The 54,607-nt window shown below is 61.3% G+C and carries 58 protein-coding genes (2 of these 58 only partly in view); 24 read left to right on the top strand and 34 right to left on the bottom strand.

Annotated elements, in window-relative coordinates; genetic code table 11:
* Window positions 1–1,399, top strand: the 3' portion of a protein-coding gene (gene mqo, locus CAF74_RS26240; protein WP_064595368.1) for a malate dehydrogenase (quinone). The gene continues 251 nt to the left of window position 1, outside the view; the window shows 1,399 of its 1,650 coding nt (coding positions 252–1,650); its start codon lies beyond the left edge, outside the window; its stop codon occupies window positions 1,397–1,399.
* Between the two features lie 67 nt (window positions 1,400–1,466).
* On the opposite strand, the gene CAF74_RS26245 is transcribed toward mqo, so the two are convergent.
* From CAF74_RS26245 to CAF74_RS26260, 3 genes are all read right to left on the bottom strand, one after another.
* Window positions 1,467–1,895, bottom strand: coding sequence for a nuclear transport factor 2 family protein (locus CAF74_RS26245; RefSeq protein WP_085748266.1), 429 nt, complete (start codon window positions 1,893–1,895; stop codon window positions 1,467–1,469).
* Window positions 1,896–2,298: 403 nt separating this feature from the next.
* Window positions 2,299–3,165: a CAP domain-containing protein gene (locus tag CAF74_RS26255; protein WP_085748267.1), complete on the bottom strand. Its 867-nt coding sequence runs from the start codon at window positions 3,163–3,165 to the stop codon at window positions 2,299–2,301.
* 130 nt (window positions 3,166–3,295) lie between these two features.
* Window positions 3,296–4,066, bottom strand: coding sequence for an alpha/beta hydrolase (locus tag CAF74_RS26260; RefSeq protein ID WP_085748268.1), 771 nt, complete (start codon window positions 4,064–4,066; stop codon window positions 3,296–3,298).
* Between the two features lie 111 nt (window positions 4,067–4,177).
* Here CAF74_RS26260 and CAF74_RS26265 point away from each other — a divergent pair, with 111 nt between their 5' ends.
* The gene (locus tag CAF74_RS26265; protein WP_176240514.1) at window positions 4,178–5,122 is read left to right on the top strand and encodes an aldo/keto reductase; all 945 of its coding nucleotides are present in this window, start codon (window positions 4,178–4,180) and stop codon (window positions 5,120–5,122) included.
* 6 nt (window positions 5,123–5,128) lie between these two features.
* Here CAF74_RS26265 and CAF74_RS26270 read toward each other — a convergent pair whose 3' ends face one another.
* A complete protein-coding gene (locus CAF74_RS26270; RefSeq protein ID WP_085748270.1) occupies window positions 5,129–6,022 on the bottom strand; it encodes a LysR family transcriptional regulator in 894 nt (297 codons plus the stop codon).
* A gap of 99 nt (window positions 6,023–6,121) precedes the next feature.
* On the opposite strand from CAF74_RS26270, the gene CAF74_RS26275 reads away from it, so the two are divergent.
* Window positions 6,122–6,598: a cupin domain-containing protein gene (locus CAF74_RS26275; RefSeq protein WP_085748271.1), complete on the top strand. Its 477-nt coding sequence runs from the start codon at window positions 6,122–6,124 to the stop codon at window positions 6,596–6,598.
* 56 nt (window positions 6,599–6,654) lie between these two features.
* Here the strand turns inward: CAF74_RS26275 and paoC are convergent, their stop codons facing one another.
* The 4 genes from paoC to CAF74_RS26295 form a co-directional block, all read right to left on the bottom strand.
* Complete coding sequence (paoC, locus tag CAF74_RS26280; RefSeq protein WP_085748272.1) at window positions 6,655–8,853, bottom strand: aldehyde oxidoreductase molybdenum-binding subunit PaoC; 2,199 nt, start codon at window positions 8,851–8,853, stop codon at window positions 6,655–6,657.
* Window positions 8,850–9,806, bottom strand: coding sequence for a xanthine dehydrogenase family protein subunit M (locus tag CAF74_RS26285; RefSeq protein ID WP_085748273.1), 957 nt, complete (start codon window positions 9,804–9,806; stop codon window positions 8,850–8,852). Before CAF74_RS26285 ends, paoC begins: the two co-directional genes overlap by 4 nt.
* The gene (gene paoA, locus CAF74_RS26290; RefSeq protein ID WP_371857363.1) at window positions 9,803–10,426 is read right to left on the bottom strand and encodes an aldehyde dehydrogenase iron-sulfur subunit PaoA; all 624 of its coding nucleotides are present in this window, start codon (window positions 10,424–10,426) and stop codon (window positions 9,803–9,805) included. Before paoA ends, CAF74_RS26285 begins: the two co-directional genes overlap by 4 nt.
* A 242-nt stretch (window positions 10,427–10,668) precedes the next feature.
* Window positions 10,669–12,423, bottom strand: coding sequence for an L-lactate permease (locus CAF74_RS26295; protein ID WP_085748275.1), 1,755 nt, complete (start codon window positions 12,421–12,423; stop codon window positions 10,669–10,671).
* Window positions 12,424–12,657: 234 nt separating this feature from the next.
* Between CAF74_RS26295 and CAF74_RS26300 the strand changes: the two genes are divergently transcribed.
* Window positions 12,658–12,864: a hypothetical protein gene (locus tag CAF74_RS26300; protein WP_064382340.1), complete on the top strand. Its 207-nt coding sequence runs from the start codon at window positions 12,658–12,660 to the stop codon at window positions 12,862–12,864.
* A gap of 43 nt (window positions 12,865–12,907) precedes the next feature.
* Here CAF74_RS26300 and CAF74_RS26305 read toward each other — a convergent pair whose 3' ends face one another.
* Window positions 12,908–13,180: a hypothetical protein gene (locus tag CAF74_RS26305; protein ID WP_085748276.1), complete on the bottom strand. Its 273-nt coding sequence runs from the start codon at window positions 13,178–13,180 to the stop codon at window positions 12,908–12,910.
* Window positions 13,181–13,403: 223 nt separating this feature from the next.
* On the opposite strand from CAF74_RS26305, the gene CAF74_RS26310 reads away from it, so the two are divergent.
* Complete coding sequence (locus CAF74_RS26310) at window positions 13,404–14,483, top strand: hypothetical protein (RefSeq protein WP_085748277.1); 1,080 nt, start codon at window positions 13,404–13,406, stop codon at window positions 14,481–14,483.
* Between the two features lie 2 nt (window positions 14,484–14,485).
* Window positions 14,486–14,839, top strand: coding sequence for a DUF1428 domain-containing protein (locus CAF74_RS26315; protein WP_085748278.1), 354 nt, complete (start codon window positions 14,486–14,488; stop codon window positions 14,837–14,839).
* Between the two features lie 15 nt (window positions 14,840–14,854).
* Here the strand turns inward: CAF74_RS26315 and CAF74_RS26320 are convergent, their stop codons facing one another.
* Window positions 14,855–15,049, bottom strand: a complete 195-nt coding sequence (locus CAF74_RS26320) for a hypothetical protein (RefSeq protein ID WP_007957125.1) — start codon at window positions 15,047–15,049, stop codon at window positions 14,855–14,857.
* 107 nt (window positions 15,050–15,156) lie between these two features.
* Here CAF74_RS26320 and thpR point away from each other — a divergent pair, with 107 nt between their 5' ends.
* Window positions 15,157–15,696 carry an RNA 2',3'-cyclic phosphodiesterase gene (thpR, locus tag CAF74_RS26325; RefSeq protein WP_085748279.1) on the top strand — a complete coding sequence of 180 codons (540 nt, stop codon included), beginning with the start codon at window positions 15,157–15,159 and terminating at the stop codon, window positions 15,694–15,696.
* Window positions 15,697–15,886: 190 nt separating this feature from the next.
* Here the strand turns inward: thpR and CAF74_RS26330 are convergent, their stop codons facing one another.
* The 5 genes from CAF74_RS26330 to CAF74_RS26350 form a co-directional block, all read right to left on the bottom strand.
* Window positions 15,887–16,984, bottom strand: coding sequence for a polyamine ABC transporter substrate-binding protein (locus tag CAF74_RS26330; protein WP_085748280.1), 1,098 nt, complete (start codon window positions 16,982–16,984; stop codon window positions 15,887–15,889).
* Window positions 16,985–17,053: 69 nt separating this feature from the next.
* Complete coding sequence (locus tag CAF74_RS26335) at window positions 17,054–17,938, bottom strand: ABC transporter permease subunit (protein ID WP_007957119.1); 885 nt, start codon at window positions 17,936–17,938, stop codon at window positions 17,054–17,056.
* On the bottom strand, window positions 17,935–18,849 hold the full coding sequence (locus CAF74_RS26340) for an ABC transporter permease subunit (RefSeq protein ID WP_064595393.1): 915 nt from the start codon (window positions 18,847–18,849) through the stop codon (window positions 17,935–17,937). The genes CAF74_RS26335 and CAF74_RS26340 overlap by 4 nt, the downstream gene beginning before the upstream one ends.
* A complete protein-coding gene (potA, locus tag CAF74_RS26345; protein ID WP_007957110.1) occupies window positions 18,846–19,988 on the bottom strand; it encodes a polyamine ABC transporter ATP-binding protein in 1,143 nt (380 codons plus the stop codon). The genes CAF74_RS26340 and potA overlap by 4 nt, the downstream gene beginning before the upstream one ends.
* 219 nt (window positions 19,989–20,207) lie before the next feature.
* On the bottom strand, window positions 20,208–20,969 hold the full coding sequence (locus tag CAF74_RS26350) for a gamma-glutamyl-gamma-aminobutyrate hydrolase family protein (RefSeq protein WP_007957108.1): 762 nt from the start codon (window positions 20,967–20,969) through the stop codon (window positions 20,208–20,210).
* A 282-nt stretch (window positions 20,970–21,251) separates the two neighbouring features.
* Here CAF74_RS26350 and CAF74_RS26355 point away from each other — a divergent pair, with 282 nt between their 5' ends.
* The 4 genes from CAF74_RS26355 (at window position 21,252) to CAF74_RS26370 (ending at window position 26,459) form a co-directional block, all read left to right on the top strand.
* Window positions 21,252–22,628: a glutamine synthetase family protein gene (locus tag CAF74_RS26355; protein ID WP_011333558.1), complete on the top strand. Its 1,377-nt coding sequence runs from the start codon at window positions 21,252–21,254 to the stop codon at window positions 22,626–22,628.
* Between the two features lie 250 nt (window positions 22,629–22,878).
* Window positions 22,879–24,369 (top strand): aldehyde dehydrogenase, encoded by a 1,491-nt coding sequence (locus CAF74_RS26360; RefSeq protein WP_085748281.1) that lies wholly within the window; start codon window positions 22,879–22,881, stop codon window positions 24,367–24,369.
* Window positions 24,370–24,421: 52 nt separating this feature from the next.
* Window positions 24,422–25,705: an FAD-binding oxidoreductase gene (locus CAF74_RS26365; RefSeq protein ID WP_085748282.1), complete on the top strand. Its 1,284-nt coding sequence runs from the start codon at window positions 24,422–24,424 to the stop codon at window positions 25,703–25,705.
* Window positions 25,706–25,910: 205 nt separating this feature from the next.
* Complete coding sequence (locus CAF74_RS26370; RefSeq protein WP_011333561.1) at window positions 25,911–26,459, top strand: cupin domain-containing protein; 549 nt, start codon at window positions 25,911–25,913, stop codon at window positions 26,457–26,459.
* Window positions 26,460–26,675: 216 nt separating this feature from the next.
* Here CAF74_RS26370 and CAF74_RS29130 read toward each other — a convergent pair whose 3' ends face one another.
* From CAF74_RS29130 to CAF74_RS26380, 3 genes are all read right to left on the bottom strand, one after another.
* A complete protein-coding gene (locus CAF74_RS29130) occupies window positions 26,676–27,398 on the bottom strand; it encodes a hypothetical protein (protein ID WP_139832935.1) in 723 nt (240 codons plus the stop codon).
* A gap of 220 nt (window positions 27,399–27,618) precedes the next feature.
* Window positions 27,619–27,981 carry a hypothetical protein gene (locus CAF74_RS26375; protein WP_085748283.1) on the bottom strand — a complete coding sequence of 121 codons (363 nt, stop codon included), beginning with the start codon at window positions 27,979–27,981 and terminating at the stop codon, window positions 27,619–27,621.
* A gap of 258 nt (window positions 27,982–28,239) precedes the next feature.
* Entirely contained in the window at window positions 28,240–28,521 is a 282-nt protein-coding gene (locus CAF74_RS26380; protein ID WP_085748284.1) for a fructose-bisphosphate aldolase, read from the bottom strand.
* A 587-nt stretch (window positions 28,522–29,108) separates the two neighbouring features.
* On the opposite strand from CAF74_RS26380, the gene CAF74_RS29470 reads away from it, so the two are divergent.
* Both CAF74_RS29470 and CAF74_RS26390 read left to right on the top strand, forming a co-directional pair.
* On the top strand, window positions 29,109–29,534 hold the full coding sequence (locus CAF74_RS29470; protein WP_085613026.1) for a hypothetical protein: 426 nt from the start codon (window positions 29,109–29,111) through the stop codon (window positions 29,532–29,534).
* Window positions 29,535–29,595: 61 nt separating this feature from the next.
* Window positions 29,596–30,009, top strand: a complete 414-nt coding sequence (locus tag CAF74_RS26390) for a hypothetical protein (protein WP_085748285.1) — start codon at window positions 29,596–29,598, stop codon at window positions 30,007–30,009.
* A gap of 65 nt (window positions 30,010–30,074) precedes the next feature.
* Here the strand turns inward: CAF74_RS26390 and CAF74_RS26395 are convergent, their stop codons facing one another.
* Entirely contained in the window at window positions 30,075–30,506 is a 432-nt protein-coding gene (locus CAF74_RS26395) for a hypothetical protein (RefSeq protein ID WP_085748286.1), read from the bottom strand.
* A 162-nt stretch (window positions 30,507–30,668) separates the two neighbouring features.
* On the opposite strand from CAF74_RS26395, the gene CAF74_RS26400 reads away from it, so the two are divergent.
* The 3 genes from CAF74_RS26400 to CAF74_RS26410 are packed head-to-tail and all read left to right on the top strand — an operon-like array spanning window position 30,669 to window position 32,555.
* Window positions 30,669–31,058: a hypothetical protein gene (locus CAF74_RS26400; protein ID WP_085748287.1), complete on the top strand. Its 390-nt coding sequence runs from the start codon at window positions 30,669–30,671 to the stop codon at window positions 31,056–31,058.
* A gap of 15 nt (window positions 31,059–31,073) precedes the next feature.
* On the top strand, window positions 31,074–31,496 hold the full coding sequence (locus tag CAF74_RS26405; protein WP_085748288.1) for an HD domain-containing protein: 423 nt from the start codon (window positions 31,074–31,076) through the stop codon (window positions 31,494–31,496).
* Between the two features lie 39 nt (window positions 31,497–31,535).
* Window positions 31,536–32,555 (top strand): AbrB family transcriptional regulator, encoded by a 1,020-nt coding sequence (locus CAF74_RS26410; RefSeq protein ID WP_085748289.1) that lies wholly within the window; start codon window positions 31,536–31,538, stop codon window positions 32,553–32,555.
* 28 nt (window positions 32,556–32,583) lie between these two features.
* Here CAF74_RS26410 and CAF74_RS26415 read toward each other — a convergent pair whose 3' ends face one another.
* Window positions 32,584–33,183 (bottom strand): hypothetical protein, encoded by a 600-nt coding sequence (locus CAF74_RS26415; protein WP_240866223.1) that lies wholly within the window; start codon window positions 33,181–33,183, stop codon window positions 32,584–32,586.
* Window positions 33,184–33,360: 177 nt separating this feature from the next.
* Between CAF74_RS26415 and CAF74_RS26420 the strand changes: the two genes are divergently transcribed.
* A complete protein-coding gene (locus CAF74_RS26420; RefSeq protein WP_085748290.1) occupies window positions 33,361–33,801 on the top strand; it encodes a YMGG-like glycine zipper-containing protein in 441 nt (146 codons plus the stop codon).
* Here CAF74_RS26420 and CAF74_RS26425 read toward each other — a convergent pair.
* The 3 genes from CAF74_RS26425 to CAF74_RS26435 are packed head-to-tail and all read right to left on the bottom strand — an operon-like array spanning window position 33,786 to window position 37,456.
* Window positions 33,786–34,823: a DUF2955 domain-containing protein gene (locus tag CAF74_RS26425; RefSeq protein WP_085748291.1), complete on the bottom strand. Its 1,038-nt coding sequence runs from the start codon at window positions 34,821–34,823 to the stop codon at window positions 33,786–33,788. The two genes, CAF74_RS26420 and CAF74_RS26425, sit on opposite strands and share 16 nt — an antisense overlap.
* Window positions 34,813–35,910, bottom strand: coding sequence for an HlyD family secretion protein (locus CAF74_RS26430; RefSeq protein ID WP_085748292.1), 1,098 nt, complete (start codon window positions 35,908–35,910; stop codon window positions 34,813–34,815). Before CAF74_RS26430 ends, CAF74_RS26425 begins: the two co-directional genes overlap by 11 nt.
* Window positions 35,903–37,456, bottom strand: coding sequence for an efflux transporter outer membrane subunit (locus CAF74_RS26435; protein WP_085748293.1), 1,554 nt, complete (start codon window positions 37,454–37,456; stop codon window positions 35,903–35,905). Before CAF74_RS26435 ends, CAF74_RS26430 begins: the two co-directional genes overlap by 8 nt.
* A 131-nt stretch (window positions 37,457–37,587) precedes the next feature.
* Here CAF74_RS26435 and CAF74_RS26440 point away from each other — a divergent pair, with 131 nt between their 5' ends.
* Together CAF74_RS26440 and CAF74_RS26445 are read left to right on the top strand one after the other, a co-directional pair.
* The gene (locus CAF74_RS26440) at window positions 37,588–38,103 is read left to right on the top strand and encodes a transporter suffix domain-containing protein (RefSeq protein WP_085748294.1); all 516 of its coding nucleotides are present in this window, start codon (window positions 37,588–37,590) and stop codon (window positions 38,101–38,103) included.
* A 268-nt stretch (window positions 38,104–38,371) separates the two neighbouring features.
* Window positions 38,372–39,157, top strand: coding sequence for a DeoR/GlpR family DNA-binding transcription regulator (locus tag CAF74_RS26445; protein WP_085748295.1), 786 nt, complete (start codon window positions 38,372–38,374; stop codon window positions 39,155–39,157).
* Window positions 39,158–39,206: 49 nt separating this feature from the next.
* On the opposite strand, the gene CAF74_RS26450 is transcribed toward CAF74_RS26445, so the two are convergent.
* The 8 genes from CAF74_RS26450 to CAF74_RS26485 form a co-directional block, all read right to left on the bottom strand.
* A complete protein-coding gene (locus CAF74_RS26450; protein ID WP_085748296.1) occupies window positions 39,207–40,490 on the bottom strand; it encodes an FAD-binding oxidoreductase in 1,284 nt (427 codons plus the stop codon).
* 33 nt (window positions 40,491–40,523) lie between these two features.
* On the bottom strand, window positions 40,524–41,888 hold the full coding sequence (locus CAF74_RS26455; RefSeq protein WP_064595435.1) for a glutamine synthetase family protein: 1,365 nt from the start codon (window positions 41,886–41,888) through the stop codon (window positions 40,524–40,526).
* Between the two features lie 424 nt (window positions 41,889–42,312).
* Window positions 42,313–43,656, bottom strand: coding sequence for a chromate efflux transporter (gene chrA, locus CAF74_RS26460; protein WP_085748297.1), 1,344 nt, complete (start codon window positions 43,654–43,656; stop codon window positions 42,313–42,315).
* Between the two features lie 70 nt (window positions 43,657–43,726).
* Window positions 43,727–44,188 carry a molybdopterin synthase catalytic subunit MoaE gene (moaE, locus tag CAF74_RS26465; protein WP_085748298.1) on the bottom strand — a complete coding sequence of 154 codons (462 nt, stop codon included), beginning with the start codon at window positions 44,186–44,188 and terminating at the stop codon, window positions 43,727–43,729.
* Between the two features lie 3 nt (window positions 44,189–44,191).
* A complete protein-coding gene (locus tag CAF74_RS26470) occupies window positions 44,192–44,443 on the bottom strand; it encodes a MoaD/ThiS family protein (protein WP_007957033.1) in 252 nt (83 codons plus the stop codon).
* Window positions 44,440–44,925, bottom strand: a complete 486-nt coding sequence (gene moaC / locus CAF74_RS26475) for a cyclic pyranopterin monophosphate synthase MoaC (RefSeq protein ID WP_085748299.1) — start codon at window positions 44,923–44,925, stop codon at window positions 44,440–44,442. Before moaC ends, CAF74_RS26470 begins: the two co-directional genes overlap by 4 nt.
* Window positions 44,922–45,764 (bottom strand): formate dehydrogenase accessory sulfurtransferase FdhD, encoded by an 843-nt coding sequence (gene fdhD / locus CAF74_RS26480; protein ID WP_085748300.1) that lies wholly within the window; start codon window positions 45,762–45,764, stop codon window positions 44,922–44,924. Before fdhD ends, moaC begins: the two co-directional genes overlap by 4 nt.
* A gap of 252 nt (window positions 45,765–46,016) precedes the next feature.
* A complete protein-coding gene (locus CAF74_RS26485) occupies window positions 46,017–46,916 on the bottom strand; it encodes a LysR family transcriptional regulator (RefSeq protein ID WP_085748301.1) in 900 nt (299 codons plus the stop codon).
* A gap of 298 nt (window positions 46,917–47,214) precedes the next feature.
* Between CAF74_RS26485 and moaB the strand changes: the two genes are divergently transcribed.
* Both moaB and glp read left to right on the top strand, forming a co-directional pair.
* A complete protein-coding gene (moaB, locus tag CAF74_RS26490) occupies window positions 47,215–47,754 on the top strand; it encodes a molybdenum cofactor biosynthesis protein B (protein ID WP_039770868.1) in 540 nt (179 codons plus the stop codon).
* Window positions 47,751–48,956, top strand: coding sequence for a gephyrin-like molybdotransferase Glp (gene glp / locus CAF74_RS26495; protein ID WP_085748302.1), 1,206 nt, complete (start codon window positions 47,751–47,753; stop codon window positions 48,954–48,956). Before moaB ends, glp begins: the two co-directional genes overlap by 4 nt.
* Before the next feature lie 57 nt (window positions 48,957–49,013).
* On the opposite strand, the gene CAF74_RS26500 is transcribed toward glp, so the two are convergent.
* Window positions 49,014–49,502, bottom strand: a complete 489-nt coding sequence (locus CAF74_RS26500; protein ID WP_085748303.1) for a GFA family protein — start codon at window positions 49,500–49,502, stop codon at window positions 49,014–49,016.
* Window positions 49,503–49,624: 122 nt separating this feature from the next.
* Here CAF74_RS26500 and CAF74_RS26505 point away from each other — a divergent pair, with 122 nt between their 5' ends.
* The 3 genes from CAF74_RS26505 (at window position 49,625) to CAF74_RS26515 (ending at window position 52,824) form a co-directional block, all read left to right on the top strand.
* Window positions 49,625–50,509 carry a LysR substrate-binding domain-containing protein gene (locus CAF74_RS26505; RefSeq protein ID WP_085748304.1) on the top strand — a complete coding sequence of 295 codons (885 nt, stop codon included), beginning with the start codon at window positions 49,625–49,627 and terminating at the stop codon, window positions 50,507–50,509.
* A gap of 99 nt (window positions 50,510–50,608) precedes the next feature.
* Window positions 50,609–51,724, top strand: coding sequence for an agmatine deiminase (gene aguA / locus CAF74_RS26510; RefSeq protein ID WP_085748305.1), 1,116 nt, complete (start codon window positions 50,609–50,611; stop codon window positions 51,722–51,724).
* Between the two features lie 2 nt (window positions 51,725–51,726).
* Window positions 51,727–52,824 (top strand): extracellular solute-binding protein, encoded by a 1,098-nt coding sequence (locus CAF74_RS26515; protein WP_085748306.1) that lies wholly within the window; start codon window positions 51,727–51,729, stop codon window positions 52,822–52,824.
* A 223-nt stretch (window positions 52,825–53,047) separates the two neighbouring features.
* Here the strand turns inward: CAF74_RS26515 and CAF74_RS26520 are convergent, their stop codons facing one another.
* Together CAF74_RS26520 and CAF74_RS26525 are read right to left on the bottom strand one after the other, a co-directional pair.
* A complete protein-coding gene (locus tag CAF74_RS26520) occupies window positions 53,048–53,674 on the bottom strand; it encodes a DNA-3-methyladenine glycosylase (protein ID WP_085748316.1) in 627 nt (208 codons plus the stop codon).
* A gap of 57 nt (window positions 53,675–53,731) precedes the next feature.
* On the bottom strand, window positions 53,732–54,607 hold the 3' portion of the coding sequence (locus CAF74_RS26525; RefSeq protein WP_085748307.1) for a bifunctional transcriptional activator/DNA repair enzyme AdaA. The gene runs 207 nt beyond the window's last position; 876 of the gene's 1,083 nt are visible here — the last part of the coding sequence; the start codon falls outside the window, past its right edge — the gene reads right to left on this strand; the stop codon is at window positions 53,732–53,734.

Raw genomic sequence — 54,607 nt, forward strand, 5'->3', positions numbered from 1 at the left:
CGAGCTGAATTACACCCCGGAAGACGACAAGGGCAATGTCACCATCCCGAAAGCCGTCGAGATCAACGAAGCGTTCCAGGTCTCCCGTCAGTTCTGGGCCTGGCAGGTTCGTCAAGGCGTCCTGAAGGACCCTCGTTCGTTCATCAACACCACTCCGCACATGAGCTTCGTGTGGGGCGATGACAACATCAAGTTCCTGAAAAAGCGCTACGAAGCCCTGCAAGCGAGCCCGCTGTTCGCCGGCATGCAGTACTCCGAAGACCCGGCTGTGATCAAGAAGTGGGTTCCGCTGATGATGGAAGGGCGTGACCCGAACCAGAAAATCGCGGCCACCTGGAGCCCGCTGGGTACCGACATGAACTTCGGCGAAATCACCCGCCAGTTCGCCGGTTACCTGCAGACCAAGCCTAACTTCAACTTGAAGCTGTCCAGCGAAGTACAGGACATCACCAAGAATGCCGATGGCACCTGGCGCGTCAGCTACAAGAACCTGAAAGACGGCACCAAGACTGAAACCGACGCCAAGTTCGTGTTCATCGGCGCCGGCGGCGGTGCACTGCACCTGCTGCAGAAATCCGGTATCGAAGAAGCCAAGGAATACGCTGGCTTCCCGGTAGGCGGCTCGTTCCTGGTGACTGATAACCCGGCCATCGCCGAACAGCACCTGGCCAAGGCCTACGGTAAAGCTTCGGTTGGCGCGCCTCCGATGTCCGTTCCGCACCTGGACACCCGTGTCCTGGACGGCAAGCGCGTCATCTTGTTTGGCCCGTTCGCGACTTTCAGCACCAAGTTCCTGAAAGAAGGTTCGTACCTGGACCTGCTGACCAGCACCACCACCCACAACATCTGGCCTATGACCCGGGTCGGCATCAAGGAATACCCGCTGGTCGAGTACCTGGCCGGTCAACTGATGCTGTCGGATGAAGACCGTCTGAACGCGCTGAAGGAATACTTCCCGAACGCCAAAGCCGAAGACTGGCGCCTGTGGCAAGCCGGCCAGCGCGTGCAAATCATCAAGCGTGATGAAGCCGCTGGCGGCGTGCTGAAACTGGGCACCGAAATCGTTGCTTCCAAGGACGGCTCCATCGCCGGTCTGCTGGGCGCATCCCCAGGCGCATCGACCGCTGCACCGATCATGCTGAGCGTGCTGCAGAAAGTCTTCAAAGACAAAGTCGCCAGCCCAGAGTGGCAAGCCAAGCTGCACCAGATCGTTCCAAGCTACGGCACCCAGCTGAACAACGATCCAGCCAAAGTGGCTGAAGAGTGGGCTTACACCGCCAAGATCCTGCAACTGCCAACCCCTCCGGTGATTGGTCAGGTTGCAGCTCCAGCGGCGGACGCCTCGGCTGAAAAAGCTCCGGCTCCGAAAGAAAGCGCTGCACGTGACATGGCTCTGTAATCCAGACGCCTGACACACGAAGCCCACTGAACCGGCGACGGTCAGTGGGCTTTTTTGTGTGCGGATTTCAGGCCTTGGCGGCCGCCAGATAGGCGCCAAGCCGCCGTCCCATCTCTTCACCCAGCGCCTGCAACCCGCTGAGCGGCCGCACCATCACCTCGAACTCGACGATCTTGCCTTGTTCATCGAAACGGATCATGTCGATGCCTTTGAGCTCTTTTGCGGCGACTTTGGCGCTGAACTCCAGCACCACATTCAAGCCATCGGCTGTCGCCAGTTCACGGTGGTATTTGAAGTCTTCGAACACCTCGAACACGGTGTTGAGGATCATCGACACCACCGGGGCACCGGGGTAGGGGGTATGCGCCATCGGCGAGCGGAAAACCGCTTTGGAATCGAGCAGTTCGGGCAGGGCCTTGAGATTGCCGGTGCGGATCATTTCGTGCCAGCGGTTCAGGGATTCGGCGGCGTTGGGGTGCAGGTTCAGGTCGGACATGGTTTCACTCCTGTATTTTTTGTTGTTCTTGGCGCGGCGCCCATGACTCTAGATCAAAGCGGCGCAATGGAAACCATTTGTACCGATCTGAATGTCGACCCATGCGCCACCCCGATCCATCTGATCCGCTTTTTCCTGTCGAATCTGCATCTGTAACCATCTCAGCCACGGGCCCAAAATGGCCCTGCCGTTCGGTCATACGCGACGCGCTTCATTCCGGAGCGCCCGGTGCGCCGGACATTGAGTACTCAGGAGGCCTTCATGGCTAAGATGGCGATTTTCCTCGGCGGCTTTCTTGTGTTGACCATCATGATTGGCGTGCTTGCCACGATTTCTCCGGTCTGACGATCAGCCGTCGAGTTGCGACTTGCAGCGCTCTTCGACGGTTTCGGATGGAACCGGATCAAGGCGCCCCGAACAGCATCGTCCAGTAAACCCCTTCATCACTGCGCGCCTCACTGGCAAATCCGGCGCCGACCTGGGTGAACATTGGGTTCATCAGGTTGGCGCAGTGTCCGGGGCTGGCCAGCCAGCCGGCCATGGCCTTGCCCGGTGAGCTTTGTCCGGCGGCGATGTTTTCGCCGATCTGTCGGCCACGGTAGCCGGCCGCCCGGGCGCGATCTGCCGGGCCGTCGCCGTCCGGGTCGCGGTGGGCGAAATAATTGCCGTAGGCCATGGCCTTGCTGTGGCCCTGAGCGGCGGCGCCGAGTGCCGGGTTCCAGCTCAAGGGGCGGGCGGCGGCGAAGCGCTGGCGACCGCACATACGGGGTCGGGCGCGGGCGGCGTTGACTTCGGCCAGCAAGGCCTTGCCGACGCTGCGGTTGTCGCCGACGCGACTGTCGAGCACCGGCCGGGCCAGCACCACTTGCCATTCGCTGCGGGCGCGGCTGATGCCGATGTCGGCGTATTGACCGTCGAGCAACGCGCCGCAGTAATCGTCTTGCAGCATTTCGAACGCCTCTTCGGCGTCCTGTGCGCCGACGATCCGGATGCTGCGCACCGCCACGGCGGCATAGCCGGAGTCTTTCAATCGTTCGCGCAATCCACCGCCGTAGCCATAGCCGACCGGCAACGCCAGATTCGACTTCAACGTCAGCGGCGCCAGCCGTTGGGCCGGGCGACGGTCACAACGTTGCGGATGGGCGCGGTAGTCGTTGATGGCGGCCACCAGTTGCCGCTCGGCGCCGGCGTGGGCAGAGGGAGAAAGCAGGGTAGAAAGGATCAACAGGCACAGCGAAACGAAGCGAGACGAACGAACGGCGTGGCGCATGGGACGCAAAGCTCTGAACAAAGACAAGGCTGAAGGAAAGTGAACCGCAGAACGCGGCGCGGGTAGGACTGGCCTTTTTGCACTTGGTTCACGAAGCAGCGCCGGGTTTCATCGGCTGCCGACGAAGTGCTCAGCGATTCAACACATCCTGCATCCATTGCAGATATTGCGGCCGTTCGGAAATCGAATTGTGTGCCGAGTCGTTCACCACTTTGAGCGTGGCCACACCGTCGGGAAAACTGTGCAGCAAGCGTTCGGTGCTGGCCTGTGGAATCACCTCGTCATCACTCGCCGCCAGCAGCAGCGTCGGCACGCGGATATGTGCCGCGTACTGGCCGGACCGGAAACGATCCTTGAGCAACCACTGCACCGGCACCCACGGATATTGGCGGGCGGCGATTTCTTCGAGGCTGTTGTAGGGCGTGACCAGAATCAGCCGCGCCACCGGCCGTTGGCTGGCCAGACGCACCGCGACCCCGGAACCGAGGCTGCGTCCCAGCAGCGCGACCTGCGGATGACTGGCATAGACCTGATCGAACAGCGCCAGCGCATCCTCGGCGATCGCTTCTTCGGAGGGCGAACCGCCGCTGCCACCAAAACCCCGGTAATGCAGCAAATACAACGAATAGTCAGGAAACGCCTCGGAAAACTCCGGCAGATTGTGCGAAACGTCCTCGGCATTGCCGCCGAAATAGATCAGCGCTCTGGGCCCGGCGCGCTCGCGCACCGTCACGCGGATCTCGGCGTCGGGCATGGCCAGCGTCAACCGTGACTCCGGCGAATCGAGGGTGGCGGGCTGCGGAAAATAAATCAGCGCCCGCTGAAAAACGAACAGCGCCGCGCACAGGATCAGGTACACGGCGACGATCAATGCGACGAGTGACAACAGGGTTCTGGACATTCGACTAACGTTAACCGGGCGCGCAGGTTGGCTGTCGCAGTGTAGTCCAACGGTTTTGCGGGCTGCATCAAAACACAAGGTGCAACAGATCCACAGGGCAAGGGCGCCAGCATGAACCACACTGAGGGATATTCCCGCCGCCGGTTGCTGACACTGGCAGCCGGCGTGTCAGCGGTTTTCACCTTTGACCGGGCGCTGGCCACCATTACGTCGCCGAACGCCACAGGAGCCCAGACCATGCAGACCCGCGCCATCCCTTCGAGCTCCGAGCCACTGCCGCTGGTGGGGTTGGGCACTTATCGCGGTTTCGACGTCGCTCCCGGCGATCCGGTCTACAAACAATTGCCGGCGGTGCTCGGCGAGCTGTTCAAAAAGGGCGGGACGCTGATCGACAGCTCCCCCATGTACGGCCGCGCCGAGGAAACCACCGGTGAATTGCTGTCGATCCACGAACCGCGCTCTCCGGCGTTTCTGGCGACCAAGGTCTGGACCCGTGGTCGCGAGGAGGGCATTGCGCAGATGGAGCAGTCGTTCAGCCTGCTGCGCGCCGAGCGCATCGACCTGATGCAGATCCACAACCTTCTCGACTGGCAAACCCACCTGCCGACCCTGCGCGACTGGAAAGAGCAGGGCCGCATCCGCTACATCGGCATCACTCACTACACGCCGTCGGCCTATGAGGAGGTCGAAGCGGTGCTCAAGGCCGAGCCGCTGGATTTCCTGCAAATCAACTACGCCCTGGATGATCGCGGGGTCGAGAAACGCATCCTGCCGCTGTGCCGCGAACGCGGGGTGGCGGTGATCTGCAACCGGCCGTTCGGCGGCGGCGACCTGCTCGCGCGGCTCAAGGGCAAACCGCTGCCGGGCTGGGCGGCTCAGGTGGGGGCGAAGAGCTGGCCGCAACTGGCGCTGAAATTCCTGCTGGCGCATCCGGCGGTGACCTGCGTGATTCCCGGCACCAGCAATCCGTTGTACATGGCCGACAATGCCGGCGCCGGGTTCGGGTTGATGCTGACCGATGCGCAGCGTCAGCAGTTGATTGCGTTGGTGGACTAGACGGTTTCAGCCTTGATAGCGCAGCGCCGCCAGCAACAATGCAAAGGCCGGCGCTGTCTGGCGCCGGCTCGGGTAGTAGAGGTGATATCCGGAAAACACCGGGCACCAATCCTCCAGTACTTGTATCAGGCGACCTTCAGCCAGATAGGGGGCGACGATGTTCTCCGGGATGTAGCTCAGGCCGAAACCGTCGAGTGCGGCGTCCAGTAATGGATAGACGCCGTTGAGGGTTACCTGTCCGCAGACTCGCACCTTCAGGCGTTCGCCATCCTTCTCGAACTCCCAGGCGTATAGACCGCCGTTGGTAGGCAGGCGCAAGTTATTGCAAGCGTGGTCGGTCAGATCACGCGGGGTCTTCGGTACGATACGTCTGGCGAAATAGGCGGGCGAGCCGACCACCGCCATACGCATGTCCGGGCCGATACGAGTGGCGATCATGCCTTGTGCGACATCCTCGCCCAGCCGCACGCCGGCATCGAAACCCTGACCTGCGATGTCGACGAAACTGTAGTCGCAGCTGACTTCGACGGAGATGTCCGGGTATTGCAGAAGAAATTCTTTGAGGACCGGTCGCAACAGCCAGTTCAGCGAGTGATCGGTGGCGCTGAGACGGATCTTGCCGGCGGGAGTTTCCCGCAGGTTGCTGAGGGCGGCCAGTTCCGATTCGATCTCTTCGAAGCGCGGGCCGATGGTTTGCAGCAAGTGATCACCAGCCTCGGTGGGAGAGACACTGCGGGTGGTGCGGATCAGCAGGCGCAGGCCCAGCCGGGCTTCAAGGCTGCGGATCGTATGACTGAGCGCCGACTGCGAAACGCCAAGTTTGGCAGCTGCTTTGGTGAAACTGCGCTCACGCGCCACGGCGAGGAAAGCGAGCAGATCACTGGCATTTTCCCGAAGCATTAATGAGTGCCCTGCATAAGTTTTTTTGAATTCTAGTCGATTATCTGAAGAGTCGGGCTGGTTAAAGTGGAGGCTGTCCCTTTTCTGGAGAGCCTCAACATGAATCCGATCGCCGCTTCGGCGCTGACCCTTTCCCTGCTGGCGGGCGAAGTCCAGGCCAGCGAGACATCTCGCGTGACCGTTACTCCCAACGGCTCACAACCGTCGGCCAAAGGCTCGAGCGACTGGTTTACCGGGACGGTACGGGTCGATGCGCCGTTCAAGGGCAGCGATGCGGCGCGGATCAGCGGCGCCACCGTGACCTTTGAGCCGGGAGCGCGTACGGCGTGGCACACCCATCCGTTGGGGCAAACGCTGATCGTTACCGCTGGGTCAGGCTTCGTGCAGGAGTGGGGGCAGCCAGTGCGGGTGATTCGGCCAGGCGACACCGTGTGGATCGCGCCCAACGTGAAGCATTGGCACGGTGCGGCGCCGACCACGGCCATGACGCATATCGCCATTGCTGAAATGCTGGATGGCAAAGTGGTGGACTGGATGGAGCAGGTGGGAGAGGCGGAGTATCCCGACGTCCGCTAATCAACAAGTCGCCCACGGTGAGACCGAACGTCCTCACCGTGGGGCCATTCCACAAATCAAATCATCTCTGGCAGTGACGCGAGAATCTTGTCCAAGGTAATCGGATACTCCCGCACCCGCGCGCCCGTGGCGTTGTAGATCGCATTCGCCACCGCCGCACTCACGCCGCAGATCCCCAGTTCCCCGACCCCCTTGGCTTTCATCGGCGAGGAAATCGGGTCGGTTTCATCGAGGAAGATCACCTCCTGATGCGGGATGTCGGCATGCACCGGCACCTCGTAGCCTGCCAGGTCATGGTTGACGAAAAAGCCCTGGCGCTTGTCCACCGCGAGTTCTTCCATTAATGCTGCGCCGACGCCCATGGTCATGGCGCCGATCACCTGGCTGCGGGCTGATTTCGGATTGAGAATCCGCCCGGCGGAGCAGACTGCGAGCATGCGCCGCACGCGGACTTCGCCGGTGGCGGCATCGACGGCGACTTCGACGAAGTGCGCGCCGAAGGTCGATTGCTGATATTGCTTGGCGAGGTCGGCGAATTCGATGCTGTCCTCGACTTCGATCACGGCGTGTTGCGCGGCGTCACGCAACGGCACGTTCTGGTTGCCCAGCCGCACGTGGCCGTCGACAAACTGCGCTTCACCCGCGTTCATGCCCAGTTTGGTCGCGACCGCTTCGCGCAGCTTCATGCACGCTGCGTAGACCCCGGCGGTCGAGCAGTTGGCGCCGAACTGTCCGCCGGAGCCTGCCGACACCGGGAAATTCGAATCGCCGAGTCGCACCACCACATCGTCCAGGCTGACCCCCATCATTTCCGCTGCAGTCTGACCAATGATCGTATAGCTGCCAGTGCCGATGTCCGTCATGTCGGTTTCAACCGTGATCTTGCCGTCGCGCTCCAGCCGTACTCGCGCGCCGGACTTCACCAGCAGGTTGTTGCGAATCGCCGCCGCAACGCCCATGCCGATCAGCCAGCGACCTTCACGACGGCTGCCGGGCGTTGCATTGCGCTTATCCCAGCCAAAACGTTCGGCGCCGGTTTGCAGGCATTCGATCAGACGTCGCTGGGAGAACGGCCGCTCGGTTTTCACCGGATCGACCTGCGTGTCGTTGAGGATGCGGAACTGGATCGGATCGAGTTTGAGCTGTTCGGCCATCTCGTCCATGGCGATCTCCAGTGCCATCAGCCCCGGCGTTTCACCCGGCGCGCGCATGGCGTTGCCTTCCGGCAGATCCAGCGGCGCCAGGCGCATGGTCACCAAGCGATTTTCAGCGGCATAAAGCAATTGACTCGGTTGCGCCGCGACTTCGACCTTGCCGTCGGCGAGATTGCCCGACCAGCCTTCATGGGCGATGGCGGTGAGTTTACCGTCCGCCGTGGCGCCCATGCGAATGCGTTGAATGGTGGCGGGACGGTGGGTAGTGTTGTTGGCTATCTGCGGACGGGCGAGGGCGACCTTCACGGGTCGGTTCGCCAGGCGTGCGCCGAGGGCGGCGAGGATCGCGTCGGCGCGAATGAACAGCTTGCCGCCGAAACCGCCACCAATGTACGGCGAGATCAACCGCACGTTTTCCTTGGGCAGGCCGAGGGTAGTGGCGATGTCGCCGACGCTCCAGGCGATCATCTGGTTGGAGGTCCAGAGCGTCACGTGATCGCCTTTCCAGGCGGCGAGGGTCGCGTGAGGCTCCATCATCGCGTGGGATTGATCCGGCGTGGTGTAGGTCTGGTCGAACTGCACGGGCGCAGCGGCGAAGGCGCTGGCGAAATCGCCGTGCTTGACGTCCGGCAGATCGTCTTTCGGCTCCACGCCCTGGTCGCGCACGCTGGCCAGATCAAATTGACCTTTGTCGGCCGCGTATTCGACGTTGACCAACTGCGCGGCGGCCCGCGCCTGTTCGAAGGTTTCGGCGACCACCAGCGCCACGGCCTGGTGATAGTGCTGCACTTGCGGCCCGGCCAGCAGGTGCGCGGCGTTGTATTGGCCTTTGCCGAGCTTGCCGGCGTTGGCGGCGGTGACGATGGTCAGCACCCCCGGCGCAGCGCGGGCGGCCTCCAGATCGATGCGGGTGATGCGACCTTTGGCAATGGCCGAACCGACCACTACGCCGTAGGCCTGATTCTTCACGGCTTCATGTTGCTCGTAGGCGTAAGGCGCCTGGCCGCTGGTCTTCAGCGGGCCTTCGATGCGGTCGGTGGGTTTACCGATGACGTTCAACTGATCAATCGGGTTGGTCGTGGCGGGCGTGTCGAATTTCATGCTTCGTCCCTCGCTTGGGCCAGCACCGAGGCAATCGTGCGCTCGACCAATGTCACTTTGAACTGGTTGTCAGAAGTAGGCGTGGCGCCGTCGAGCAGGCGCGCGCTGACGGCTTTCGCGCCTTGCGGCAGCAGCGCTTCCGCCGCTTCGACTCGCCAGGGTTTCGGCGCGATGCCGCCGACGGCGATGCGGCCGCTGCCATCCTTCTGCAGGATCAGGCCGACGGACACCAGCGCGAAGGCGTACGACGAGCGGTCGCGCACCTTGTGATAGACATGCGTGCCGCCCACTGGCGCGGGCAGGGTGACGGCGGTAATCAGTTCGCCGGGTGTCAGACTGGTTTCGACATTCGGCGTGGTGCCGGGCAATTGATGGAAGTCCGCGATGGCGATGCGCCGCGTGCTGCCGTCGGCTTTGAGCGTTTCGACCTGGGCATCCAGCGCCCGCATCGCAATCGCCATGTCACTCGGATGGGTCGCGATGCAGGCGTCGCTGACGCCGATGATGCCGAGTTGTCGACTGACCCCGCCAATCGCCGCGCAACCGCTGCCGGGATTGCGTTTATTGCAGGCCTGATTGGTGTCATAGAAATACGGGCAGCGCGTGCGCTGGAGCAGATTGCCGGCGGTGGTCGCCATATTGCGCAACTGGCCCGATGCGCCGGCAAGCAGGGCGCGAGCGAGCAGCGCGTAGTCTTTCCGGACCCGACTGTCGGCGGCCAGATCGGTGTTGCGCACCAGTGCGCCGATGCGCAAGCCGCCGTCGTCGGTGGCTTCGATCCGGTCGAGGCCCAGGTGATTGACGTCAATCAGCTGCTGCGGTGTTTCGATGTCGAGTTTCATCAAGTCCAGCAGATTGGTGCCGCCGGCGATAAAGCGGGCGCCCTCGATTTGCGCAGCTTGGGCAGCGGCTGCGGCAGGAGAGTCGGCGCGGCTGTAGTTGAACGCTCTCATGCTGGCACCTCCGCGACTTCGCTGATGGCTTCGATGATGTTCGAATAGGCGCCGCATCGGCAGATGTTGCCGCTCATGCGTTCCTGCAATTCGCTGGCGATCAGTTGCGGCGGTTCGGTGAGGCTGGCGCTGGCGTGGCTGGGGATGCCGTCACGGATTTCCTGGAGCACGGCGACCGCCGAGCAGATCTGCCCCGGCGTGCAGTAGCCGCATTGATAGCCGTCATGCTTGATGAACGCGGCCTGCATCGGGTGCAGGTGGTCCGGCATGCCGAGGCCTTCGATGGTGGTGACTTTGGCGCCGTCCTGCATTACCGCCAGGGTCAGGCAGGAATTGATTCGCCGGCCATCGACGATCACCGTGCAGGCGCCGCACTGGCCGTGGTCGCAGCCCTTTTTGCTGCCAGTCAGCTGCAGGTGTTCGCGCAGGGCGTCGAGCAGGGTGGTGCGAGTATCAACCTCCAGCGCCTGTGGCTTGCCGTTGACTTCGATGGTTACTTTGGCCATGGCCGGTTGCTCCAGGCTGGCCGCGTAGGCCTTGAGGCTGATGAAAGGGGGCATCGCGAACGCGGTTGCGGTCACGGCACCGAGAATCAGGAAACGGCGTCGGGAGATCGCCATTGGCGGATGGTCGTTCATTGGCTTGGCTTCCTCTATCAGGTCGGCAGGGTGTGAAAGACCCGCACGGGTACGCTGGCGTGGTTGCCAGTCTCGCTCTGTTCTAGGAGTGACCACGCTGGAGAGGAAAAGGTTTTCTTTGATTTGCGCATGGCCTCATGCGCACGCTTCATGAATCGACGGAATGAAGGTGGGTGCCTTGGCTGTGAGTCAGATCGCTCTCACAACCGAGGCACCCGCGATTCTCAATGTGCGCCGACCACCATGGACGTAAACGGCGCCACATACGCCTGCAACGTCACCAGGCCGCCGACCAGGATTGCCAGCACGATGGAATGGAAGAACACGTAACGCAGGATTTCCCCTTCATGCCCGTACCAGCGTGTCGCGGTCGAGGCGACCACGATCGACTGCGCGTCGACCATTTTGCCCATCACTCCGCCGGAGCTGTTGGCCGCCGCCATCAGGACCGGGCTGATGCCCAGCTGTTCCGACGTCACCCGTTGCAGGCCGCCAAACAGCACGTTGGACGCGGTATCCGACCCGGTAAGCGCTACGCCAAGCCAGCCGAGCAAGGTGCCGAACATCGGGTAGAAAATCCCCGTGGCAGCGAATGCCAGCCCCATGGTCGCGTCCAGCCCCGAGTAGCGGGTCAGGATTCCCAGCGCCAGCATCGCGGCAATCGTAATCAGCGAGAAGCGCACCACCCACAGTGTGCGAAGGTACTGTTTGATCAGTTGCGGGATCGAGTAGCCCATCAGCAACCCTCCGACAATCGCCGCGAGCAGGATGCCGCTGCCGGTGGCAGTGAACCAGGTGAACTTGTACACCGCCTCTTCAGCTTTCGGCGCGGCGACCACCGGAGGGACTTTTTCGATCTGCAGATGCAGGGAGCTGAAAGTCACGGCCGGGGCGAACACCGGATTGGCCTCGCGCAGCGGTTTGCCCTGCGGATCGAGCCTGGCCGATTGGCTGACGGGATCAATCGCCGGACGGGTGTCGAACATGTTCTTGAAACCCTGGGTGCCCCAGGCAAACACGAACACCGTGAGGATGATCCACGGCATCCACGCGCGCATCACTGCCGGGCGCGCCTGATCGCTGAATGCGGCGCTGGCCGTGACCTTTTCTTCGTCGACCTTCGAGTCGTCATGCCGCCCCGACAGCGCGGCCGAGGTGTGGACGGTTGCCGGTTTCCAGACCTTGAGGAACAACGTCAGGCAGGCCATGGAAATCAGCGCGGCGATCACGTCCACCAGCATCGGCCCGTGGTAGTTCGAAACCAGAAACTGCGGTATGGCGAAACTGACGCCAGCCACCAGAATCGCCGGCCATACCTCCAGCATCTTGCGCCACCCGGCGAAGGCCCAGATCAGCCAGAACGGCACCAGCACGGAGAAGAACGGCAACTGCCGTCCCACCATCATCGAGAGCTCCATTTCATCCAGCCCGGTGACCTTGGCCAGCGTAATGATCGGCGTGCCCAGGGCGCCGAAAGCCACGGGCGCGGTGTTGGCGATCAGCGCCAGACCGGACGCTGCCAGTGGCGAAAAACCAAGACCGATCAGAATGGCCCCGGTCACCGCCACCGGGGTACCGAACCCGGCGGCCCCTTCGAAGAAAGCACCGAAACAAAAGGCGATCAGCAGCAATTGCAGGCGCCGGTCGTCGGTGATGCGGGCGAGTGAATCCTGCAACACCTTGAACGAGCCGTTCTCGGTGGTCAGACGATGCAGAAAAATGATGTTGAGCACGATCCAGCCAATCGGCAGCAGCCCGTTGGCCGCCCCGAACAGCGCCGCAGAACCGGCCATGTTGGCGGGCATGCCGAAGGCGAAGATCGAGATCAGCAGCGCCGAGGCCAGCGCCAGCAGTGCGGCCAGATGCGCCTTCACATGAAAGAAGGCCAGCGCCGCCAGCATCACCACCACTGGAACGGCGGCCATGATCGTGGAGATCACCGGATTGCCGAACGGGTCATAGACTTGTTGCCAGACCATGTCGCACCTCTGCTTGTTGTTCTTGAGGGGCAGATCCTTTGCGCGTTGCAAGCAGTATAGGTGGCATTTGGCCGCCGCTCGGGCGAGGCGGGCGAGGCGATCAACGGTCATCGGCGGTCTGTGAATCATCGTCGTTTTCCCCGGTCGTATCTGCGGCAGCGCACACGGCGCCTCTTCGGTGCGGGCAGCGCTGCCGTTTCCGTCGTCAAGACCTTGGTTTTAGGGAAATTCTGAATGATGCGTGCAACAAGCCTGCTGCTGACCGTTTCTGCCGCCGTACTGCTGGGCGGCTGTGTGGCGGATTTCGATGATGACCATCGCCATGGTCGGCATTACGACCGCGATCATGGTCGTTACTACGATCATGACCGGCGCTGGGACGACCGCGATGACGACCGCCGCGACGGGCGTCGTTATCACCGCGACCGGGATGATGACTGACTGAAACGAAGAGGGCGTTCCCCTGTGGGAGCGCCCTCTGGCATTAAAAATGAGCGCTCGCCCGGACGCTGGATCGCGCAGGCACGGAGGCCTCGATGTCCAGCAAATGGGTGGCGAGAATGTCGCTCAGAAAACGGAACTGATCGTTGAGGCCGACCACTTCATTGCTGAAATGATTGCTGGCGGCGGGCATCAACAGATCTTCGAAGGCTTCGTCGAACACCAGCGCCTGTGTCTTGCGCGACACGACGTGCTGATCGTAGTAGTTGCTGCCGAAGTCCGGGAAACTCACGGCGAGGGTGACGGTACTGATCATGATGTGAACTCCTCGTGCTGTGTGTTTCGGATGGGCTAATCGTGCCTTTGGCGAGCGGTCGGCGGAAGGCAATCGTCGCAATGGTGAATATCGACGCCATTGATGGTTGGACTGATGCAGCCCTGACCAGCGGATAAACGGCGCACCGCACGCACCTATACTCATTTCATCTCCTCCGGATTCTTCAAGTCTCCCGCCCGAAGAACAGATAAGGACCGCCACCGTGAACCTGCGTGCACTGCTCGTCGCCGCACTGGTGTTGCTGGCCGGCTGCGCCACCACGGCGCGGGCCCCGGTGAGCGCGCCGGCGGTGGTGGTCTCGCCGGCCACCTGGCAGCAGATCGACCGGGAAATCGTCAGTGCCTCGAAGCAGGCCACCGAGCAGGTCAAGCTGTTCGCCCGTGGCTCGATGGAACATTGGCGCATTCGGGTCTATGAGCAAACTGAAGAAAATTTCATCCCGTGGTTCAGCAGCTACTGGACCCAGGAATGGCTGTCGATGAAGGTCAGCTGGTACACCATCAGTGCCAGCGGCGAGCAGGATGCTTCGGCCAAACGTCTGGCGGCCTATCTGCTGGAGCAATATCAGGAACGCGTACTGGCGCCGGTGGCGGTGGAGATCGACCCGGACGCGATCCTCGGCCAGTCCACCGCGTTCTATGCGCAGCTGATGGCGCAGCAGATGCCGGTCATCGCCCAGCGCCACGGCGTGCCCATCGCCCAGCTCAACGGGCGGTTGCAGAAAATCCCCGCCATCGCCCTTGGCCCGCCGTCGGCGAGGGATGCTTCGCTGTATCAGGTTGTCAGCACTGAACCGTTGAACACGCTGCCGGCCTACGCGGCGCTGATCGACAAGATTCACACCGACGGCGGCTCCAAAGGCGTGACCTCGACGGAGTCGGCCATGGCCCCGGTGGCCAAGCGTGCCAGCCAGCGCATGGAGGCGGAAATGGCCCCGCGCGGCGCCGCGAGCGCGGTGGCGGCAGCGGCAGGCAAACTGGCCGGGGCGCTGATTTCGGTCGGCGTGGCGGGCGTGCGCGCAATCATTCAGGCCAACGACCGCCCGGACAGCGAAGCGCTGATTCGCAGCAGCCTGGGCAACACCTTCGACAAGGCCTGGCTGAAACTGCTGCAAAACCCGACCACCGGCGTGATGGCCGGCACGCTGCACATGGCGGCGCAGGTCGAGGGCAATCTGGGCGGGCGGGATGAGCCGTCGGTCGGGTTGGGCGTCAACCGTGTCGAATGGCGGCCGCCCGAGTCGACTACTCAGCAGATCGAACCCACCCTGCAAGGAGAATGATCATGGCTTACATCGATGTGTTCGTGGCGCCCGTGCCGAATGCCAATCGCGAACAGTACAAGAAGCACTGCGAAATCGCCGCCAAGCTGTTCAAGGAATACGGCGCGCTGGAGGTGATTCAGGGCTGGGGCGATGACGTGCCGGACGGCAAGGTCACCTCATTCCCGATGGCGGTAAAACTCAAGGAAGGCGAAACCGTATCGGCGGGCTGGCTGGTCTGGCCGGACAAAGCCACCCGCGACGCCGGCATGGCGAAAATGATGGAAGACCCGCGCATGCAGCCGGACGTCAATCCGATGCCGTTCGATGGGCAGCGGATGATCTTCGGTGGCTTCAAGGACATTCTCGAGCCTTGATGCCGCGTTGCCGGGTCACTCCGCCGACGGGGTGATCCGGCAGCCTTTGCGGTTGCGAATCTGCTCGTCCGTCGGCCGCTCGCGCACAAATTCGAAACGCGGCTCACCTTCGCTGTAATGCACCAGCCAGCCCCATTCCAGTTCGCTCTCATCCTGCCCGGGATTCGGCGGTCGGGCCCACCAGGGTTCTTTGCTGAGGATCTCGCGCATGACGTCCTCCGGTTGATGGCAATCGTTGAACTATAAACCCCACGCCGAGAGTCGCCAGAAACGGGCGTGTAGAATCCAGGGATCTCGACGAACGAAGGAGCGTGGCCATGACGGACGAAACGCGCGGGGATCAACCGTTCAAGCGGCTGTTCTTCGCCCTGGACTGCCCGCCGGCGCAGCGCAAGGCGATTGCCCAGTGGCGCGGCGAACTGGGTTTGCGTACCGGCAAACCGGTGCCGGCGGACAACTTTCATCTGACGCTGCTGTTTCTCGGTGCGGTGCCGTTGGCGCAGATTGGCGAAGTCTGCGAGGCGGCGGCAAAAGTGCGCACGCCGGGCGAGGCGCTGAGGATTTCACTGGATCGGTTGCAGGTCTGGCGCCGTGCCGGGGTATTGTCGCTGGCGCCCGAGCAGGCGCCGCAGGGATTGTTGCGGCTGGTGTATGCGCTGGAGCAGGCGATGTTGCCGTTCGGATTTGAAGAGGCAACGCGCGAGTATCGTCCGCACCTGACACTGGCCCGGGACTATCGGGCGCCGGAACCGGAATCTGCCACGCCGCCGGAGTTCTTCCTGCGGGCTGAACGCTTTGCGCTGTTCGAATCCCACAAGGGCCGCTATCGCTCGCTGGCCGACTGGCCACTGATCTGAGCCCACAAAAAAAGGCGCCCGAGGGCGCCTGAATTCACCTGAACCGAGGAAGCCAGGTGAGGCCGTTCAGAGCAGGGGGCAGCGGTGGTAAGGCGCTGCATGAACGGAAATCGATACTGACTGATCGTTCCCACGTCGAGGCGTCCCTTGAGGCATTCCCACGCGGAGCGTGGGAACGATCGTGGTGCCATTACTTGCCGAGTTTCACGCGTGTCCAGCCCCGGGTCATGATCCGTTGCGTGGCAATCGGCTGATCCGGCACCGCATACAGCGTGGCCATCACCGCTTGCGGCGGGTATGAGCCCGGGTCGTTGCGGATCGCTTCGTCCACCAGCGGCGTCGCGGCTTCGTTGGCGTTGCTGTAGCCGATGCTGTTGGTGACTTCGGCGATGATGTCCGGGCGCATCAGGAAGTTCATGAACAGGTAGGCGTTCTCGACGTTGGCGGCATCGCGCGGGATGGCGACCATGTCATAGAAACTGCCGGCGCCTTCCTTGGGAATGCTGTAGTCGATCTCGACCTTGTTGCCCGATTCGACCGCGCGAGCCTTGGCCTGCAACACGTCACCCGAATAGCCGACCGCTACGCAGATGTTGCCGTTGGCCAGATCGGAGATGTACTTGGACGAATGGAAGTACGCCACCGACGGCCGGATCTTCATGAACAGCGCTTCGGCTTCGGCGATGTGCTTCACGTCCTTGTCGTTCACCGGATAGCCCAGGTAGTGCAGGGCGGCCGGGAGCATTTCGGTCGGCGAATCGAGGAAGCTGATGCCACAGGCCTTCAGCTTCTCGGCGTTTTCCGGTTTGAACAGCAGGTCCCAGGAGTTGGTCGGCGCATTCTTGCCGAGCACTTCCTTGACCTTGTCCGGGTTGAAGCCGATGCCGATCGAGCCCCACATGTACGGGAACGCGTGGGCGTTTTCCGGATCACTGGCGGAGGCGTTTTTCAGCAGCACCGGGTTGAGGTTTTTCCAGTTTGGCAGCTTCGATTTGTCCAGAGTCTGATAGACCCCGGCCTTGATCTGCTTGGCCAGGAAACTGTTGGACGGCACCACGATGTCGTAGCCGGATTTACCCGCGAGCAGACGTGCCTCGAGGGTTTCATTGCTGTCGAACACATCGTAGGTCACGCGGATGCCGGTCTCGTCCTCGAACTTCTTGACGGTGTCCGGAGCGATGTAATCCGACCAGTTGTAAACGCGCAGCACCTTGTCGTTGGCCTGGGCGCCCGTGGCGATTGCGCCCAATAAGGACAGTGTCAGCAGAGTCCTGCCAAACATTTTCATCGGTGAAACTCCATTCTTTTTATTCAAAAGCTTTTAAGCCAAAGCGCAAAGCCGTAAAACGCGACGGCCCTAGGCCGTCGCTGCCACTCGTTGAGGTTGCGGTTGCTGCCACGATTCGTTGGCGGTCTGATCCATCGCTTCCTGAATCGCACGCTTGCGGTTGGCTTCTGCCTTGCGGCCGAAGTACCAGACCAGGAAGGTCACCAGCGACACCGCCAGCAGAATCAGGCTGGCCACGGCGTTGATCTCGGGCTTCACGCCCAGACGCACGGCCGAGAACACTTCCATCGGCAGGGTCGTCGAACCCGGGCCCGACACGAAGCTCGCCAGCACCAGATCGTCCAGCGACAGGGCGAACGACATCATGCCGCCCGCCGCCAGCGACGGCGCGATCATCGGGATGGTGATCAGGAAAAACACCTTGAACGGTTTCGCGCCCAGATCCATCGCCGCTTCTTCGATCGACAGGTCCAGCTCGCGCAAGCGGGCGGAGACTACCACTGCCACATAAGCGGCACAAAACGTGGTGTGGGCGATCCAGATCGTGACAATGCCACGCTCCTGCGGCCAGCCGATCAGTTGCGCCATCGCCACGAACAGCAGCAACAGCGACAGACCGGTAATCACCTCAGGCATCACCAGCGGCGCGGTGACCAGACCACCGAACAGCGTGCGACCCTTGAAGCGTGTCACGCGGGTCAGCACGAAGGCGGCGAGGGTGCCCAGCGCCACGGCGGCGATCGCGGTGTAGCAGGCGATTTCCAGCGAGCGCACCACCGAGCCCATCAGTTGGGTGTTGTCGAGCAGGCCGACGTACCACTTCACCGACCAGCCGCCCCAGACCGTCACCAGTTTCGAGGCGTTGAACGAGTAGATCACCAGAATCAGCATCGGCAGATAAATGAACGTCAGGCCGAAGATCAACATGAACTTTGCAAAACCGAAGCGTTTCATCCCCGTGCCTCCATCTCTTTGGCCTGGCTGCGGTTGAACAGCAGAATCGGCACAATCAGGATCAACAGCATCACCACCGCCAGCGCGGACGCCACCGGCCAGTCGCGGTTATTGAAGAACTCTTGCCATAGCACGCGACCGATCATCAGGGTCTCCGGGCCGCCCAGCAGTTCCGGAATCACGAACTCGCCCACCACCGGAATGAACACCAGCATGCAACCGGCGATGATGCCGTTCTTGGCCAGCGGCACAGTGATTTTCCAGAAGTTGTTGAAGTTGCTCGAACCCAGGTCCTGCGCGGCTTCCAGCAGGCTGCCGTCGTGCTTCACCAGGTTGGCGTAGAGCGGCAGCACCATGAAAGGCAGGTAGGCGTAAACCACGCCGATATACACGGCCGTGTTGGTGTTGAGGATCTCGATCGGGTGATCGGTGAGCCCGGTCCACATCAAAAATGCGTTGAGCAAACCGTTGTTGCTGAGGATGCCCATCCACGCGTAAACGCGGATCAGGATCGCGGTCCAGGTCGGCATCATGATCAACAGCAGCAGGACGTTTTGCGTTTCCTTGCCGGTCTTGGTGATCGCGTAGGCCATCGGGAAACCGATCACCAGACACATCAGCGTACTGAGCAGCGCCACCTTCAGCGAACCGAGGTAGGCCGACAGGTACAGCTCGTCTTCGCCGAGCAGGGTGTAGTTGCCGATGTTCAGCAGCAGCTGGAATTTCTGTTCGGCGTAGGTGTAGATCTCCGAGTACGGCGGGATCGACAGCGCGGCTTCCGAGAAGCTGATCTTCATCACCAGAAAGAACGGCAGCATGAAGAACAGGAACAGCCAGATGAACGGGATGCCGATGACGAACTTTCGCCCGCTGGGCACCAGGCGCAGGAATTGCTGATTGAAGGTTCTCATGAGCGCAGTACCACGCCGCTGTCGTCTTCCCACCAGACGTAGACCTTGTCGTCCCAGGTCGGACGCGCGCCACGGCGTTCGGCGTTGGCCATGAACGACTGGACGATCTTGCCGCTCGGCAACTCGACGTAGAACACCGAGTGGCCGCCGAGGTAGGCGATGTCATGCACCTTGCCTTCGGACCAGTTGTAGCGGGTCTCTGGCTTGATCGTGCTGACGAGCATTTTTTCCGGGCGGATCGCGTAGGTGATCGACTTGTCCTGCACCGAAGTGCTGACGCCATGACCGACGTAGATCTTTTGCTGCAAGTCCGGGCTGTGAATGATCGCGTGACCTTCGAGGTCCTCGACCACGGTGCCGTCGAAGGCGTTCACGTTGCCGATGAATTCGCAGACCATGCGGCTGACCGGCGCTTCATAGATGTCGACCGGGCTGCCGATCTGGGCGATCCAGCCCAGGTGCATGATCGCGATGCGCTCGGCCATGGTCATGGCCTCTTCCTGGTCGTGGGTCACCATCACGCAGGTCACGCCGACGCGCTCGATGATTTCCACCAGTTCCAGCTGCATCTGCGAACGCAGCTTTTTATCCAGCGCGCCCATCGGTTCGTCGAGCAGCAACAGCTTCGGACGCTTGGCCAGGGAGCGGGCGAGGGCCACGCGCTGACGCTGACCGCCGGACAGCTGATGCGGGCGGCGCTTGGCGTATTGGGTCATGTGGACGAGGCGCAGCATTTCTTCGACGCGGGCGTCGATTTCGCTGGCCGGCAAACGGTCCTGCTTGAGGCCGAAGGCGATGTTCTGCGCCACGGTCATGTGCGGGAACAGGGCGTAGGACTGGAACATCATGTTGATCGGCCGCTCGTACGGCGGCATGTCGGTGATGTCGACACCGTCGAGCAGAATGCGTCCTTCAGTCGGCCGTTCGAAACCGGCGAGCATGCGCAGCAAGGTCGATTTGCCCGAGCCGGAGCCGCCGAGCAGGGCGAAGATTTCGCCCTGATGGATCTCCAGGGACACATCGTCCACCGCAGTGGTTTCGTCGAACTTCTTGGTGACTCGATCGACCTTCACCAGAACCTTTTTCGGTTGCTGATGACCTTCAAGAGCCTTCCTGTAAGTGCTGGAGGCGTTTGCCATGTGAAACTCCCAACAGGTTTCAGTCGCCGGGCCAACGCGGCCTGGCTTAAGAGTGGATTGCAGACCCGCACCGTGCGGGTTGTTCGGCGCCGCCGTCCTGGCTGCCGGGTGGTGCTTTTTGTTTTCGCGGTGTGTTGCTGATCGCGGATGACGGATGCGCAAGCGCGCAGCCGCCGACCCCGCGGGGGCAGTAAATGGTTTTGCAATCGTTGGGTGGCGTCAGCGCTGGTTGCGTCGCGCCGCACGCTGGCGGCAAGCCTCGCCGAACGCCTGGAAAATCCGCAGGTAGTTCGGGTTGTCCAGCACTTGCCATTCCGGGTGCCATTGCACGCCGAGGGCGAAGGTCGGGCTGTGCTCCACCGAGACCGCCTCGATCAGGCCATCCGGCGCCACGGCTTCGGCGCGCAGGCCGGGAGCGAGGCGGTCGATGCCCTGACTGTGAATCGAGTTGACCTGGAATTCACCCGGCAGCTCCAGCGCTTCGAACACGCCACCGGCCAGCACCGTTACGGCATGGGCCGGGGCGTACTGCACGGCGACGTCCGGGCTGTCGGCTTCGCGGTGATCGAGCATGCCCGGCAGCTCATGCACTTTCTGGTGCAGGCTGCCGCCGAACGCCACGTTCATTTCCTGGAAACCCCGGCAGATGCCGAGTACCGGAACGCCCGCCGCGATGGCTGCACGCAATAGAGGAAGGGTAGTGGCATCCCGCGCCGGATCGTGATCCGTGCCGGGAGCGCTGTCCGGGCCCTGATAGTGGAAGGGTTCCACGTTGGACGGCGAGCCGGTCAGCAACAGACCGTCGAGCTGACCCAACAGGTCTTCGATTTCAGTCAGTTTGCCAAGGGAAGGAATGACGACGGGCAACCCCAGCGCCGCAACGCTGACAGCGCGAACGTACTTGTCGCCGCTGATGTGATAGGGGTGCAGGCCAATCTGTTTGACGCACGCTGTAACGCCGATCAATGGCTTGAATGCCATTTTTATTCACCTCGAAGTTTGACACTTGAACGAGCTTTTCCGGAGCTTAGCCTCGTTGATTTTAATTAACAACTCCCATGTAAAAAATTCTAAACGCCGTTCATCAAATCTTCATCAAGACCGGGGCTCTGGCGCCTGCTTTGGCACGAGAGTGTTAAAAAAAGCCCGAAAAATAAACGCTGAGCGGCCCTGTGTTCGCTATTGACTTCACTTTGCCATTCGGGTTGACTGGCTCCGCGAAACAGCAGTGAACATAATAATTAACAGCTAAATAGGTGCATCATGTCGGTCCCTCTGCGTGCCGTTCAACTCAACGAAGCAAACGCATTCCTTAAGAAACATCCTGAGGTTTTGTACGTCGACCTTCTGATTGCAGACATGAACGGTGTGGTGCGCGGCAAGCGCATCGAGCGCACCAGTCTTCACAAGGTTTACGAGAAAGGCATCAACCTGCCGGCCTCGCTTTTCGCCCTCGACATCAACGGCTCCACGGTGGAAAGCACCGGCCTGGGCCTGGACATCGGCGACGCCGACCGTATCTGCTACCCGATCCCCGGCACCCTGAGCATCGAGCCTTGGCAGAAGCGTCCGACCGCACAACTGCTGATGACCATGCACGAACTGGAAGGTGAGCCATTCTTCGCCGACCCGCGTGAAGTGTTGGCCAACGTGGTGCGCAAGTTCGACGCATTGGGCCTGACCATCTGCGCCGCGTTCGAACTCGAGTTCTACCTGATCGACCAGGACAACGTGAACGGCCGTCCGCAATCGCCGCGTTCGCCAGTGTCGGGCAAGCGTCCGGTGTCGACCCAGGTTTATCTGATCGACGACCTCGACGAATACGTCGACTGCCTGCAAGACATCCTCGAAGGCGCGAAAGAGCAGGGCATTCCTGCCGACGCCATCGTCAAGGAAAGCGCCCCTGCGCAGTTCGAAGTCAACCTGCACCACGTCTCCGACCCGATCAAGGCGTGCGACTACGCCGTCCTGCTCAAGCGTCTGGTGAAGAACATCGCCTACGACCACGAGATGGACACCACCTTCATGGCCAAGCCGTATCCGGGCCAGGCGGGCAACGGTCTGCACGTGCACATTTCGATCCTGGACAAAGAAGGCAACAACATCTTCGCCAGCGAGGATCCCGAGCAGAACGCCGCGCTACGCCACGCGATCGGCGGTGTGCTGGAGACCCTGCCTGCGCAAATGGCTTTCCTGTGCCCGAACGTCAACTCCTACCGCCGCTTCGGCGCGCAGTTCTACGTGCCGAATTCGCCGAGCTGGGGCATTGACAATCGCACCGTGGCCGTCCGCGTGCCGACCGGTTCGCCGGACGCCGTGCGCATCGAGCATCGCGTAGCCGGTGCTGACGCCAACCCGTACCTGCTGATGGCTTCCGTGCTGGCCGGTATTCACCACGGCCTGACCAACGAAATCGAGCCGGGCGCCCCGGTCGAAGGCAACAGCTACGAGCAGAACGAACAGAGCCTGCCGAACAACCTGCGCGACGCCCTGCGTGAGCTTGACGACAGCGAAGTCATGGCCCGCTACATCGATCCGATGTACATCGACGTGTTCGTCGCGTGCAAGGAAAGCGAGCTGGCCGAGTTCGAGAACTCGATCTCTGACCTTGAGTACAACTGGTATCTGCATACGGTGTGATTCTGAAAAGCACCTCACCCTAACCCTCTCCCCGAGGGAGAGGGGACTGACCGAGTTGTCTCGGGATTTCCAGCGACCTGACCGATCCAGTCGATTATGGATTCGGAAGAGATGTTTCAGGTCGGCGGAGCTCTCCAGCATCCCCCGGTCGTTCCCCTCTCCCCCCGGGAGAGGGCTAGGGTGAGGGCAGCCATCTCAAGCCGAACACACACACCAGACACCCCAAATTCCCCCGCGTCGAGCCACCACCATGACAACGACCCGCAACGACTGGGAACAACGCTTCCAGTCCCTGACCCTCGAATCCCGCGCCTTCATCAATGGCGAATACCGTCCGGCCATCAGCGGCGACACCTTCGAATGCCTGAGCCCCGTAGACGGCCGTTTCCTGGCCTCTGTCGCCAGCACCGATGAAGCCGACGCCAACCTCGCCGTCGAAGCCGCGCGCCAATCCTTCAACTCCGGCGTGTGGGCGAACAAGGCCCCGGCCGAGCGCAAGCGCATCCTGATTCGCTTCGCCGATCTGATCCTGCAACACCAGGAAGAACTGGCGCTGCTCGAAACCCTCGACATGGGCAAACCGATCAGCGACTCGATGAGCATCGACATCCCGGCGACCGCCAACGCGATCCGCTGGAGCGCCGAAGCGATCGACAAGATCTACGACGAAGTCGCCGCCACCCCGCACGATCAACTCGGTCTGGTCACTCGCGAGCCGTCCGGCGTAGTTGCTGCGATCGTGCCGTGGAACTTCCCGCTGATCATGGCCAGCTGGAAATTTGCCCCGGCATTGGCGGCGGGTAACTCGTTCATCCTCAAACCTTCGGAAAAATCCCCGCTGACCGCGATCCGCATCGCGCAACTGGCGCTGGATGCCGGCATTCCGAAAGGCGTGTTCAACGTCTTGCCAGGCTTCGGCCATACCGTCGGCAAGGCGTTGGCGTTGCACATGGACGTCGACGTGCTGGCCTTCACCGGCTCCACGGCGATTGCCAAGCAACTGATGATTTATGCCGGCCAAAGCAACATGAAACGCGTCTGGCTCGAAGCGGGGGGCAAGAGCCCGAACGTGGTGTTTGCCGACGCACCGGACTTGCGCGCGGCAGCACAAGCGGCGGCCGGCGCCATTGCGTTCAACCAGGGCGAAGTCTGCACCGCCGGCTCGCGCCTGCTGGTGGAGCGTTCAATCCGCGAGCAATTCATCCCGCTGCTGGTGGAAGCGCTGCAAGCGTGGAAACCGGGCCACGCCCTCGATCCGGCGACCACCGTCGGCGCCGTGGTCGATCAGCGTCAACTGGACAACGTGCTGCGCTACATCAGCATCGGCCGGGAGCAGGGTGCCGAGCTGATCGCCGGCGGTCAGCGCACCCTCGAAGAAACCGGCGGCACCTACATCGAGCCGACGATTTTTGACGGCGTGACCAACGCGATGACCATCGCCAAGGAAGAAATCTTCGGCCCGGTGCTGTCGCTGATCACCTTCGACACCGTTGAAGAAGCGCTGCACATCGCCAACGACAGCATCTTCGGCCTCGCCGCCGGGGTCTGGACCAGCAATCTGAGCAAGGCCCACACCTTCGCCCGTGGCCTGCGCGCCGGCAGCGTGTGGGTCAACCAGTATGACGGCGGCGACATGACCGCACCGTTCGGTGGCTTCAAGCAGTCGGGCAACGGTCGCGACAAATCGCTGCACGCGTTCGACAAGTACACCGAGCTGAAAGCGACCTGGATCAAGCTCTGACTCTTTTACAGCGGTGGTCGCCTGCAACCGGCGACCCTCGGAGAATAAAAAAATGAAACAACAACACGTGAACAGCTACTACGCCGCCACCCGCAACGAAGTGATCGATTTCCCGGTCCTCGAAGAGTCGGTGGAGTGCGATGTCTGCATCATCGGCGCCGGCTACACCGGCCTGTCCTCGGCACTGTTCCTGAGCGAAGCCGGCTACAAGGTGACGGTGCTGGAAGCGGCGAAAGTCGGCTACGGCGCCAGCGGTCGCAACGGCGGTCAACTGGTCAATTCTTACAGCCGCGACGTCGACGTGATCGAAGAGCGCTACGGCGACAAGACCGCCGAAATCCTCGGCAGCATGATCTTCGAAGGCGCCGACATCATCCGTTCGCGCATCAAGGAATACGACATCAAATGCGACTACCGCCCGGGCGGCATCTTCGCAGCGATGAACAAGAAACAATTGAACGGCCTGGCCGAACAAAAACGTAGCTGGGAACGTTACGGCAATAAAAACCTGAAAATGCTCGACGCTGCGGACATCCGCCGCGAAGTCGGCTCCGACGCCTACGTCGGTGGTCTGCTGGACATGCAGGGCGGCCACATTCACCCGCTGAACCTGGCACTCGGTGAAGCCGCGGCCATCGTGCGTCTGGGCGGCAAGATCTACGAGCAGTCCGCTGCCGTCGAAATCAAATACGGCGAGCCCAACGTCGTGCGCACCGCCAAAGGCCAGGTCCGCGCCAAGTACCTGCTGATCGCCGGCAACGCCTACCTGCCGCAAGGCCTCGACAACCGCGTGACCGCCAAGAGCATGCCGTGCGGCTCGCAGATCTGCGTCACCGAACCGTTGACCGAGAAACAGGCGCGCAGCCTGATCACCAACAACTACTGCGTCGAAGATTGCAACTACCTGCTCGACTACTACCGTCTGACCGCCGACAACCGTCTGCTCTACGGCGGCGGCGTGGTCTACGGCGCCCGTGAACCGGACGACATCGAAACCCTGATCCGCCCGAAGATCCTCAAGACCTTCCCGCAGCTCAAGGACGTGAAAATCGACTACCGCTGGACCGGCAACTTCCTGCTGACCATGTCACGCATGCCGCAATTCGGCCGCATCGAGAAAAACGCCTACTACATGCAGGGCTACAGCGGCCACGGCGTCACGTGCTCGCACCTGGCCGGCAAACTGATCTCGGAAATGATCCGTGGCGACGCCGAGCGCTTCGACGCCTTCGCCTCCCTGCCACACATGCCGATGCTCGGCGGCCGCACCTTCTCCGCGCCACTGACCGCCCTCGGCGCCTTGTACTACTCGCTGCGTGACCGTTTCGGCATCTGATTAACCTCGCCGGCGCCGCCCCCAAAAAGGGCGCCGCCGGCTTTTTCATGTGCCGTCCATCGAACCTGCTGAGCAACACCAGCAAACGTGATTTAATAGCCGCCTTTCACGGTTCCGGGACACGGGAGCAACGTGATCCGCGCGACCTGCGCGGCACCCGCCACCCACCCCCATTACCCTTAAGTCGTTCTCACATAAGGCTGTCATGGATACGGGTTCTCGACTCAAACTAGTACGCGAAAGCTACAAACTCTCCCAGCGCGAGCTGGCCCGGCGTAGCGGCGTGACCAATGCCACCATCTCCCTGATCGAACAGAATCGTGTCAGTCCTTCCGTCAGCTCACTGAAAAAGCTGCTCGAAGGCATCCCGATGTCCCTGGCCGACTTCTTCACCTTCGACCAGCCCCCCCGCGAACACCAATACGTCTTCCGCGCCAACGAACAACCCGACCTCGGCCGCCACGGCCTGCGCCTGCTGCTGATCGGCGCCTCGGTCCCCAGCCGCCAGATGCGCTTGCTGCGCGAGCAATACGCGCCGGGCGCGAGTTCCGGGGAAGAGCCGATTGTTCACGCGGAAGGTGAGGAGTGTGGGTTGGTGACCCGTGGCACGGTCGAGTTGACGGTGGATGGGCAGGTGAGCGTGTTGAGTGCGGGGGATGGGTATTATTTTCCGACGACGCTGCCGCACAAGTTTCGGAATATTGGGGCGGATGAGGCGGAGATTATTAGTGCGAATACGCCGGCGAATTTTTGAGGTTGTCGAACTATTTTAAAGGTGCGCAGAACTGCGTTACTTGCGCACCTTCTATTCTTCGGTTGTTGGGAAATTTAAATGCTCTCTTCTGATTGTCGGATGTATTCAGTGAATTCCGGATCTTTAGAAAGCGTTTGGTTTTTGGTCTCGATTGATTGATTTGTTTTTTGGAGTAGCGGAAAAATATAGGCTGGGAGTCTTCGTAGCTGTCGCCTTTCAAGTATTTCTATAAAAGACTGATGATTTGCTACCTGGGGTTTTGAAATCCCTTCTGTTCTTTTTTGTGAGCTCCTGCTGGCATACGAGATAAATTGGTTTTCTTTTGTTGTTTCCTATTACTTCCATGTTTAGTCTATAACCGCTGCCATGGCTTTCAGCGTAAAGGTGTGGATAGTTTGGGTTTTGTTCGCCAGCTTCCGGGGTGGGTTTGAAAGTCAATAGTAGATCACTGCGTATCAGTTTGTCTTTTTGAATTTTTCCATAGTGGAAGTGATATCCGAATTCGTGATTCTCGATGTCTAACCCATTTGACGATTTTGGTACGCATATTAGATCTATTATATTCGGGATGTGATGAGGCTGGATTATCCAGCCCTGCGTCGCGAGTGCGATATAGTCGTCGTATATGGGGATTATTTCCTCGATTTTGTCATAAGAAAGCCACTTCCATATTTCTGAGCGTAGTCGTGGTTCCTCGTGTCTGCGTAATCTTTCATGTCGAGGGTAAGGGTAATAATATCCAATTTGCTCATCGAGCAGAATTAGCTCTCGTTGTAGTCGGCCTATTTCAACGCTTTTTGTTGAATTGATTGTTCGAAAAATTCCCTGGCGTTCATTTCTGTCAATGAGATTGGCAAAAAATCCAGTTATTTTAAATAAAAATTTTACTTCTTCAATGGTTGTTATGAAGTCGCTATTTAGTTGTATGTGGTTTGACATTGACTTAAAGGTATCCTTTCCCGAGGAGTGAAAATGGCAAAAAGGTGACAGATTTTTTTACGAGTCTGTCATCTTTGATTTTTGTTTCTTGTTTTCTTTTTCATGGTTTATCAGTTTGGTGATGAGTTATTGAGGTGCTTCAGAAAAAGTGACCAGAAAAGGTGACGGATTTATTTATGTGGGGTTTTATAGGTCTGTCACCTTTAAGTTCTTACTTTAACTACCATGTAAGGCTTTTGTTCTTGGCTTCAAAATTTTTCTTATACATCATCCGTATAGTGCTGTAATTACACATGTCAATTTTCTCGCAGTAGTCATGAATCACTGCGTTCATTATTTTTCGATCTGTGGCTTTAGTCGCTTCTTTGAAGGAGTCAAGATTCTTCTTTTCCATCATGCGAAGAGTGCTTTCCTGACACATGTCGATTTTTTCGCAGTAATCCTTCCTCACCGTTGCGGTGATGGAATCAATGACCTGTTGTTTCTGTGCTTCTGAACCGTCGAAATCCATCGGATTGAGAATTGTCGCGGCGGTGCAAGAGAATGAACTGAAGAGTGTGAGAATGAAGAGCAGTTTTTTCATGGAGATATCCTTCCCTAGTCCACTGTTGCCGTGATTGTCGCTGATCAGGATCGAAGATCCTCAGTACACCGATCAATTGCTGGATGTCAGAGTGCCACTAAGTTTTTGTCAGTGGAAGACGCTGAGACCAAAGTCGATAGCCGGCGGAGGCTCAGCCGACTTTGCGACTGAGTTTTTACTCCGACCCATCCAAGGGACTAAAAAACCGCGGTATCGCGGTTTTTTATGGTTTCAAAGGGGGGGGGCAGAGCGCTTGGGTCAGAATTCAATTGCTCGTTGCCCAATTACCCGAAATACATCCCTAACGTCCTGCACCAGGATCCTCGCGATCGTGGTGATGGTGCTGATGTCGTGTTCGGAATGGTCGGGGAGGCTAGTGCACGCCATGAGATCCAGATACTTGAGGGCTGCCTCAAGGCGTTCGGATGCGCAGGCATGTAGGTCACTTAAGGGGGCTTCGGCATTAATCAGCAGGACAGGGTGATCCGAAGCCGGATAGGACATGTCAGCGCAGTAGTAGAGCGGTTTTTTGTTCGCCATGGTGCTAATCCTTTAATGAGAAGAATTGCCACCGTTCTGCTGCGAAACAAAATGGGTGGCAGCTATGCGCGGGTTCGCAGACCGGAGGACTAACACCAAGATCCGGCAGACCCGAAGGTCTCCCACGCACAACTGCCATAAAATTTGCGCAGCCGGGAGTCGGCCGTGCCAGACGGAACAGGGTATCAATCTTAAGGGCTGCGAAACCCTATCGCCAAATTCGTTCGGCGACAGACCCACTCTAGGCACCGCTCCCTGCTGTCGCAATCAGCCTGTAGGACGTGGAATCACCACGTCTGGCCATAGAGTTCGCTCGCGTTCGGCGGCGTAACTGGCGTAAATCAAAGGCTGCGGAGTATCAGGGGAAAATGACTTGCCAGGTTTCGGCCCTCTTCGCAGCCCCGCAAGAAAAAGCTCCCTCACCACGCAGGGTAATTTCCTACGCCGTTTTCAGATCAAAAAATCATCACACATTCCAGCCCCGGAACTTTCCTCAAAACCGATGTCAATTTGATGGCGTGTCGCGACGCTCATTCATCGGCTCAAGCAGTGCCAGGCTGGTTCCTGGTCAACCATGGAAGTGTGTGATGAGACTATTACTCGCAATGTTGTTGATGTTCAGCGGCTACAGCTTTGCCAGTTGCGGCAACATTGATGACCACGATCAGCGTGCCTATTGCAATGCAAGGGAGAGCGGCAGCAGTTGCGGCAACATCGATAATCACGACCTGCGGGCGGCGTGTAACGCGGAGCAGGGCGGCAGTTCCTGCGGCAACATTGACGACCATGACCAGCGCGCCTATTGCAATGCCAAAAAGAGCGGCAGCAGTTGCGGCAACATCGATGATCATGACCTGCGTGCGCGGTGCAACGCGGAGCAGGGTGGCAGTTCCTGCGGCAACATCGATGATCATGACCAGCGTGCCTACTGCAATGCCACCACGGGCGGCAGTAGTTGCGGGAATATCGACAACCATGATTTGCGTGCGCGGTGTGAGGCCATGAAGCGCTGATCTGGTTTTGATTGCGTCACCCAGTGCCGGCTGTTTTCCGGCAAGCCCAAGGAAGTGTGAGATGAAACTGATTCTTGCGATGTTGTTGCTGTTCAGCGGTTACGTTTCCGCCAGTTGCTCCAGCATCAGTGATCACGACAAACGCAGTTACTGCCAGGCCAGGGAGGAAGGCAGCAGTTGTTCTTCCATCGGCGCCCACGATTTGCGTTCGGCCTGCGAAGCTGAGAAAGGCAGTTCGTGCTCAAGCATTGGCGACCATGACCAGCGCGCTTATTGCGAAGCCAAAAAGGGCAGCAGTTGTTCTTCCATCGGCGATCACGACCTGCGCGCGGCCTGTGAAGCGGAGAAAGGCAGTTCATGTTCAAGCATTGGTGATCATGACCAGCGGGCGTTTTGTGAAGCGAAGAAGGGCAGTAGTTGTTCGTCAATTGGCGATCATGATCTGCGCAGTCAGTGTGAGGCCATGAAACGCTGAATCCACCCGCCATCTAGAACCAAAAGGGACACCCATCGGTGTCCCTCATGCGCGCTTGAACGCTGCTATTTCGCCTTCCAATGCCCACCCCCGTTCTCGCAATCAATCCGCGCCTGCGCCAGATGCTCCACGTCGTAGTAATAGGTGGTCACTTGCGCGCTGTCCGGAATGTTCAGGGCCTTGGCGTTTTTGTCCTTGCTGGTGGAGTGCGGGTTGGCCAGGGATTCCTGGGTGAGGGTGGCGATACACGAGGCTTGATAGTGGTCGGCGCAGTGTTCGACCTTGGTTTTGCTGCTATTGAGCATGTCCTTGCTTTCGTTGCTGCATGACCAGTCGATGGCGTTGACCGGCATCCCTTCGTATTCGTAGCAGCTGTGCGTCTCGACGGCGGGCACCGAGGGGCTGGAGGAGCGGGTCTTGACGTCGCAGCCCTCGGCCATGACGCAGGTGGGGATGAAGCTGAAGGTGGCGATTAGGAGCAACAGTCGGATGTTCATCGCGGAACTCTCCCATGGCCCCGTGTTTGATCGTGAGCGGGGCGCTTATGGTTTCGAGGTTGGGCGGGCGCGGGAGGTTCCATCAGGATTTTGATTTGCGCCGGGCGCACAGAGTGAGAAACAATCGGACACACCTAGCACCCAAGGATTGGAACAGTGCACATGATTCAAATCGGCAGCCGCAACAACGCTCCCACGCCGCAGCACAAAACCCATGACATCTACATCTTCAACATCGACCTGTCCCGCCCGGCGACGCCGTTCTGTTGCGAGCAATCGATTGGCGGCGGGCATGTCGAGCAGGGTGGTGCGCGGTGGTTGGCGCTGGATGAGCTGGATGGCTGGCCCGGCGAATGGCGTGAGCATTTGAAGAAGTCCGGTTGTGCCTGGGTGGCCGAATTGATGGACGCGCATTCGGGGGAGAGTCAGGCTGATCTGGTCTCGCTGATTCTCCAGCGCTATGCCGAGCCGGCGCAGCCAACTGGGCGTTTGCAGGCGATTGGGCGCTGGTTCAAGCGCCACTTCTATATTGGCGGCCGGTACGGCGTCTGACCCGAGGAAACGCCCATGACTCAAACTCTGGAACGCGCCATCGCCATTGCCGCCACGGCCCACGCGGGGCAGGTGGACAAGGGCGGCGCGCCGTACATTTTGCATCCGCTGAAAGTCATGTTGCGCATGAACAGCCTGGAAGAGCGCATCGTTGCGGTGCTGCACGATGTGGTCGAGGACTGCGGCATCAGCCTGGAGGATTTGCGCAAGGAAGGCTTCAGCGAATCCGTTTTGTCCGCCATCGAATCGGTGACCAAAGTGCCCGGCGAATCCTACGAAGACTTCGTCGAGCGGGCGGCGCAGAACCCGATCGGGCGGGTGGTGAAACTGGCGGATCTGGAAGAAAACAGCGACCTGTCGCGGATTGCCTCGCCGAGCTGGGAGGATCTGGAGCGGATCGAAAAATATCGGCGGGCGATTGGACGGCTGCGCGCCTGACCTAACTGAAAAGCACCTTGAATAGCCAGGAAGGCGACCATGAAATCCATTCTGTGTTTGGCGATTGCTGCCGGCTTCGGCGCACTGTTGCAATTCGAAGGCGTGCCCCACGGTTTGCTGTTGGGCTCGATCCTTGTCACCGCGCTTGTAGTCACCAGATTCGGCATCGTGCCGGCAACGCCTTATGGCCTGGGCTACATTCAGGTCACGCTGGGCATCGCTACCGGGTTGATGTTTGAAGCGTGGGACAGTGCGACCGTCTCGACGATGTTGCCGAGCCTCGGCGTGTTGCTGTTGTGCCTGGCAGTGCAAGTGGCGCTGGCCGCGTGGTGGCTGTCGCGCGGTGCGGGGTGGAATCGCACGGATGCCTTGCTGGCGGTGTATCCGGGGGCGCTGGCGGCGGTGTTCGATTTGCTGGAATCGCATCAAGCGTCGAGCAAGGTGATCATCGTGCACTTGATGCGCCTGCTGCTGATCACGGTGCTGGTGAGTTTGCTGATTCCCGGAACGGCACCAGTTGCGGTGGCCGAGGTCGATCCGCTGTCGACGGGCATGGCGTTGACCGTGCTGGCAGTGATCGGTTTGAGCGTGGTGGTCGGGCGTTTGCTGCTCGCCGTTGGCGTGCCTGCGCCGTTCATGTTGACGGCAATAATCATCACCGCCGTGTTCGTGAAATCAGGATGGCTGCAGGGCTTTCACATGCCGGACTGGAGTTTGAATCTGGCGGCGCTGATTCTCGGAGTACGGATCGGCTCGCGATTCCAGGGACTTGGCCTCGCGGAACTGGGACGTCATGGTCGCACGGCATTGGTGTCGGTGGGTTTGATGATTTTGGTCGCGGCGGTTTTTGCATTGGCGGCGGCACGGTTGCTGGGCAGCGATGCGTTGTCGCTGTGGCTGGCCTACATGCCGGGGGCAATCGAAACCATCGCGATTGTCGCGTTCGCCGGCGGGCTGAATGTGGTGTTTATCCTCACTCACCATCTGGCGCGAATGGTGGTGTTGCACTTTGCACCGGCGTTGTTGGTACAGGTTCGGCGGGTGTGGGAGGGCGTCTGACCGGGACTTCGATAGCCACCTTCAGGGTTCAACATCCGTCGGCATACATCAGCGCTAACTGTTCAATCCACTCGGTAGGGGCTTGGAATCTTGCAAAGTACGCTTGTTTCTCAGCGTCACCGAGTCGGATGAAATACGGAAGAAAGTAGTTGTCGTTATAGAAACCCTGCGTGCCCTGCATATTGCCGCCCCACCACGAGGCGGGGTAATCGTCGAAGGCAATCCAGGGCGGAGGCACGCAAAAGGTCTGATTTCCAAGGCTACTCAGAAACTCGACGCTGTTGGTCAAGATACGAATGGTCAGCGCGTTGAACTCGGTGGTGGAGGGGAAGTAAATCAACAGCTCCTGCTTCGTGACATCTTCGTATTCAAAAACGGTCAGGTCTTTGAATCTGCGCTCGTCGATCTTTTGGAAAAGTGATTCCACCAGTCGCTGAAACTTGCAAAAGTCATCGGCGACCATCAGAAGGGAGCTGTAATAAGCATTGATCCCGGACGCTGCTACAGATACCACCGTCGATAGTTTCGGCAGGCTGGCGCTTGGTAACGGTGAGGCGAATCGGGTCTTGAGCGCTTGCTCGCTGTAACCGGCAAAAAGCTTTCGTCTTGCGGGTTTCACGAAAGCCATGATTCGGCTGAGTAGATTCATCGGGATGGGGGACACAAAGAGATTGGCGTGCCGGGATGGTACCCAACAAGCGGGGTATGAACCATTGATGCGTTCGCCCGGAGTTGTGAACCCCCGTGAACTACACTCCCAGATTACCCCGCCCCCCAGGCAAACCCCGCCGCGTCGGAGGTCATCATGTTCCGCCATTCACTGTTCATCGCAGCGTGCCTGTGCGCCACACAGGCCAGCGCTGAATCCGTCGTCCCGCTCAAGGGCCAGACTTCCCAGCAAACCCAGATCGACATCAACGACTGCCATTCCATCGCGTCCACTTCAACCACGTCGACACCCCAGGCCGGCGGTCGGTTGAAGGGCGCCGCAGTGGGAGCCGCTGCCGGCGCCACCGCCGCCGAAGTGCGCGGCCGTCAACACGACGAGTTTTACGAAGCCGTGGACGATGACCGCAAGCAGGATTACCGCCAGAACCGCGCCAAAGACACGGCTGCCGCCGGTGCGGTAGTCGGCGGTGCGCGGCAGCGGCAGGATCGGCGCGAGCAGCGGCGGACCGATGCTTCGGCCAGTTCAAGCGCCTACACCGGTTGCCTGCAAGGGCGGGGTTATCAGGTCACGCCCTGACGGCTTTCCCGGTGCGCGACGAGCAGGTGCATCATCACGCCGCTGTAGAGCGTCACCAGAATGAACAAGCCCATGCGCGCCGCGAACGCGGTGTAGACGTCCTTGCCCGCTGCGCTGTCTTCAACGGATTGGCCAAGCAGGATGATCATGGTGATCAGAGTGTTGAGCCAGAACCCCGGCGTCAGTTGCGTCGGGTGCAGCCGATAGAGTTTGCGCGCCAGAAACAGCCCGAACAGCAGCATCCACAGAAAGAACATCCACAGGTGCACGAACAGGCTCAACGCGCACCAGAACAGCACCGCCAGCAGCCCGCCCAATAAGGTCGAGCCGAGCAATTCGCGCCCGGCGTGGTGGGTGCGGGTGGTGGTGCTTTGCTGGCCGAGGCTGACGGCTTTGAGGATGATCGGCAGGTAGCTGGCCGGGTCGATCAGCACCAGCAGGAAGGTCGGCAGCACGATCAATGTTGCGCGCATCGCCACGCGGGGTACGTCTTCGGCGGGCAGGGCGGGAGCAGGTGGTGGCGCGGGGCTGTTGGCCGGTTCCGGGAACAGGACGTGGCTCAGTCCGACCATGATGACGGCCAGCAACAGGCCTTTGACCAGCGCGCCGATCACCGCCATCGCCAGCTCGAATGAGGCGAAACCGGCGGCGGAAATCATGGTCATGCCGATCACCAGAAACGTCATGATCAGCACGTTGCCGCCGCGCAGTCCGTAGGTGAAAACCAGAAACAGCCCGACACCGATCAGCAGCACGCCGCACACCGGGTAATAGCGCAGCAAAGGCACCAGCAACAGGCCGAGACTGGTGGTGAATGCGGCGACCAACGTCAGCACCAGCGCCATTTTCACCGGCAACGGTCGAGGCATACTGGCCAGCAGCAACACCGCGAGCACCGGCGACAAAAACGACAGCGGCAAGGCGAGGCCGTAACTCGCGGCGGTGCACAACGCCGTGCCGCAGGCCAGGCGCAAGGCCCGTTGCGCCGGGACGCTGCGTTCAATAGGCCGCTCAGTAGGCATAGCTCAGCCAACTCATCAACCAGACAAACACCCGCCCGAGTGGATTGAGCAGATTGCCCTCACTGGGAAACGCCATGACTTCCGCCTGCCCGCCAGCGCGAATCGAACGACTCTCGAACAGACGCTTTTTCGCCTCCTCGCTGAACTCGATGATCACCGGAAAACGCTGCGCCGGACGCAGCCAGTCGCGGCTGTTCTGGATCGTCGGCAGGGTGCCGGGCGGCGGCGTCTGGCCGACGCTGACGCCATAACCGACGCTGCGCACCCGGCCGTCGAGCACTTCGCCGGGCAGGGCGTCGAGGATGATCGACACCGGCGTGCCGGGCTTGATCCGGCCGAGGTTGTTCTCGGTGAGGTCGGCGCTGACCCACACGTCCTGGATCGTGATCAGCGTCATCACCGGACTGCCGACAGCGGCGAACTGGCCGACGTCGGTGCGCAGGTCGGTGATCAGGCCCGCCGAACGCGCACCAATGCGGGTATTGGCCAGATCGAGTTCGGCCTTGGCCAGCGTGGCGGCGGCGCTGAGCAGTTTGGCGTTGGTGTCGGTGTTGCCGCCTTCCTGCTCCTGCGCCCGCAGCACTTCGGCCCGGGCGGCGGCGACTTGGCTGACGGCAGCCTCGTGATTGGCCCGGGACACTTCCAGCAGCCGTACGGACACCGTGCCTGGGTCTTCTTTATACAAGCCTTCAAGCCGTCGATTGTCCTGGCGCGTTTTGAGTTCATTGGCTTGCGCCGCACGCAACGATGCCTGAGCCGACGCGATGCCGGCGGTGCTGGCGCCGACCGTGCGCCGGGTGTTTTCCAGATCGGCGCGGGCCCGGTCGACGGCGATCTGCAGCGGCTGCGGATCGAGCTCGAAGAGGATGTCGCCGGCCTGCACGTCCTGATTGTTGCGCACGTTGACCTTGTTCACCCGGCCCGCGACTTCCGCTGCCACCGGGATCACGAATGCGCCGACCCGCGCCTGTTGGGTGTAGGGCGTAAAACGGTCGGCCAGCAGATACCAGACCAAGCTCAGCACAATCACCAGCAGCACCCAGCGGATGCCTTTTTTCGCCGGATCCGGCGGCGCTTCATCACTCATGGCGGTCTACCTGCGAGGGAATCGGATAGGTCGGTTGGGGCGGCGGGGCGCTCAGCAGATCGCCCCAGTCGGTGCGTTGCTGCATCTGCTGCCGGGTCGCCGAATCAATCTGCGGCCCGGCGCTTTGCCAGCCGCCACCGACGGCGCGGTACAAAGCAATGAGGTTGCTCACGGCGTTGCTGCGGCTGACCAGATAGTTGTCCTGTAGCTCCAGCAATGCGCGCTGGGCATCGAGCACCCGCTGAAAGTCCGAATAGCCTTCGCGGTATTGGGTGTTGGCCAGCACCAGCGAACGCCGCGCCGCACCTTCGGCCTCGCCGAGAATGCGCTCGCGTTCCAGCGCTTTGGTCAGGCCGCTGGCGGCGTCGTCGGCTTCGCGGGCAGCCTGGCGGACTTTGTCGCGATAGGCCTCGATCAGTTGCTGCAAGCGCGCATCCTGCACGCGGATGTTGTTGTGGATGCGGCCGTAGTCGAACAGGTTCCAGCGCAGGCTCGGGCCGCCGATCAGGTCGAAGCTGCGCGGGGTGGCGCCGAGGGTGTCGCTGGACCAGACAATGCTGCCCAGCAGGGTCAGCGAGGGATACAGATCGGTTTCCGCCACGCCGACCAGCGCCGATTGCGCGGCCACGTTCAGCTCCGCCGCGCGCACATCGGGACGGCGCAGCAGCAGGTTGGCCGGGACATCCTGCAACACGGCGCGATCCACCAGCGGAATCAGCCCCGATTGTTCAGCCAGGAACGCCGCACCACCGGGCGGCTGGCCGACCAGCACCGCCAGCGCATTGCGGGTGCGCAGCAACTGATCTTCGAACGCCGGAATGCTGCTCAGGGTGCCGAGGTATTGGGTTCTGGCCTGTTGCAGGTCGAGTTCGGCGGTCTGGCCGCTGCGAAAGAGTTTTTCGGTGATCTCGAAGTTGCGCTTTTGCTGGGCGGCGTTTTCCCGAGCGACCCGTAGCCGGGCTTCGGTGGTGCGCAGGGCAAAGTAGGTGTCAGCCACTTGAGCGCGTAATAGAACGAGGGCGTCTTCGTAGTTGGCTTGGGCGGCGAAGTAGCTGGCGTCGGCGGACTCGATGGCACGGCTGAAGCGCCCCCAGAAATCCAGTTCCCAGCCGACATCGAACGCGGCGCTGTGCTGCCAGAAGTGCAAGTCCTGCGGATTGCTGCCGCCGGACTGGTGGCGGTCGATGTACAGGCTGTCGGCGCTGGCCTGTTGCAGTTGCGGGTAGCGACCGCTGTCGGCGATGCCCAGTTGCGCACGGGCTTCGAGCACCCGCAGGCCGGCGATTTTCAGGCTGCTGTTGCGGGCTTCGGCGTCGCTGATCAAACGGTCGAGGATCGGGTCGGCAAACACCTGCCACCACTGGCGCAGATCCGGCACGGTGCCGCGTTCGCTGGCCTGCTCCAGTGCCGGGCTTTGCCACTGCTTGCTCCAGGCTTCGGCCGGTGGCTGGAAATCCGGGCCCAGCCGCAGGCAGCCGCCAAGGCTCAGCGCACCGAGCAGCAGCAGGTGGCCGGGACGGATCAGCAGGGCTGGCGTTGCAGGCATACCGGGAGGCCCCAGCGGGAAATGTCACTGGAGCATAGACCGCAGATTGCGGGTTGTTCGAAGCAATCAGCTGCTACGCTTTTTCAGGCGAACGCCACCGAACCCCGCCCCGGATAAAAAGGTAGGAAACCATGGACACTGCTCAAGAACCGCTTGCCCCCACCAGCGCCAGCTGGCGTTTCAAGGTTGGCGTGGCAATCATCTGCCTGATGCTCGGTTCATGGCTGATGGTGCCGATTGCCGCCGCCCTCGACGTGCCGGGCTCGAAAGTCGCGGCGCTGACCGGGGTGCTGTTCATCAGCAATAAAGTGCTGTTGCTGCTGGTGATCGCGGTGATGGGCAAGGCCGGGTTCGCCGAACTCAAGCGCACGATCGGCCACTATATTTCCGGCGTGATTCCGACCCCGGTGGCCGAAGTCAGCCCGCTGCGCCACAAGATCGGCGTGGTGATGTTCTGCCTGCCGCTGCTGTCGTCCTTTCTGGAACCGTATTTCGACAACTTCTTCCCGGGCGTACGGCCCAACCTCTGGCAGATGCAGGCGCTGGGCGACTTGATGTTCGTCGGCAGCTTTTTCGTGCTGGGCGGCAATTTCTGGGACAAGGTTCATGCGTTGTTCGTGCGCAAGGCGCGGGTGGTTGCGGAATGACCGCCAACTGAGCACTGACTTCGATCAGGCGTGCCCGAGCGCGATGGCAAACGATACGACGACCATGCAGGCAAATGCGAAATTGAGGTTCATGGGGTGTTCATCCTGGTCCTTTTGAAAGTGGGGCCATTCTGCCGGGGTGGGGTCAAAAGAAAAAATTCGGCTTCGTGATTCCAATGATCGAAGCCATTGATACCTGCGTTGTGTTTACCGACCGGCTTGGCTAATCTCGCCAAACCTGCAACGACAAGCACAAACAGGCAAAACCATGCACGATCATTCCGCTTCCGAGCTTCCCTCCCTGCGCCGGCAGAAAATCCTTCTGATCCTCGAACGTGACGGCAAGGTCATGGCGTCCGAGTTGAGCCAGCATTTTGCGGTGTCCGAAGACACCATCCGCCGCGATCTGGCCGAGCTGGACAACGCCGGGCTGGTACAGCGAGTGCACGGCGGCGCGCTGCCGAGGCCCAAGGACACCGGCAAGGATTACTTCACCCGGCTGGACGAGATCGACGAGGTGAAGATTCGTCTGGCGCAATTGGCGGCGCAGCAGATTCGGAATGGGCAAACGGTGATGTTCGACTCTGGTTCCACCTCGTTGCAGGTGGCGCGCTCGTTGCCCAGGGACATCAGCCTCACGGCGGTCACGGCGTCACCGATGACGGCGATCGCGCTATCCGAATACCCGGGCATCAAGGTGATTCTGGCGGGCGGGCAGCTCAATCCGAAAACCATGGCCGCCGGCGGTCACGAGGCGCTGCGGCTGCTGTCGGGGATCAAGGCGGATCTGGCGATCACCGGGGTCTGCGCGATTCATCCGGAGGTGGGCATCACCTCGCTGCATTTCGATGAGGTGCCGGTCAAGCAGGCGCTGCTCGACTGTGCGGCGCGGGTGATTGCCGTGACCACGGCGGACAAGCTCGGCGCGGTGGAGCCGTTTGTGGTGGCGCCGTGCGAGCGCTTGCACACGCTGATCACCGAGCGGCACGTGGCGTCGGGGAGTGTCGAGGATTATCGGCGGTTGGGGATTGAGGTGGAGCAGTTGCCCGACTGAGGATTTGTGGCAAAAAAAGGCCCCATCGCCAGTGATGGGGCCTGTTCGATCAGCGCAGTTTTTCCAGCATCTGGTAGTACCACATGCCGGCCGCCAGCATCGGATTCCCCAGCAGATCGCCCATCGGCACGCGAATGTGCGAGCAGGCGGCGAACGTGTCGAACTGCTGCATCTGCCCGGTGATCGCCCGGCTCATGATCTCGCCCATGATGTGGGTCGTGGCGATGCCGTGGCCGGAGTAGCCCTGGCAATACCAGACGTTGTCCGAAAGCTTGCCCAGTTGCGGGATGCGGTTGATGACGATGCCCATCGCGCAGCTCCACTGGTAATCGATCTTCACCCCTTTGAGCGCCGGGAAGGTCTGTTCGATGCACGGCCGCAGTTCGCCGGCGATGTCCCGTGAATCCTTGCCGCTGTAGTTGGCGCCGCCGCCGAACAGCAGGCGGCCGTCGGCGGTGAGGCGGTAGTAATCGAGGACGAAGCGGCAGTCGTAAACGGCGAGGTCTTCAGGGTTGATCTGCTTGGCCAGATCCCCCAGCGGTTCGGTGGTGACGATGCCGCCCATGGCCGGGAAGATTTTGCCCTTGAGTTGGCCTGGTTCGAGTTTGTGATAGACGTCGCCCGCCAGTAGCACCTGATTGGCGTCGATCTGGCCGTGTGCGGTGCGTACGCCAGGGCTGTCGCCGTGAATGATCTCCAGCACTTCACTGTTTTCGAAGATCAGCGCGCCGAGGCTTTCCGCCGCCCGCGCTTCGCCGATGCACAGGTTGAGTGGGTGCAAATGCATGTTGCGGGTGTTCTTGATTGCGCCGTGGTAGAGATCGCTTTGCAACAGGTCGCGCACCTGGCTGCGGTCGAGCAGGCTGACTTCATCACCCATGCCGCGACGCACGGCTTCGTCGTAGTCGCTGCGCAAACCGGCCATGTGGCTCGGCTTGTACGCGGCGTGCAAGTGGCCGTGCTTGAGGTCGCAATCGATGGCGTATTTCTCGACCCGCTGCTTGATGATTTCGTGGCCGCGCCAGCGCAGGTGCCAGATGAAATCATCGACCTCATCGCCCAAGGTGTTGCGCATCTGTTTGCGCATCGCACCGTCGCCGGACAGGCTGCCGGTGACCTGCCCACCATTGCGCCCGGTGGCGCCCCAGCCGATCTTGTGGCTTTCGACGATGGCGACTTTCAGGCCTTTTTCGGCCAGTTCCACGGCCGTGGCAACGCCGGTGAAACCGCCGCCGATGATCACCACATCGACCTTGTGCCGGCCTTGCAGGGTCGGGTAGTCGGTGTCGCGGTTGAGGGTCGCGGTGTAGTAGGAATTGCTGCGTTCAGTCATTTCAGTATCCAAGGCAAAAAGAGGAAAAAAGGATCAGGCTTCGGTCAGGTACCAGCGCCAGTCCTGCTCACCCACTTCGGCCATGAACTGCCGGTATTCCGCGCGTTTTACCGCCAGATACACCCCGAGAAATTCCTGCCCCAGCGCGTCCCGTGCCCACACCGAATTTTCCAGTGCCGTGAGCGAGGTCAGCCAGTCGGTCGGCAGCAATTCTTTTGCCTGCGCATAGCCGTTGCCTTCCACCGGCTCACCCGGATCGATGTCTTCTTTTATCCCGCGATGAATGCCCGCCAGGATCGCCGCCGCTGCCAGATACGGGTTGGCATCGGCGCCGCAGATGCGGTGTTCGATGTGTCGGGTGTTGGCCGGGCCGCCCGGAACGCGCAGGCTGACGGTGCGGTTGTCGACGCCCCAGGTCGGTGCCAGAGGCGCGTAGCTGTTGGCCTGAAAACGCCGGTAGGAGTTGGCGTTCGGGCAGAACAGCAGCAGCGAATCGAGCAACGAGGCGAGCATCCCGCCAATCGCCGTGCGCAGCAGCGGGGTGCCTGCCGGATCTTCGGAGGCAAACAGATTGCGCCCCTCGGCATCGGCGAGACTGACGTGCATGTGCATGCCGGTGCCAGCCAGGTGATCGAACGGCTTGGCCATGAACGTCGCCTGCATCCCGTGCTTGTGCGCCACGGCTTTGACCAGTCGTTTGTAGCGCACGGCCTGGTCCATCGCCTCCAGTGCATCGCCGTGTTCGAGGGTAATTTCCACCTGGCCCGGCGCGTATTCCGAGATCGCCGTGCGCGCCGGAATGCCGTGCAGCTTGCAGGCGCTGTAGAGGTCGGCGAGGAACGGTTCGATCTGCTCCAGCTCACGCAACCCGTAGACCTGCGTGTGTCTCGGTCGACCACCGTCGGCATCCAGCGCCGGTTGCGGGCGACCGTTGTGATCGCGTTTGGCGTCGAGCAGATAGAACTCCAGCTCGCAGGCCATTACCGGGTGGTATCCCTCGGCTTTCAAACGGTCGATGACCTTGATCAACAGGTGACGCGGGTCGGCAATGCTCGCCGGCATGCCTTGTTCCGGGTGCATGCTGACCTGCACTGCAGCGGTCGGAATCTGCCGCCACGGCAAGCGCACCAGACTGCCTTCCAGCGGGTAGGCGCGGCAGTCGATATCGCCGACGTCCCACACCAGGCCGGAGTTTTCCACGTCTTCGCCGTGCACCGTCAGGCCGAGAATGGTGCTCGGCAACGGACGGCCGCTTTCGTACACGGCGAGCAGTTCTTCGCGGTGCAACAGCTTGCCGCGTGGCACACCGTTGGCGTCGAGGATGAACAGCTCGATCATGTCGATGTCGGGGTTTTGCTCGAGAAAGTGACGGGCGTCTTCAATGGCTGCGAATTTCATAATCAATCACTCACGATGGCGCCGCACAGGCGCGCAGATTCGGGCCGGACGCAGCTCGGCAAAAGGCGCGGGCGTCCTGGCAGGGATATCGAAAAAAGAGGGGGAGCTGTCGCGGTTTTTAGCGGCGCGATCAGACGGGCAGGCAGATATCCGGCGGGCGTGCGGAGTGACGCAGCTTGGAGCGGCTCAGGGCCATGGGGAGATTGACGATGCGATTCATGCGCGGCCCCTGTGAAGGAGGGCGCACAGTGCAGAGCCGTTCAACGATTCTGATTGTTGGAGTGACGTGCTCATGACGCGTGTTTCCGTTGGCGGAAAACGTCGGCGGCGGGAGTGTCCCGCCATGCCGGTGTGGCTGGATAGTAAGGGGGAATCCCCGGATAAGTAAACGCCTGATTCCGCGAGCGGTGGCGTGCACCCCGGTTCAGCGCAGCAGGTAAAACCCCAGCCCGACGAGGGCGCAAACGATCAACACCTCGATCACGCTGCGCTTGAAAAAGAACAGGGCGACGGCGGCAGCCAGGGCCAGCAGGATCGAGAAAACGTCCGGTTGCCCGGCGAATCCATTGGGCCAGAACACGTGCCAAGCAAAGAAACACGCCAGATTGAGGATCACCCCGACCACCGCTGCCGTGATCGCGGTCAGTGGCGCAGTGAATTTCAGTTCGTTGTGCGTCGACTCCACCAACGGGCCGCCAGCGAGGATGAACAGGAACGAGGGCAGAAAGGTGAACCAGGTCACCAGCGTCGCGGCCAGCGCGCCGGCGGCGAACGCATGTTCCGGGCCGAATGTCGGTTGCACATAGGCCCCGACGAACCCGACAAACGCCACCACCATGATCAGCGGCCCCGGCGTGGTTTCGCCCAAGGCCAGGCCGTCGATCATCTGCGTTGGCGTCAGCCAGCCGTAATGTCCGACCGCGCCCTGATACACGTAAGGCAGCACAGCGTAAGCGCCGCCGAAGGTGAGCAGCGCCGCTTTGGTGAAGAACCAGCCCATCTGCGTGAAGGTGCCGTCCCAACCGAACAACGCGGTCAGCAACGCCATCGGCAGGCACCACAGCAACGCACCGATCAGCGCCAGACGCAGCAGCCTCGGCAATCGGAACCGCGCATGCTCGGGCGGCGGTGTGTCGTCATCGATCAGCGCCGGGCCGAAGGATTTTTCGCCGCCGCGATGGCCGCCGTTGCTGAAGCGCTGCGGCGCCCAGCGTCCGCCGAAATAGCCGATCAATGCCGCGCCGAGCACGATCAGCGGGAACGGTACGTTGAAGGCAAAAATCGCCACGAACGCCGCCCCGGCGATCGCCCACAGCCAGCTGTTCTTCAAGGCTCGGGAGCCGATGCGATGGGCCGCGTGCAGCACAATCGCGGTCACCGCCGGTTTGATTCCGTAAAACACTCCGGCCACCGCTGGCACGTCGCCGAACGCGATGTAGACCCACGACAGAGCGATCAGAATCAGCAGCGAAGGCAATACAAACAGCACTCCGGCCAATATGCCGCCAGGGGTTCGGTGCAGCAGCCAGCCGATGTAAGTCGCCAGTTGTTGGGCCTCGGGGCCCGGCAGCAACATGCAGTAGTTGAGCGCATGCAGGAAGCGCCGCTCGGAAATCCAGCGCCGACGCTCCACCAGTTCCTGATGCATGATCGCGATCTGCCCGGCGGGCCCGCCGAAGCCGATGCAGCCGAGTTTGAGCCAGAACGGCCAGGCTTGGCGCAAGGTGATGGGTTGAGGACGGGACAAGTCCTTTGGTGTCTGGCTCAAGTGTGGCTCCACGTTCGATCGGCGGAAGCTGCTATCTAATCAGGCTTTTGTCGCATTCGACAGTACCCGGTCAGGCATGCGCCAGACTCCAGCGAACCGCCGCATCCTGATCACTCTCCCGCGCCTCGACCCAATGCGAACCCTCCTGGGTAGTCTCACGCTTCCAGAACGGCGCACGCGTTTTCAGCACATCCATGATGAACGCACAGGCTTCAAACGCCGCATGCCGATGCTTGCTGCTGACGCCAACAAACACGATCGGCTCGGTCACCGACAATGCGCCGACCCGATGCACAATCTCCACCGCCATCAGCGGCCAACGCTCGCGGGCCTGTTCGGCAATATGCTCCAGAGCCTTCTCGGTCATGCCCGGATAGTGCTCCAGAAACAGTTCGGTCACCGACTGCCCGACGTTCAGATCCCGCACATAACCAATGAAGTTCACCACCGCGCCCACCCGTGGATTGCGCGCATGCAGGTCGGCAATCAACTGACCGGCATCGAAGCCTTTACGCTGGACTCGAACACCCATGCCTCAACCCCCCGTGACCGGCGGGAAAAACGCGATCTCGTCGAAATCCTCGATCGCCTGATCCGGCTGACACAGCTCCTGATTCACCGCGCACATCAGGTTGCCGGCGCCGAGCACTTCACGCCACACATCGCCACGTTGCATCAGCATCTGCCGCACGTCTTCAACACAGGCGAGGGTGTCGCTGGCCGGAATCTTTTCACCGCCCAGATTGAGCCGGTCACGGTAGCTGGCGAAGTAGTTGATCAGAATCATTGCGGGTTCTCCCATTGAAAGTGGCCGGAGCGGCCGCCCTGTTTGCTGAGCAGGCGGATATCGCCGATCACCATCGCCCGGTCCACCGCTTTGCACATGTCATAGATGGTCAGCGCGGCGACGCTGGCGGCGGTCAGGGCTTCGAGTTCGACGCCGGTCTGGCCGGTGAGGCGGCAGGTACTGGTGATCTGCACGCGGTCCGGCTCGCAGGCCTTGAGCTCGACGTGGATCGAACTGAGCAGCAGCGCATGACACAGCGGAATCAACTCGTAGGTGCGCTTGGCGGCCTGAATCCCGGCGATCCGCGCCACGGCGAACACATCGCCCTTGGGGTGGCCGTTGGACTGGATCATTTGCAGGGTTTCCGGGCGCATCTGCACCCAGGCCTGGGCGGTGGCTTCACGGCGGGTCGCGGTTTTGTCGCTGACGTCGACCATGTTGGCGCGGCCCTGTTCGTCGAGGTGGGTGAGGGTGTTGCTCATGCGGTGGGCTCCTGGATCGGGCTGTAGATTCGCGGGGCATTGCGGTGCGGAACGTGGATCAGGTTCAGGCGGTGCTTGAGCGCCCAGCGCACGGTCAGCGCGGTGGGGGCGGACAGGCTGACGAGGGTGCCGAGGCGGGCGCGCACGGCTTTGTGGATCAGTTCGAGGCTGCAACGGCTGGTGACCACGACGAAACCCTGACGCGCATCGAGGCCTTCGAACTGCAGTGCGCCGATCAGCTTGTCGAGGGCGTTGTGGCGGCCGATGTCTTCGCGGCACAACAGCGCTTCGCCGTCGGCGCCGAAGTACAGCGCCGCGTGCAGGGCACCGCTGCTGCGGGCCAGTTGCTGGGCCTGCTCGATGCGCTGGCGGATGCCGTTGAAATGCGCGGCCGGTGGCAACGGTGTCGGGGTCAGGATCTCCAGTTGCGGCAGCGCCTGCTCAAGGGCTTCCACACCGCAGAGGCCGCAACCGCTGGTGCCCGCCATCTGCCGCCGGTGATCTTTCAGAGCCCAGAACGCACGGCTGGAAATCTGCACGTCGGCCTGGCAGGCCTGGTCGAAATGGGTCAGGCGGATGTCGTGGATATCGTCGAGGCGGTCGACGATGGCGTTGCTCAGGCTGAACCCGCGAATGAAGTCCTCGATGTTGCCCGGCGAGACCATCATCACCGCCTGATTCAGGCCGTTGTAGCTGATGGCCAGGGCGATTTCCGCCGCCAGCGCCGCGTGGGACACTGGCGCGTCGTCCAGGTATTCGCGATAAGCCACTTGCGCCGGTTGTGGCGCGGGGGCGTTGGCGTCGCCCGGTTCGATGAGTTGTTCAACTTGGCACAGCATCCTGAAAATCCCCGAAGCGCTGAAGTGGGTTCAGGCTACGGGGCAGGGAAAAGTGCGTCCAATCGCTTGTTCCGATGCAGTGATTGGATTGGTCGATGACCGCTTTCAGGCCGAGAATAGGTGTTGACTGATAAGGCCTCATCGCTGGCAAGCCAGCTCCCACAAGGTTTCGTGTCAAACACAGAATTTGTGACTAACTCAATCACTGTGGGAGCTGGCTTGCCAGCGATGGCGGCCTGACATTCAACACATTTATTCGGCAGGCGCCTCGATTCCGAACATCTTGCGCGCCTCGGCAAAACACTTCTCGGCAATCGCCGAGCGCGGTTCGGTCTTGCGCATCACCAGCCCCAGCGGCGCGAGTACGCTGGCATCCGGCAGGTTGATGAAGGCCAGGTGTTCGATCGGCTCTTTCAGCCCGCTGTCCAGCGGCATGATCGAGCAGCAGAAGCCCTGGTGAATCGCCTGCAGCAGTTGATAGGTCGAGTCGCTTTCCAGGATCGGCTGCGGATTCAACCCGCGACTGCGGAAACTCAGGTCGATGGATTTGCGGTAGTGCATGCCGGTGGTGATCATCCCCAGCGGCAGTTCGGCGGCGTCTTCCCAGCTCATTTCCGGGCCTTCGAAATGGAAGTGGCGGGTGTCGTAGAGCAGGCCGACGCGGGTCTCGCCAATCTCGAAAAACTCGAAATAGTTCGGGTTGACGTGGTCCAGATAACACACGCCCAGGTCCAGCTGATTGTTGCCCAGGCCCTCGATGATCTCGTCCGAACTCAGCGACGACAGGCTGTACTTCAGCTCCGGATAAGTCCCGGACAAACCCTGAATGTAATTCACCGGATTGAAGTTGCTCAGCGGCACCAGCCCCAGGCGCAGGCTACCCACCAGTTGCCCCCGGCAGGCCGCCGCTTCGGCAAACAGCCCGTCGTGGGCGGCCAGCAACGTGCGGGCCCAGGCCAGTACGCGCTCGCCGGCCTGGGTGAACCCTTCGAAGCGCTGGCCGCGATTGACCAGCACCAGATCCAGCTCGTCTTCCAGATTGCGCAGGCGCATCGACAGGGTCGGCTGGGTGATGTGGCAACGCGCGGCGGCCTGGCCGAAGTGGCGGGTTTCGTCCAGCGCGATCAGGAACTTGAGTTGTTTGATGTCCACGACGGCACCTGCTCGATAAGGAATTTTGATTGAGTATTGACGCAGATGCGTACGGTGCACGGAAAGCGCAGGGATCGACGATCCCACTGATGGTTTTTTTCGTCCAATCGGCAGTGTCTAAGAGCCTATCGAGGATTTCGATGACGCCCGGTTTCATTGGGCCGGACAGTGGTCGAGGGGCTGAAAAAAATCACCGATAGAGCAGGTCGATAGTGTGGTTGGCCAGAGTGATTAGACAGTCCTCGCAGGCGGCACTTAGGCTCGTCACCCATTGAATTGACGACGGCCGGAGAGTGCCATGAGTGTGAAATCGGATGCCTTGTTCGTTCCCCTGAATATTGCCGTGCTGACGGTCAGCGATACCCGCGATTACGCCAGCGATACCTCCGGCCAGTTGCTGGTCAGCCGCCTGCTGGAGGCCGGCCACACCTTGAGCGAACGCAACCTGCTCAAGGACGACCTGTACAAGATCCGCGCCCAGGTCGCGCAGTGGATCGCCGACGACGGCATTCAAGTGGTGCTGATCACCGGTGGCACCGGTTTCACCGGGCGTGACAGCACCCCGGAAGCCGTGGCCTGCCTGCTGGACAAGCAGATCGACGGTTTCGGTGAACTGTTCCGCGCCATCTCGATTCTCGACATCGGCACCTCGACCGTACAAAGCCGTGCGCTGGCCGGCCTGTCCAACGGCACGCTGGTGTGCTGCCTGCCGGGTTCCACCGGCGCTTGCCGCACCGCGTGGGAAGGCATCCTCGCCGAACAACTGGATAACCGTCATCGCCCGTGCAACTTCGTTCCGCACCTCAAACCGGTGCAAGCCTGCGGGCCGCGCGGATGAGCAAGCCGGGTTTGATGCCGGTCGAGGACGCCCTTGACCAACTGTTGGCGATGGCTGATGAACAACGTCTGCCGGACAGCGAATCGGTGCCGCTCAATGAAGCGCGCGGACGCGTGCTGGCGAGCGATCTGGTCGCCACCCTCGATCTGCCGCCGTGGCCGAACAGCGCCATGGACGGTTACGCCTTCAACCTTGCCGACCTGCATCGCCAGCCGTTGAGCGTGTCGCAACGGGTCTATGCCGGGATGGCGCCGGACGCCTTGCTATCCGGCACCTGCGCAAGGATTTTCACCGGTGCGCCGTTGCCCATGGGCGCCAATTGCGTGGAGATGCAGGAAAACGTTGAGGTGCTTGAAGACGGCCGCGTCCGTTTCCTGCAACCGCTGAAGGTCGGGCAGAACATCCGCGCCCAGGGCCAGGAAAACCGCGTCGGCGACACCTTGCTGCGCGCCGGCAAACGCCTCGGCCCGTTCGAACTGGCCGTCGCCGCAGGGCAGGGCATGACCCATTTGCCGGTGGTGCGTCGTCCGCGCGTGGCGTTGCTCTCGACCGGGGATGAACTGGTGGAACCAGGGCAACCGCTGCGCCCCGGCAGCATTTACAACAGCAACCGCACTTTGCTCGACCACTGGTTGCGCGAACTGGGTTGCGAAGTGATCGACGCCGGGATTCTGCCCGATCGCCCGGCGCAGACCCGGCTCAAACTCGAGCAACTGCAAGTGGCAGCCGATCTGATTCTGACTACGGGCGGCGTGTCTGCCGGTGATGCCGACTGCCTCGGTCAGGTGCTGCGTGACAACGGTAAACCGCTGCTGTGGAAACTCGCGATCAAACCCGGAAAACCGCTGACGGTCGGCCATTTCGGCTCGGTGCCGGTGATCGGCCTGCCGGGCAATCCGACCTCGGCGCTGGTGACCTTCGGCTTGCTGGCGCGCCCGTACCTACTGCGCATTCAAGGCGTGGAAGAGGTGATGCCGCTGAGCTTCACGGTCAACGTCGGCTTCGACTGGCCGAAACCCGGCAGTCGTCGCGAGTACCTGCGGGTACGTCTGGAGGGCGGGCAGGCGGCGCTGTATCCGAACCAGAGTTCCGGGGTTCTGCTCGGCGCGACCTGGGCCGATGGACTGGTGGAAATCCCCGAGAACAGCACCTTGCAGATTGGCGACCCGCTGCGTTTCATTCCGTTCAGCGAGCTGTTCTGAGCGCGATTAAAAGGTGCAAACCGCTTGCCGGGAAACTGTCGAAGACTGTGAAGACGGCTATCGGGTCAATCCCAGCCGTTCATGCCATTGGGCGATGGATTCTTCGGGATAGACCTCGAATTGTTGATCCTTCTTGCTCGCCTGCACTTCGACCCACGGTGCCTTCGAACCGAGCATCAAATGAGTGTGTTCCGGCGGCACCGGCAGCGGCGTGTCGATGGCCGAGGCGAACGGGTGGATCAGCTCCGGCCATTCCGGGCTGAACAGCCACAGTCCGCTGCCGCACAACGAGCAGAAGTGTCGCTCGGCGCTGCTGCGGTGGGCGCGGGCATCGCCTTCGTCTTTCATTTTCGCGTGGTAGATCGTGATGTGTTTGCGCCCGCGCACCTTGAGGCTGGCGGCGTCGCCGCCGAGGTTGATCGCATAGCCGCCACCGCCCTGGGTCTTGCGGCAGATCGAGCAGTAGCAGCGCTGATAAGGGTAGGGGTGGGCGCTGTCGAGGGTGAATGAAACCGCGCCGCAGTGGCAGGAGCCTTCGAGGTGCATGAGTGGCCTCCGGTGTTTTCGTCGGTGCGGTTCAGCCTAGAAGAAATCTCTTGCCTGTGCCGCCGCTATGGACGCCTGCGAAAAGCCCGGTCAGCATGTCCGCAAAAAAGGGATCCACACCCATGCGCCGACTACCTTCCCTGGCCGCCCTGCGAACTTTCGAGTGTGCCGCCCGCCACGCGCATTTCGGCCGCGCCGCCGCTGAGCTGTGCGTCACCGACAGCGCCGTCAGCCATCAGATCCGCCAGCTCGAAGAGCAACTGGGCGTGTCGCTGTTCATCCGCGAGGGCCGACAGATTCGCCCGACCATCGCCGCCGGGCGCTTGATGCAGAGCCTGCAACAGGCCTTCGAACTGATCCGCGATGCCTGCGACGAGTTGCGCGATCCGTCCTCGCTCGCCGTGTTGCGGCTGGCGGTCACGGCAGAGCTGGCGCAGAAGTGGCTGATGAACCGTCTCACCGATTTCTACGCGCGTTATCCGCACATCACCTTGCATCTTTACGAGCAGCCAATCGACGCCACCGCACCCGGCGAAGACATTGATCTGGCGATCACCTACGGCACCGGCCCGGTGGACAGCAGCGCGTACTTCGTTCGCCCATTGCCGGCGCTGCAGTTTTTCCCGGTGTGCAGCCCCGGGCTGTTCAACCAGGGCAACCTGAAAACCCCCAAGGATCTGGCCCGGCACTGCCTGCTGCACGACGATCAGGACGGCAAGACCTGGACCGCGTGGCTCACCAGCCATGCCGGCGACCTGCGCCCGGAACGCCAGTTGTATTTCGCCCACGCCGGTCTGGCGCTGGAAGCGGCGGCACAAGGGCAGGGCGTTGCGATGGGCGACAACCTCACCGCGCAGGAAGATTTGCAGAACGGGCGTCTGGTGCGCCCGTTCACCTCCAGCATGACCGCGCTGGGGCAATACGCGCTGGTCTGCGAGCGGGTGCGGCTGGAGCGTCCGGCGGTGGCGCAGATGCTGGAATGGTTCAACGATCAACTGGCGGATTGATGAGTTGAATTCAACTGTTCCGAAATAATCATCGTTGGCGGCCCGACTGCCCGCGACCGTAGCCTGAGGTCATTCCCATCCCGACGACGAGGTTTGACCATGGCACGTTTGCTCGACACCACCCCGAAACAGGACGGCTTCCGTCTGCCCGGCGAATTCGAAGCCAAGTCCGGCTGCTGGCTCGGCTGGCCGGAGCGCACCGACGTCTGGCGCAACGGCGCCAAGCCTGCACAGAAAGTCTGGGTGCAGATTGTCACCGCGATCTCCCAGAGCGAGCCGGTGACGGTCTGCGCATCGGCCTCCCAGTTCGCCACGGCCCGCCGCCAGTTGCCGCCACAAGTGCGGGTGGTGGAAATGACCTGCAACGACACCTGGTTCCGCGACAGCGGCCCGTGCTTCGTGGTCAACGACCAGAGCGGTGAAGTGCGTGGTGTCGACTTTGAATTCAACGCCTACGGCGGCCTCGACGGCGGGCTCTACTACCCGTGGGACAAGGACGATCAGATCGCCAGCAAGATCCTCGAAATCGAACGCTTCGACCGCTATCGCGCGCCATTGATTGCCGAGCTTGGCGGTATCCAGAGTGACGGTCAGGGCAGCATCCTCACCACCGAGCAATGCCTGCTCAACCGCAATCGCAACCAGCACCTGGGCAAGGACGAAGTCACCCGCCGGCTGACCGATTACCTCGGCGCCGAGCAAGTGATCTGGCTGCCACGCGGTTGCAAGTTCGACGAAACCGACGGCCATGTCGACGACCTCGCGTGCTTCGTGCGCCCCGGCGAAGTGGTGCTGCAATGGACCGACAACCGCGACGATCCGCAATGGGAAATCTATCAGGAGGCCTACGACATCCTGCGCAGCACCCGCGACAGCCGTGGCCGCGAGCTGATCGTGCACAAACTGCCGCAACCGGACGTGCTGGAGTGGACCGCTGAAGAAGCCGAAGGCCTCGATCAGCAGGACAGCACCCACACCCGTCAGGCCGGCACGAAAATCTGTGCGTCGTACATCAACTACTACGCCGGCAACAGCTCGATCGTGGTGCCGCTGTTCGGTGATCGCAACGATCAGGTGGCGCTGGCGACCCTCGCCGAACTGTTCCCGCAGCACAAGATCGTCGGCATCGAGAACTCCCGGGAAATCCTGCTCGGTGGCGGCAACGTCGCGTGCATCACTATGCCGCAATACGCCGGCCAGAAAAAAGGAGCCTGACCATGGGCCTGCACAAACTGAGTAAAGCGTTATTGCTGGTGCTTGCACCCCTGTGTGTGCAGGCTGCCGAAACGGCGAAACCGGTTGTCAACCTGTACATCTGGGGCGAGTACCTGGCCCCGGATACCCTGAAGAATTTCGAGGCGAAAACCGGGATTCGGGTGGTCGCCGATCACTTCGATTCGCTGGAAACCGTCGAGACCAAACTGCTCACCGGGCGCAGCGGTTACGACCTGGTGCTGACCGCCGGTCAGCACCTGTCGCGGGCCATCGAGAGCGGCGCGATCCAGACGTTGAACAAGCAGCAGCTCCCGCACTTTGCCGGGGTCGGTGACGAGTTCCGTCAGCACATGGCGGTGTTCGATCCGGGCAACCGCTACGCCGGAATCTACGCCTGGGGCACCACCGGCGTCGGCTATCAGGATGAAGCTGTGAAGCAGCGTCTGCCGGACGCGCCGAGGGATAGCTGGGCGATGCTGTTCGATCCGGCAGTGGTGTCGAAATTCGCCGATTGCGGGGTGAGCCTGCTCAACGATCCGAACGAAGTGTTCGCGGCAGTCATGAAGTACATGGGCCTGGACATCAACCGTCAGAGCCTCGACGACTTGAAACTCGCCGAACAGCAGCTGGCGAAGATCCGCCCGTACATCCGCTATTTCGACAACGACCTGAACATCAGCGACCTGGCCAACGGCAACACCTGCGTGGCGATGTCGTGGAACGGCAACGTTGCCATCGCGGCAGGTCAGGCTGAAGCGGCGAAAAAACCGTTCAAGTTGAATTACCGGATTCCGAAGGAGGGCACGCTGATCTGGTTTGATGCCATGGTCATTCCCAAGGATGCACCGCACCCCGAGGCCGGATTGGCATTGATGGATTATTTGATGACACCCGAGGTGATTGCGCCGATTACCGATACGATTCATTACGCCAATGCGATCACGGCGGCGGATGGCTTGATCGATCCTGCGATTCGTAATGATCCGGGGACTTATCCGCCGGAGGCGGTGAGGGCTTCGTTGTATAGCAAGAATGACAATGGCAAGGCGTTCAACCGGGCTTTGATTCGCGCGTTCAGTCGGTTGAAATCCGGTCTGTAGCCCAAGCCCCTCACCCCAGCCCTCTCCCAAAGGGAGAGGGAGCCGACCGAGGTGTCTTACGCTATACATCGACCTGAAACACCGAGGCGACTATGGATTCACCAACGTGTTGGCAACTATGGGTTCGCTCACGTCTTGGCGCCTATGGATTCACAGTTGATGTTTCAGGTCGGCGGAGCTCTCCAATATCCCCCGATCGGTTCCCTCTCCCTCCGGGAGAGGGTTAGGGTGAGGGGCTTTTCGGCACCCGCCACAAATACCACGCCGCCACCGTCCGAAACGGACTCCACGCCAACCCGATCTCAATCATCTGCTTGCGTGCAGGCTGCACCTCCAGCCCCTTCAACCGCCGATACCCCTCGCGCACCCCAAAATCGTCGGCCGGCAGAATATCCGGCCGCTCCAGGCTATAGATCAGCAACATCTCCACCGTCCAGCGCCCAACCCCGCGCAGGCTGACCAACCGCTCGATCAGCGCCTCATCCTCCATCGCCAGCGCGGTCGAGTAATCCGGCACCACGCCGTCCAGAGTCGCCTGGGCAATCCCCTGAATCGTCGCAATCTTGCCCGCCGAAAACCCGCAACTGCGCAATCGGTCGAAGTCCGTCGCCAGAACCTGCTCCGGACGCGGAAACGTCTGCCCGGGAAACAACCCCACCAGCCGCCCGACAATCGCATCGCCAGCCTTGGCATGCAGTTGCTGATAGGCAATCGCCCGCACCAGCGACTCATAGGGATCGCGCGCCGGATGCGGCTGATGCAGGCAGGGGCCAACCGCAGCAATGTGGCGCTGCCAGTCGGCGTCGAGGCTGGCCAGAAACTCGCTGGCCGGTTGATAGGGATCGGGTATCGGCAACTTCGGTGATCCGTTGATTTGAAAGCCGGGAGGGGCGTGGGTGTCGATTTGTCAGAAAGCCAGTTGTTGCGTCAGCTGCACGGCGGCGTTTTCCAGCCGGAGCAAAAACGCCTTGCGCGGTTGCCCACCACCATAGCCCGTCAATGAGCCGTCCGCACCGATCACCCGATGGCACGGCACCACGATCGACAGCCGATTGTGCCCGTTGGCCAGCCCCACTGCTCGGCTGGCGCCGGGTTTGCCCAAGCGTGCGGCGATGGCGCCGTAAGTGCTGGTGTGGCCGTAGGGGATTTGCCGCAGTTCGCTCCAGACCTGCCGGGCAAACTCGCTGCCGGGCAGGTGCAGTGGCACACTGAATTCGCTCAGCTTGCCGGCGAAGTACAGCGCCAGCTCGTTGTCGATCTGCTGCAAATGCGCGTTCTGCCCCGGTGCGACCACGTAGCCGTATCGGTTTTGCAGCTCCTCGACTTCCCGGGTCAGCGCCGGACGGTCGAGAAACTCCAGTAGTACCAGCCCTCGACGCTCGGCCATTGCGATCATCGGCCCCAGCGGGGTGGTCAGGCGGGTGAACAGCAGCGGCTCGCTGGTTGCCGCGCGTCCCGGCGTGATGTGGAACGACTTCTGAAACGCATCGCGAAAACCACTGAGGGATTCATAACCGGAGTCGAACGCCGCGTGGTCGATGGACGTGCCTTGCTTGATCCCGCCCAATGCCACACCGAGCCGGCGCGTGCGCAGCCACGCATGGAAGGTCATGCCGAAATGCTGTTTGAACCAGCGCCGCAACTTCAACGGTTCGATGCCCTCGGCGAGCAATTGCGCATCGCTCCAGCGCACCTCGGGATCGGCGTCGACGGCTTTCAATAGTCGCTGCACCCAGTCCGGAGCGATGGCCGCAGCGTCCAGCGGTTTGCAGCGCAGACAGGC

Source organism: Pseudomonas sp. R45(2017) (assembly GCF_002112305.1).
Taxonomy (GTDB): domain Bacteria; phylum Pseudomonadota; class Gammaproteobacteria; order Pseudomonadales; family Pseudomonadaceae; genus Aquipseudomonas; species Aquipseudomonas paraglycinae.

Bases quoted from the DNA above. Each gene is read 5' to 3' on its own strand.
- CAF74_RS26470 (WP_007957033.1), bottom strand. From the start codon at position 44,443: ATGATTCTGATCAACTACTTCGCCAGCTACCGTGACCGGCTCAATCTG.
- CAF74_RS26305 (WP_085748276.1), bottom strand. From the start codon at position 13,180: ATGATCAGTACCGTCACCCTCGCCGTGAGTTTCCCGGACTTCGGCAGC.
- moaB (WP_039770868.1), top strand. From the start codon at position 47,215: ATGAGTGTGAAATCGGATGCCTTGTTCGTTCCCCTGAATATTGCCGTG.
- CAF74_RS26270 (WP_085748270.1), bottom strand. From the start codon at position 6,022: ATGCTTCGGGAAAATGCCAGTGATCTGCTCGCTTTCCTCGCCGTGGCG.
- CAF74_RS26370 (WP_011333561.1), top strand. From the start codon at position 25,911: ATGGATACGGGTTCTCGACTCAAACTAGTACGCGAAAGCTACAAACTC.
- CAF74_RS26350 (WP_007957108.1), bottom strand. From the start codon at position 20,969: ATGGCATTCAAGCCATTGATCGGCGTTACAGCGTGCGTCAAACAGATT.
- CAF74_RS26435 (WP_085748293.1), bottom strand. From the start codon at position 37,456: ATGCCTGCAACGCCAGCCCTGCTGATCCGTCCCGGCCACCTGCTGCTG.
- CAF74_RS26335 (WP_007957119.1), bottom strand. From the start codon at position 17,938: ATGAAACGCTTCGGTTTTGCAAAGTTCATGTTGATCTTCGGCCTGACG.
- CAF74_RS26375 (WP_085748283.1), bottom strand. From the start codon at position 27,981: ATGAAAAAACTGCTCTTCATTCTCACACTCTTCAGTTCATTCTCTTGC.
- CAF74_RS26430 (WP_085748292.1), bottom strand. From the start codon at position 35,910: ATGAGTGATGAAGCGCCGCCGGATCCGGCGAAAAAAGGCATCCGCTGG.
- CAF74_RS26450 (WP_085748296.1), bottom strand. From the start codon at position 40,490: ATGACTGAACGCAGCAATTCCTACTACACCGCGACCCTCAACCGCGAC.
- CAF74_RS26415 (WP_240866223.1), bottom strand. From the start codon at position 33,183: ATGGCTTTCGTGAAACCCGCAAGACGAAAGCTTTTTGCCGGTTACAGC.
- CAF74_RS26285 (WP_085748273.1), bottom strand. From the start codon at position 9,806: ATGAGAGCGTTCAACTACAGCCGCGCCGACTCTCCTGCCGCAGCCGCT.
- CAF74_RS26320 (WP_007957125.1), bottom strand. From the start codon at position 15,049: ATGCGCGAGATCCTCAGCAAAGAACCCTGGTGGGCCCGACCGCCGAAT.
- paoC (WP_085748272.1), bottom strand. From the start codon at position 8,853: ATGAAATTCGACACGCCCGCCACGACCAACCCGATTGATCAGTTGAAC.
- CAF74_RS26340 (WP_064595393.1), bottom strand. From the start codon at position 18,849: ATGAGAACCTTCAATCAGCAATTCCTGCGCCTGGTGCCCAGCGGGCGA.
- CAF74_RS26355 (WP_011333558.1), top strand. From the start codon at position 21,252: ATGTCGGTCCCTCTGCGTGCCGTTCAACTCAACGAAGCAAACGCATTC.
- CAF74_RS26265 (WP_176240514.1), top strand. From the start codon at position 4,178: ATGAACCACACTGAGGGATATTCCCGCCGCCGGTTGCTGACACTGGCA.
- CAF74_RS26330 (WP_085748280.1), bottom strand. From the start codon at position 16,984: ATGAAAATGTTTGGCAGGACTCTGCTGACACTGTCCTTATTGGGCGCA.
- moaC (WP_085748299.1), bottom strand. From the start codon at position 44,925: ATGAGCAACACCCTCACCCACCTCGACGAACAGGGCCGCGCCAACATG.
- CAF74_RS26440 (WP_085748294.1), top strand. From the start codon at position 37,588: ATGGACACTGCTCAAGAACCGCTTGCCCCCACCAGCGCCAGCTGGCGT.
- CAF74_RS26420 (WP_085748290.1), top strand. From the start codon at position 33,361: ATGTTCCGCCATTCACTGTTCATCGCAGCGTGCCTGTGCGCCACACAG.
- fdhD (WP_085748300.1), bottom strand. From the start codon at position 45,764: ATGCTGTGCCAAGTTGAACAACTCATCGAACCGGGCGACGCCAACGCC.
- CAF74_RS26405 (WP_085748288.1), top strand. From the start codon at position 31,074: ATGACTCAAACTCTGGAACGCGCCATCGCCATTGCCGCCACGGCCCAC.
- aguA (WP_085748305.1), top strand. From the start codon at position 50,609: ATGGCACGTTTGCTCGACACCACCCCGAAACAGGACGGCTTCCGTCTG.
- CAF74_RS26295 (WP_085748275.1), bottom strand. From the start codon at position 12,423: ATGGTCTGGCAACAAGTCTATGACCCGTTCGGCAATCCGGTGATCTCC.
- CAF74_RS26505 (WP_085748304.1), top strand. From the start codon at position 49,625: ATGCGCCGACTACCTTCCCTGGCCGCCCTGCGAACTTTCGAGTGTGCC.
- CAF74_RS26445 (WP_085748295.1), top strand. From the start codon at position 38,372: ATGCACGATCATTCCGCTTCCGAGCTTCCCTCCCTGCGCCGGCAGAAA.
- CAF74_RS26395 (WP_085748286.1), bottom strand. From the start codon at position 30,506: ATGAACATCCGACTGTTGCTCCTAATCGCCACCTTCAGCTTCATCCCC.
- thpR (WP_085748279.1), top strand. From the start codon at position 15,157: ATGACGGACGAAACGCGCGGGGATCAACCGTTCAAGCGGCTGTTCTTC.
- moaE (WP_085748298.1), bottom strand. From the start codon at position 44,188: ATGGGTGTTCGAGTCCAGCGTAAAGGCTTCGATGCCGGTCAGTTGATT.
- CAF74_RS29470 (WP_085613026.1), top strand. From the start codon at position 29,109: ATGAGACTATTACTCGCAATGTTGTTGATGTTCAGCGGCTACAGCTTT.
- CAF74_RS26260 (WP_085748268.1), bottom strand. From the start codon at position 4,066: ATGTCCAGAACCCTGTTGTCACTCGTCGCATTGATCGTCGCCGTGTAC.
- paoA (WP_371857363.1), bottom strand. From the start codon at position 10,426: ATGGCGATCTCCCGACGCCGTTTCCTGATTCTCGGTGCCGTGACCGCA.
- CAF74_RS26380 (WP_085748284.1), bottom strand. From the start codon at position 28,521: ATGGCGAACAAAAAACCGCTCTACTACTGCGCTGACATGTCCTATCCG.
- CAF74_RS26315 (WP_085748278.1), top strand. From the start codon at position 14,486: ATGGCTTACATCGATGTGTTCGTGGCGCCCGTGCCGAATGCCAATCGC.
- CAF74_RS26400 (WP_085748287.1), top strand. From the start codon at position 30,669: ATGATTCAAATCGGCAGCCGCAACAACGCTCCCACGCCGCAGCACAAA.
- CAF74_RS26275 (WP_085748271.1), top strand. From the start codon at position 6,122: ATGAATCCGATCGCCGCTTCGGCGCTGACCCTTTCCCTGCTGGCGGGC.
- CAF74_RS26425 (WP_085748291.1), bottom strand. From the start codon at position 34,823: ATGCCTACTGAGCGGCCTATTGAACGCAGCGTCCCGGCGCAACGGGCC.
- CAF74_RS26245 (WP_085748266.1), bottom strand. From the start codon at position 1,895: ATGTCCGACCTGAACCTGCACCCCAACGCCGCCGAATCCCTGAACCGC.
- potA (WP_007957110.1), bottom strand. From the start codon at position 19,988: ATGGCAAACGCCTCCAGCACTTACAGGAAGGCTCTTGAAGGTCATCAG.
- CAF74_RS29130 (WP_139832935.1), bottom strand. From the start codon at position 27,398: ATGTCAAACCACATACAACTAAATAGCGACTTCATAACAACCATTGAA.
- CAF74_RS26500 (WP_085748303.1), bottom strand. From the start codon at position 49,502: ATGCACCTCGAAGGCTCCTGCCACTGCGGCGCGGTTTCATTCACCCTC.
- CAF74_RS26360 (WP_085748281.1), top strand. From the start codon at position 22,879: ATGACAACGACCCGCAACGACTGGGAACAACGCTTCCAGTCCCTGACC.
- CAF74_RS26515 (WP_085748306.1), top strand. From the start codon at position 51,727: ATGGGCCTGCACAAACTGAGTAAAGCGTTATTGCTGGTGCTTGCACCC.
- CAF74_RS26390 (WP_085748285.1), top strand. From the start codon at position 29,596: ATGAAACTGATTCTTGCGATGTTGTTGCTGTTCAGCGGTTACGTTTCC.
- CAF74_RS26255 (WP_085748267.1), bottom strand. From the start codon at position 3,165: ATGCGCCACGCCGTTCGTTCGTCTCGCTTCGTTTCGCTGTGCCTGTTG.
- CAF74_RS26365 (WP_085748282.1), top strand. From the start codon at position 24,422: ATGAAACAACAACACGTGAACAGCTACTACGCCGCCACCCGCAACGAA.
- CAF74_RS26455 (WP_064595435.1), bottom strand. From the start codon at position 41,888: ATGAAATTCGCAGCCATTGAAGACGCCCGTCACTTTCTCGAGCAAAAC.
- CAF74_RS26300 (WP_064382340.1), top strand. From the start codon at position 12,658: ATGATGCGTGCAACAAGCCTGCTGCTGACCGTTTCTGCCGCCGTACTG.
- glp (WP_085748302.1), top strand. From the start codon at position 47,751: ATGAGCAAGCCGGGTTTGATGCCGGTCGAGGACGCCCTTGACCAACTG.
- CAF74_RS26410 (WP_085748289.1), top strand. From the start codon at position 31,536: ATGAAATCCATTCTGTGTTTGGCGATTGCTGCCGGCTTCGGCGCACTG.